This is a genomic window from Burkholderia sp. AW33-5, assembly GCF_053427615.1.
Window position 1 is genome coordinate 229,682 of the sequence record NZ_JBSAXA010000003.1, and the last position, 56,264, is coordinate 285,945.

Sequence of the window (56,264 nt, forward strand, 5' to 3'; positions counted from 1 at the left end):
TCATCGCGTCGCATCCCTGGGCGGCGGCGATCAGCTCGTCCGTGCCGAGCTCGCGGTCGAGCGGATTGCACGTGACGTCCGCGATCGCCTTCAGCGCACCCAGCGCCTTCGCACCGAAGTAGTAATCGAGCATCCCGGACGGATGGGTCACGTAGACGCGCGTCATGCGGGGGCTCCGTCCGATTCGACCGCACGTGGCGGCGGCGGCGCGACCGACGCGCGCTCGACGAGCGTGACGCCCGGGAACACGCACTGTCCGGGCTCCGACGGGTCGCCGTCGTGCCGCATCACGCGCCGCACCATTTCCGCGGCCATGTCCGTGACGGGCAACTGCACCGTGGTCAGCGCCGGCCACGAGATCGCCGACAGGAAGTGACCATCCATCCCGACGACCGATACGTCGTCCGGCACGCGCAATCCGCCGTCGCGCAGCCCGGCCATCAGGCCCAGCGCGAACAGGTCGTTGACCGCGACGATGCCGGTCGGCCGCGCCGGATCGGCCGCGAGCGCGGCGCCGAGCGCGCGCCCGACCTCGACGATCACAGCGTCGCCGTATTCGTTCGCCGGACCGCCGTCGAGCACTTGCGCATCGGCGCCCGCGTCGCGCGCAGCCGCGAGAAAGCCGCGGATCTTGTCGCTGCGGCTCACGGTGACGCCGGCCACCGTCGCGAACGCGAGCCGCGTATGGCCCGCGGCGACGAGACAGGCGGTCGCGAGCCGCGCGGCCGCCTCGTTGTCGGCGGTCACGTGATCGACCTTCGATTGCTCGCCGGGCGTCGCGCGGCGGTCGTAGCTGACGACCGTCATCCCGCGTTCGGCCGCGCGTTCGAGGTGGCTTTCGTCGGCGAGCGACGAGATCACGATCACGCGCCGCACGCCGTGCGCGAACAGGTCGTCGAAGAACGACGCCTCCTTGCTTGCGTCGCGGTACGTGTTGCCGATCAGCACGCGATGGCCGTACTGCTCCTGCGCGCAAGCCTCGATCTCGCGCGCGATGTAGCCGTACATCGGATTCGCCATCGACGGCACCAGCAGCCCGACGAGCGGCGTCTGCCCCGTCTTGAGCTGGCGCGCGAGCGTGCTCGGCCGGTACTGCAGCGCATCCATAGACGCCTTCACGCGTTCGAGCGTCTCCGGCTTCATCTGATCGGTGCGGCCGTTGAGCACGTTCGAAACCGTGCTGACCGAAACAGCCGCATGACGGGCCACGTCCTGAATCGTACTCATGTCGTCTTGCAATGAACGGGCTACAGGCCGAAACGGGCCGGCAGCCACAACGAAAACGCCGGTGCGAAGATCAGCGCCACGAGGGCGACCGACAGCACCAGCAGGTATTTCACCATCGGCCGCGCCACGCGCGCGACCTCGGTCCCCGTGATCGCGCAGGTCGTGAACAGCCCGAGCCCGACGGGCGGCGCGAACAAGCCGAGCCCCATCGCCACCACCACGACCGTGCCGAAATGCAGCGGGTTGATGCCGAGCTGCAGCGCGATCGGCGCGAGCAGCGGCCCGAAGATGATCAGCGCGGGCGCGCCTTCGAGCACAGCGCCGAACACGATCATCAGCAGCGCCGCCAGCAACAGGAACGCCGTCGAGCCGTACTGATGGGCAAACGCCGTCATTGTGCCCGAGACGAGCGCGGGAATCTGCTCGATCGACAGCGCGAACGACACGCTCGACGCCGCCGCGACGATGAACAGGATACCGCTCGCCATCGACGCCGCACGGACGAACACGCGGCCGACCGAGCGCCAGGTCAGCTCGCGGAACGCCGCCCATCCGACCACCAGCGCATAGACCACCGCGAACGCCGACACTTCCGTCGACGTCGCGATGCCCGACGTCACGCCCTTGCCGATCATCGCGACCATGATCAGCGCGACGAGCGCGCCGCCGGCGAGCGGCAGCCACGCGCGGCGTTCGACGAACACCGCGTCGATGTCGATCCGGCGTCCGCAGATCACGGTCACGACCGCCAGCGACGCGGCGAGCACGGCCGCCGGCACGATCCCGGCGACGAACAGCCCCGCGATCGAGATGTTCGCGACGAAGCCCATGATGATCATGTTCACGCACGGCGGAATCGTCTCGGCCATCACCGCGCTGCACGCGAGCAGCGCCGCGGTTTCGTCGGGATCCTGCCGCGCGCGGCGCACGGCCGGCATCACGACGCCGCCCACCGCCGCGATGTCGGCCAGCTTCGAACCCGACACGCCGGAAAAGCACGCCGTCGCGAAGATCACGATCAGCCCGAGCCCGCCGCGCACGCGCCCGAAGATCCGCAGCAACAATTCGACGAGCCGCGCGGACATCCCGTTCGACTCCATCAGCAAGCCGGCCAGCACGAAGAACGGCACGGCGAGCAGCACGAAGTGGTCGGCGCCGGCCATCACCTGCTGCGAGTAGACGAGCAACGGCAGCGTCGGATCGGCGAGGAAGTACAGCAGCGCCGAGAACGCGAGCACGAAGCCGATCGGCACGCCCAGCACGAGCCCGCCGACGAAGCCGGCGACCAGCAGCGCCCCCGGCGCGATCGCGTGTTCGGGCCGCAGCGCGTTCCAGCCGTACACGGCGCCCGCGAGCACCGCGCAGCAGGCCAGCGTGCCGAGCACGCGGCGGCGCGGCGCGTTCAGCGCGTTCGCGAGCGCGAACACGCTCATGAACAGCGCGCCGAACATCATCGGATACACGTTGATCCAGCCCGGCAGGCCGCCGGTCGTCAACTGATCGTACGAGTCGCCGAGCAACTGCCACGACGACGCCAGCAGGTTCAGCGACACCGCCGCGACGATCCAGTGCCCGATCTGCACGAGCGCGCCCTGCCAGCGTGCCGGCAGCCAGCCGCGGAACAGGTCGATGCCGACGTGCTGGCTGCGGCCGAGCACCGTCGCCGCGCCGAAGAACACCAGCACGATCATCAGCGCGCTCGCGACCTCCTCGGCCCAGTCGACCGGATCGTGCAGGAAATAACGAAAGACGACCGACACGAATACGACCAGCACGTCGACGGCCAGCACGGCGGCCGACACGTATTCGATCCAGCGCATCGCCGCATCCAGCGCACGAGCGACGGCGCGCACGGGACGGCCTGACGCGACGGCCGGCACGGCGCTCGAAACGGAACCGGTGTCCATCGCTCAACCCCGCGCGGCGGCGATCGCCGGAAACAGCGGCGCGGTGGCCGGATACTGCTTCGCGAATGCCATGTAGAGGCGGTCGTGCATCGCCTGCCGCAGCGCCGCGCGCTCGGCATCCGCCATCGGATGAAACGTCATCCCGTGCTGCTTCAGCGCCGCCTCCGCCTGCTCGGCCTTCTGCGCCGCGATCGCGCGCTGCTGCGCGGTCGCGTCGGCCACCGCGCGGTCGAACGCCGGGCGCAGGTTCGCCGGAATCCGCTCGAGCGCGCGCCGCCCCATCACGACGGTCATCGCCGCGAACACGTGGTGCGATTGCCAGCACGACTTGACGATCTCGTCGAAGCGGCTCGCGAGCACGGTGGCCGGATCGTGCTCGAGCCCGTCGACGACGCCCGTCTGCACGGCCATGTAGAGCTCGCCGAACGGAATCGGCGTCGGCACCGCGCCCATCACCTTGAAGGTGTCCATGAAGGCCGGCGTCGGCAGCACGCGCAGCTTCGTGCCCTTCACGCCCTGCAGCGCCGTCACCGGCTGCTTCGTGAACACGCAGCGCCCGCCGAAGTGCGAGCCCCACGTCAGCACGGAGCAGCCCGCGCGCTTTTGCAGCAGCGCGTTCAGGCTGGTGCCGACCTGGCCGTCGAGCACCTTCGCGACGTGCGCATAGCTGTCGAACAGGTAGCCGAGATCGAGCATGCCGAGCTCCGGCGCGACCGTGGCCCAGATCGACGAGCCCGCGATCATCATGTCGATCGCGCCGATCTTCACCTGCTGCGCGACGTCGCTCTCCTTGCCGAGCTGGCTGTTCGGAAAGTAGTCGACCCGGATCGCGTCGCCGACGCTCGCCTTCAGGTTCGCCGCGAGGCGCTCGTACCACACGTAGTGCGCGGCGTTCCGATCGGCCGGCATCGACGACGAACAGCGCAGCGTCACGGCCTGCGCCGCGCGACCGATTTCCGGCAAGCCGCCCGCGACCGCGAGCGTGGCGGCGGATGCCGTTTGCAGAAAGCGCCGCCGGGTGAAGGTAGTCATGGCCGTCTCCTTTCCAATCGCGTCTTCCGATGCGACTGTATCGATTTAGTGTATCGATACAGTAATACGACGACCGATGAGCGAGAAATGAGGGTTTTCCCGTGACGGGCAGGTGGAAATTTCGGGCCGAAGTGCCATGCGGCGTCGCCGCATTTCGGTCTTTCCGGACCGTGGCGCACGTCAGGCGTGCCGGCGGATATCGTCAGACAACTGACTTTTTCTAAACGGCGATGCCGTCCGCACCGTCCGTCAGAAACTGCCCGACCATCGCGTTGAACACCGGCAGCGCCGGATTGTCGTTGTCCGCGCGCCACGCGAGATACAGCTCGGCCGCCACGTCGACGCCCGCGAGCGGCCGGAACACCACGCCGTCCACATGCAGCTCGCGCGCCGACGCCGGCACCAGCGCGGCACCCAGCCCGGCACGCACCAGGCCGAGGATCGTATGCGTCTGCCCGACGTAATGCAGGTAATTCGGCAAGCGCCCCGCGCTGGCGAACATCCCCGAGATCATGTCGTGGAAGTACTTGCCCTCGTTCGGCGAATACGCGATGAACGGCTGCCGGTCGAGCTCGTCCGGGCCGATCTGCTCGTACGCGGCCAGCGGCGCGCCCTGCGCGACCGCGACGAGCATCGGCTCGCGCTGCACGAGCCGGTATTCGAGCGGATGGCGCGCCGCGCGCTGGCGCACGAAGCCCGCGTCGAGCATGCGCGACGCGAGCGCGTCGATCTGCACGGTCGACACCATTTCGCGCAGCTCGACATCGACGTCCGGCAGCGCGTGCGCCGCATGCGCGAGCAGTTCCGGAATCATCCGGTATGCGCTGACGGCAGTGAAGCCGAGCGTGATGCGGCCAGCCCCGCCGTGCGCGACGCGCTGCGCGGCCTGCTCGGCCCGCGCGGAAAATTCGAGGATGTGCCGCGCATCGCGCAAGAAGCGCTCGCCGGCCGCGGTCAGTCTGACCTGCCGGCTGCTGCGTTCGAGCAGCGCGATGCCGAGCGCATGTTCGAGCAACTGGATCTGCCGGCTGAGCGGCGGCTGCGTCATGAAGAGCCGCCTGGCCGCACGGCCGAAATGCAGTTCCTCGGCCACGGCGACGAAGCAGCGAAGCTGGTTCAGTTCAATCATTCAAATCTTGAATCAATCGATCGCGTCTTGATGTTAGACCGATATCGATACGATTCCCATACTCGATTGCAGCCGATGCGCGGCCCGCGCCGCGCACGCCGACCGAGACCTCCGGGACCATCGCTCGCCGGCCGCTTCGAACGGATTCGGATCACGCGGCACGCATGACGCCCGGCGGCGGCATCACGCGCGCTGGCGCGCGCCCGGCGTCGGCGCGACCGCGAGCCGGTCGAGTTCTCGCAGGTCGTTTTCCAGCGCGGGCGTGAGCGTCGTGCGCAGATGGTCGAGGAAGGTGCGGATCTTCGCGTCGAGATAGCGGCGCGTCGCATAGACGGCATACACGCTGACCGTCTGCAGACGGTACTCGGGCAGCACGCGAATCAGCCGCCCTTCGCGGATGTCGTCGAGCACGGTGTACAGCGCGACGCACGCGATGCCGCGCCCTGCCCGCACTGCGACGCACAACGCATCCGGCACGTTGACCTGGAACGGCGCCGGCTGCAGCTCGTACACGGTTTCCTCGTCGTCGCCGCGCTCGAGCCGCCACTCGCTGGCCGGCGATGCGGGCGTATCGAGGCGCAGGCACACGTGGTTCGGCAGATCATCGGGCGTGGTCGGCGTGCCATGCCGCGCCAGGTATTCGCGCGATGCAACCAGCACGCTGCAACTCGTGCCGCAAGTCTGCGCGACGTAGCCGGAATCGGGCAGCTGCGACGCGGTCACGATCGACACGTCGTAGCCTTCCTCGACGAGGTTCGGCATCCGCTGCGCGAGCGTCAGCTCGATCGACACGTCCGGGTTGTCTTCCTGGTAGCGCACGATCGACGAGACGACATGACTCTGCCCGAGCCCCGTCATCGCATGGATGCGCATCTTGCCGCTCGGCCGCAGCAGCGCGTTGCGCGCCTCGGCGTTCGCGTAGTCGAATTCGGCGAGGATCGATTTCGCACGCTCGAAGTAGCGCTCGCCGCTTTCGGTGAGGCCGAGATGGCGCGTCGTGCGATGCAGCAGCCGCGTCTGTACGTGAGCTTCGAGATTCGACACCGCGCGCGACACCTGCGCGGTGGTCGCATCGATTTCTTTGGCGACCGCGGTGAAACTGCCGGCTTCGACAACGCGCACGAACAGGCGCATGTTTTCGAGCATGTCCATTGAATTGGCTTGGGGAGTATCGGTGGAGGAACGTCGGCGGCGCTCGCGTCAGACGGGAATCGGGGCGGGCGCGCGAACCACGCGCAAGCGATCACCATGCCGGGGAACGGGCGGGAGAGCGGGCATCGCGTGCGTGGTTGTGGCATATCGGGGGATTCGGTGGCCCGAATTGTACGCCGCCGCAGGCAAATTTGCGCGATCGCCGCGCCTCCAGGCTTTCATCGGATGAAAGGTTTTTGCAAGACGAATACGTCGCACGCCCGCAACGTATTGATGCGGCGCGACAATTTGTATCACGACGCGATATAATTTGCGCCTTCCTTGCGCTGCGTCATCCGCGTCGTCCTTTCTACCGCTTATCGTCCATGTCGTCAGGCTCCTCCCCGTCGCGCCGCACATTCCGCCAATGGCTGCACAGCTTCATTCCCCATCCGATGACGCTCGGCTGGCGCGAGCGCATGCGCTCGTGCGCGGGCGCGCTCGTCGGTATCGCGACGGTCGGCGTCACGATGCGGCTGCTGCCCGGCGTGCCGGGCCTCGTGCCGCTGCTCGTCGCGCCGATGGGGGCGTCGGCGGTGCTGCTGTTCGCGGTGCCCGCGAGTCCGCTCGCGCAGCCGTGGTCGATCATCGGCGGCAATCTGGTGGCGGCGACCGTCGGCGTCGCCTGCGCGCAGTCGATCGCCGATCCGATCACGGCCGCCGCGGTTGCGGTCGCCCTCGCGATCGGCGGCATGTTCGTACTGCGCTGCGTGCACCCGCCGTCGGGCGCGGTCGCGCTGACGGCCGTGCTCGGCGGCCCCGCGATCCGCTCGCTCGGCTTCGGCTTCGTGGTCGAGCCGATCGCGCTGCAATCGGCGATCCTGCTGTCGGCCGCGCTCGTGTACCACGCGCTGACGGGCCACCGCTATCCGCACGGCGGCGTGCGTCCCGACGCGAAGCCGCAAGGCGGCAGCGCCGCGCCGGCACGCGGCGGCTTCACGCGCGCCGATCTCGACGCCGTGCTGAAGCGCCGCGGCGAATGGCTCGACGTCGATCCGGACGACCTCGAAATGCTGCTGCGCGAAACCGAGATGCAAGCGTATGCGCGCACGTTCGGCCAGCTCACGTGCGCCGACCTGATGACGAAGAACGCGATCGAAGTCGCGCCGTCGACATCGGTCACGGCCGCGCTGACACTGCTCGACCGCCATCGCGTAAAGGCGCTGCCCGTCGTGGACGGCGACGATCGCCTGATCGGCATCGTCACGCGCGCCGACCTCACGCGCCAGTTGCGCCGCCCGGCCCCGCTGTGGCAACGGCTGGCCGCGCGCCTGCCGCAGTCGTTCGGCGGCCGGCCGCCCAACGTCGCCACCGTGATGACCCGCGACGTCGCGTCCGTGCCGCAGACCCTGCCGATCACGGCGCTGGTGCCGCTGTTTACGCATTCAGGCCACCACCACATCCCGGTCGTCGACGCATCGCAACGGCTCGTCGGCATCATTACGCAGACGGATCTCGTCACGGGCCTGTACCAGCAGACGCGGATGCTCGAAGCCGCGTAACGCCGATGAACAGAAAAATGTGCGCCATTTCGCTGAAAATCGTCCATTTATATCATATTGTGATATATTTTGCGCTACCGAAACTGCTGCCCGACCGACCGCAATGACCGATACCCGACGCGCGCTGACCAAAGGCGATTTCCAGCAACTGTCCGAGTTCCGCTACCAGATGCGCCGCTTCGAGCGCTTCTCCGAACGCGCCGCGCAAAGCGAAGGCGTGACGCCGCTGCAATATCTGCTGCTGCTGCACATCAAGGGCTACCCGCATCGCGAATGGGCCACCATCGGCGAACTCGCCGAACGCCTGCAGGCGCAGCATCACGGCGTCGTCGCGCTGGTGACGCGCTGCGAGGCGCTCGGGCTCGTAAAGCGCAAGACGAGCGAAGCCGACCGCCGGCAAGTCGAGGTCCATCTCGAAGAAGCCGGCGAGACGCTGCTCGCCCGTCTCGCGGCCATGCACCGCACGGAACTGAAATCGCTCAAGGGCACGTTCCAGGTTCCGCAGATCGATTTCTGATCCAGGCTTGACCGACCTTCCCCTACTCCGATGAACGCACCACACAAACGCGATTTCTCGACCAACGAACGCCTGCCCAGGATCGCGTTGCTGGCCGCCGGCATCGGCGTGCTCAGCACGCTGGCGGCGTTCGTGCTATTGAGCCTGATCCACCTGTTCACGAACCTGTTCTTCTTCCAGCAGTTCTCGTTCGCCGATCGTTCGCCCGCCCATAACACGCTCGGCGCGTGGGTGATCGTCGTGCCGGTGATCGGCGGGCTGATCGTCGGATCGATGGCGCGCTTCGGTTCGGAGAAGATCCGCGGCCACGGCATTCCCGAAGCGATCGAGGCGATCCTGTTCGGCAAGAGCCGCATGTCGCCGAAGGTTGCGATCCTCAAGCCGCTGTCGTCCGGCGTCGTGATCGGCAGCGGCGGCCCGTTCGGTGCCGAAGGCCCGATCATCATGACCGGCGGCGCGCTCGGCTCGCTGATCGCGCAATGCGTGCACGTGACCGCGGCCGAGCGCAAGACGCTGCTCGTCGCGGGCGCGGCCGCCGGCATGACCGCCGTGTTCGGCACGCCGGTCGCCGCCGTGCTGCTCGCGGTCGAACTGCTGCTGTTCGAATGGCGTCCGCGCAGTTTCCTGCCGGTCGCGCTCGCGTGCGCGGTGGCCGGTTTCGCCCGCGCCGTGTTCTTCGGCGTCGACCCGCTGTTTCCGTTGGCCACCGCATCGCCGACGCCCGTCGCGCTGCTGTCGTGCATCGTCGCGGGCCTGCTGTCGGGCATGCTCGCGTGCGGCCTGTCTGCCGCGCTGTACCGCGTCGAGGACACCTTCGCGAAGCTGCCCGTGCACTGGATGTGGTGGCCGGCGCTCGGCGCGATCGTGATTGGCGTCGGCGGCTGGCTCGAGCCCCGCGCGCTCGGCGTCGGCTACGACGTGATCGGCGACCTGCTGCACCAGCACATCGCGCTGAAGATCGCGCTCGCGCTGCTGATCGTGAAGGCCGTGATGTGGGTGATCGCGCTCGGCTCCGGCACGTCGGGCGGCGTGCTGGCCCCGCTGCTGATGCTCGGCGCCGGCCTCGGCACCGTGCTGTCGCCGGTGCTGCCCGGCGGCGATCCGGCACTGTGGCCGCTCGTCTGCATGGCCGCGACGCTCGGCGCCACGCTCGGCGCGCCGCTGACCGCGATCGTGTTCGCGTTCGGCCTCACGCACGACGCGAACGCGCTGCTGCCGCTGCTCGCCGCGACACTCGTCGCGCACGGCTTCGCGACCGTCGTGATGAAGCGTTCGATCATGACGGAAAAGATCGCGCGCCGCGGGTATCACATCTATCGCGAATACGGCGTCGATCCGCTCGAACGCCACGACGTGGCCGAAGTGATGACGCCAGCCGACGCGCTCGTCGCGATCGACGGCGCCACGACGCTCGATGCGGTCGAGTCGCAGTACTTCAGCGTGAAGCAGACGCACCGCGCATACCCGGTCGTGCAGAACGGTCGCCTGCTCGGCGTCGTGGATCGCGCGACGCTCGACGCGCAACGCGCGCAGAGCGGTCCCGGCGCCGTGCTCGCAAGCGCGTTCGCCGAACGTGTGCCGGCCGTCGCGCAGGCGCACGAAACGTGCCGCGTGGTCGCATCGCGGCTCGCGATGCTCGGCTTGGAACGCCTGCCGGTCGTCGACGATCCGCAATCGCTGCGCATCATCGGCATCGTGTCGCGCAGCGACTTGATCAAACCCGCGCTCCAGCATTTCGACGACGAACAGAAGCGCGAACGCTTCCGTCCCGTCGTACCCGTCAACCTGCGCGACGCAGAAATACGCAAGGCCCGCTGATACGCACCGCGCGCGCCGCCGCGTCCGGCGTTTAAACTTCGTTGACAATCGATCGGACGAAAGTTTGTCATCATGGTCTGCATGCGACGGGGCCATCATTCAGCCGTTCCACATCGTCATCCAATAAAGAAGCGTCGCGGCGCGACATGCAGACACATGCAGCACGCCGCGACCGTCAATCCGCCACACCTCAGGGCAGCGAGCCGACCGCACGACGCATGACGTCGCCGCCGTATCTCCATACGGACCACGCACGACGCATGCGGCCGCGCGACAGAACGCACAGCATCCGGATTGCCATTTGGCAAGCGCGTTAACAACTTGTTTCGGAATCGCCGGAACCGCATTTGTCCGATGCAATCTCACAAGCACGCAGTTCTGCTGCGCATCCCACTCAATCAATCACGACTCGAGGGAGATAAACGTGAACGTGAAATACTTACCGCTCATCGCATTGACCGTGGCAATTTCTGCTCACGCGGCCGATCCGGCCGCGCAGAACGTGGGACAAAGCCAGAAGGCCGCCCCGGAAGTCTCGGCGTGCATCGCCAAGACCTGGGCCGACAAGTCGCAGCAACAAGTGATCTCGCAGAACGTGCTCGCCAACGGCCTCGCGACCGATGTCTACGCACCGGGCCAGCAACCGCCGAACGGCGCGGCCGCGATGGTTCGTCCGTCGCCGAATCCGGGCGCGAAGACGTGGGTCGCCGTGCGCGGCGACGCGGCCGCCGCCGGCGACATCAACGCCTGTCTGTAAGCACCGCTGCCGGACGGCATTGCGCCGCCCGCATGCAAAAAGCCCCGCTTCGGCGGGGCTTTTTGTTTAGGCGCATGGGCCGCGCGCACGCGCCGCGACCCTTGCCTGCGCGCTTACAGGTAGCTGCAGACGTAGTCGAGCGTCTCCAGCACCTCGATGTCGAAGCGGCTCTTGCCCGGGACCGAGAACGATTCGCCGGCGCCGTAGGTTTGCCACTCGCTGCTGCCGTCGAGCTTCACGCGGCACTTGCCGGCCTGCACTTCCATCAATTCGGGCGCGTCCGTGCCGAAGTTGAGCGCGCACGGCAGGATCACGCCGAGCGTCTTGCGCGTGCCGTCCGGGAAGAGCACGGTATGCGACACGCACTTGCCGTCGAAATAGACGTTTGCGCGCTTGACGACCGATACGTTGTCGAATTGGGTTGCACTGGTCATGTGATGCCTCTGATTGCTGGATGCCGGATGGCGTGTTGTCGGAAGCCGGCCGGGGCGGCAGGCCGGCCGCTATGATACCGGCTCGCGGCGGGCGGGCCGCAAGCGGGACTGACTCGAGGCGGGCGACCAATCATAAGGATCACTACCCGATGCATTGCGTGGCCCGCATCGAGCGGCTCATCTGAGCCCCTTGCGGCGCGCGGAATCGCGCAGGCAGTCGAGCAGCATTGCCGCGGCCGGCGTGAGCGGACTGTCGCGCCGCGTGACGACCTGCACGGACACGCCGGGCAACCGCTCGCGGATCGGCAGCACGGCGAGCTGGTCGCGCGCCCACTCCCCTTGCAGCAACTGTTCGGGCATCGACGCGATCAGGTCGCAGCTCGTCATCAGGCTGTGCGCGAGGCCGAAGCTCGGGCATTCGACGACCCGTTGCGGCACCGGCAGCCCGTATGCGATGAACGAGTTGAACAGCACCTGGGTCGAGCTTTCCGGCGACGGATTCATCAGCCAGTCGGCCTCGACGAGATCGGCGAGCGACGTGGCCGACGCGAGCGGATGCCCCTTGCGCGCGACGATCAATGATCGGCTCGCGTAGAGTTCCGCGTGATCGAACTCGGCCGCCAGCAGTTCGGGCACGACGACGGCCACCGCGAAATCGAGCGAGCCGTCGTGCAGGCGAGGCAGCGCGACGCCCGGAAACCCTTCGATCAGACTGACGCGCGCGACCGGAAAGCGCCGCCGGAACGCGCGAAATGCATCGGGCAGGATCGTCACCGCGGCGGCCGGCGTGATCGCCGCCGCGACCGAGCCCGTCATCGCGCCTTGCGCCTGCTCGATGTCGTCGCGCGCACGCTGCATCTCGGCGACGATCAGCCGCGCGCGCACCTGCAGTTGCTGGCCGAACGCCGTGAGCTGCACGCCGCGCGCGGTGCGCACGACGAGCGACACGCCGAGCGCGATCTCCAGTTCCTTGACCGCTTTCGTCAACGCCGCCGGCGACACGTTCAGGCGCCGCGCGGCTGCGCGGATGCTCCCTTCGTCCGCGACGGTGACGAACGCTTTCAGCTGATGGTATTTCATGGCGGCATGCGTGATTCGTGGAAACCCCGTGAGCGCGGCGCATGCAGGCTCAGGGTATTCCCGAGCGGCAACCGGTGGTGTGCACCAAAGCAATTTAGCAGCTTCTGGTGCGCAAAAGAAATTTATATCCTTTCACGTCATATGCGCGTCAAACGTCCACCGGACCCACAGGAGACACCATGCTGCAAGCCGTGAACCCCGTCATCCCCGGCATCGCCGCGATCGCCCCGGACCTCATCGAAGTGCGCCGCCGCATCCATGCGCACCCGGAGCTCGCGTTCGAGGAAACGCTGACGAGCGATCTCGTCGCCGAACTGCTCACCGGGTGGGGTTACGAAGTGCATCGCGGCATCGGCAAGACGGGCGTCGTTGGCGTGCTGCGCGAAGGACAAGGCACGCGCACCGTCGGCCTGCGCGCCGACATGGACGCGCTGCCGCTCGCGGAGGCCACCGGCCTGCCCTACGCGAGCCGCCATGCGAACAAGATGCATGCGTGCGGTCACGACGGCCACACCGCGATGCTGCTGTGCGCGGCGCGTCACCTGGCCGCGACGCGCCAGTTCTCCGGCACGCTGAACCTGATCTTCCAACCGGCCGAGGAAAACTTCGGCGGCGCGAAAGCGATGATGGACGACGGCCTGTTCGATCGCTTCCCGTGCGATGCGATCTTCGCGATCCACAACATGCCGGGCCGCGCCGCCGGCGACATGGCATTCCGCACCGGCGCCGCGATGGCGTCGGCCGACCGCGTGACGATCACGCTGCGCGGCGTCGGCGGTCACGGCGCGATGCCGCACTTCGCGCGCGATCCGATGTCGGCCGCGGGCAGCATCATGGTCGCGCTGCAGACGATCGTCGCGCGCGAAGTCGACGCGCAGCACGCGGCCGTGATCACGGTCGGCAGCGTGCAGGCCGGCGAGACCTTCAACATCATTCCCGAAACCGTCGTGATGAAGCTGTCGGTGCGCGCGCTGAACGCCGACGTGCGCGCGCTGCTCGCCCGCCGCATCGAAGCGCTCGCGAAGGGCCAGGCGGAAAGCTTCGGCGTCGCCGCGGACGTGGATTACGACTACGGCTACCCGGTGTTGGTCAACCATCCCGAACCGACCGCGTTCGCGGCCGACATCGCGCGCCAGATGCTCGGCGCCGAGCGCGTCGAGACCGAAGCCGCCCCGCTGATGGGCAGCGAGGACTTCGCGTTCATGCTCGAAGCGCGCCCCGGCTGCTATGCGTTCATCGGCAACGGGGTCGGCAGCAAGGGCGGCTGCATGGTGCACAACCCCGGCTACGACTTCAACGACGACATCCTGGCGATCGGCGCGAGCTACTGGGTCCGCGTCGCCGAAGGCTGGCTCGCGGCCTGACGGCCCTTCATCACGCAGTTTCGCGCTTCAGCAGGGGAACCCCATGGAAACGTCCGCCCTTCCGTTCGCCGGCTCGCCGGCCGATGCCCGCGCCGCCGCGAAGAAACGCCGCCTGATCGCGGCCGCCGCGGTCGGCAACGCGCTCGAGTTCTACGACTTCACGGTCTACAGTTTCTTCGCAATCCTGATCGGCAAGCTGTTCTTTCCGGTCCACTCGTCGTTCGGGCAGCTGATGCTCGCGGTCGCGAGCTTCGGCGTCGGCTTCGTCACGCGCCCGCTCGGCGGGCTCGTGATCGGCATGTACGCCGACCGCGCCGGCCGCAAGAAGGCGATGATCCTGACGCTGCTGCTGATGACGCTCGGCACGGCAACGATCGCGGTCGCGCCCACCTTCGCGCAGGTCGGCATCGCCGCGCCGCTGCTGCTCGTGCTCGCACGGCTGCTGCAAGGGTTCGCATCGGGCGGCGAAGTCGGCGCGTCGACGACGCTGCTGCTCGAACAGGCACCGCAGCACCGCCGTGGCTTCTACGCGTCGTTCCAGTTCTCGAGCCAGGGGCTCGCCGCGCTCGCCGGGGCGCTCACCGGCGTCGCGCTCACGTCGACGCTCAATGCCGCGCAGCTCGAAAGCTGGGGCTGGCGCGTGCCGTTCATCATCGGCACGCTGTTCGTGCCGCTCGGTTACTGGCTGCGCCGCACCGTCGAGGAAGTGCCGGCTGCCGCGCCCGCCGCTGCGCATGACGAGCCGGTCGCGTCGCTGCCGCTCGCCGACGTGCTGCGCCACCACGGCAAGGCCGTGTTCGCGGGCCTCGGCGTGACGATCGGCGGCACGTCGATCCACTACATCATCGTGTTCTACATGGCGATCTACGGCGTGCAGGTGCTGCACCTGCCGACCTGGCTGTCCATGACGGCCGGCTGCGTCGCGGGCGCGATCCTGATGCTCGTGACGCCGATCGGCGGCCACCTGTCCGATGTCTACGGGCGCAACCGGATCGTCTGGTGGACGCGCATCGTGCTGATGGCCGCGATCTATCCCGCGTTCATCGCGCTGAACCGATGGCCGGGCGCCGCGTCGCTGCTGTCGATCATCGCCGCGCTGTCGGTCGTGCACGCGATCAACATCGGCGCGACCGGTGCGATGCTCGGCGAGTTGTTCCCGCGCGCGGTGCGGGCGACCGGCGGCGCGCTCGTGTACAGCGTGGGCGTCGCGATCTTCGGCGGCTTCGCGCAGTTCTTCGTCACGTGGCTGATCGCGGCGACCGGCAACCCGAATGCGCCTGCGTGGTATGCGATCGGCTGCGGTGTGCTCACGCTGCTCGCGATTCGCTGCATGGACGAGAAGGCCGGGAAGGCGCTCGATTGAGCGGTGGCGACGCGGGACGTGCGACACGTCATTGACGCAGCGAACGCGCATCGTGCATGATCGCTCCATGCACGACGCCACGCTCACCCTTTCGACGACCACGCGCACGACCGCCTTCGGCGGGCCCGTGCGGCGAATGCGCGCAAGGTCGTAGCGCCCTTCACCGATTCCCACAGGCCCCGCCGGTTCCTGACGGGGTCTCGTCGTTTCTCCGTCCGCACCGGCCTTTCAGGAGAAACGCGATGTCCGAAGCCCCATCCCCGAAACGTGCGCTGCTCGTCGTCGACATGCAAGTCGGGTTGTTCCATGGCCCCGATCGTCCGCATGACGGCGAACGCGTGCTGGCCAACGTCAACCGGCTGATTCGCCGCGCACATGAAGCCGGCGCGCCCGTGTTCGCCGTACGCCACACCGGCCCGGCGGGTTCGCCGATCGCGCCCGATGCGCCACTCGCCGCATTGCTGCCGGCGCTCGCGATCGATACGGCACGCGACATCGCGTTCGACAAGACCCGGCCGAGTTGTTTCGCGGGCACGCGCCTCGCCGAATGGCTGCACGCGGCCGGAATCGGCGAGATCGTGATTGCGGGGATGAAGACGCAGTACTGCATCGACACGACGTGCCGCGCGGCCGCCGATCTCGGCTTTCGCGCCGTGCTCGTCGCCGATGCGCATACCTGCATGGATACGCCCGCGTTGCCGGCCGAGCGGATCGTCGCGCATCACAATGCGACGCTCGGCGGGCCGTTCGCGACGTTGACGACGACCGAGGCATGCGGGTTCTGACCGGCAACGCATACGGCGCGCCGCACGCCGGCCCCGTAAACGCAACAAGGCACGGGCCACCGTCACCCGTGCCTTGCGCGCGCGACACCCCGCTCAGAACGTATGCATCATCCCCACATACGCGCCCGTCTGCGACTCGCCCGTCATCGGGCTCGTGCCCGACGTCGCGTCGCGCGGTGACGCGAGCAGCGAGAAGTTCGAGTTGCCGCCGTTGCGCACATACGCGACCGTCCCGTACAGGAACGTGCGCTTCGACAGGTTGTACGTCGTACCGAGCACGTACATGATCGCGTGCCCCGACGGATCGTGCGACGCATCGCCGCCGCCATCCCCGACCTTCACGTAGTACCCGCCGCCCGTCACGGCCCACTGCGGCGTTGCCGTGTAGGTCGCGCCAAGCCAGTAGTGATCGGCGCGATCGGCGACGCCCGCCGGGCTGTCCGGCGCCTGGTAGTGCGTATAGGCGCCCTGGATCTTGAACTTCGACACCTTCACGTTCGCGCCGACGAAATACTCGCGCGACGCGGTGAAGATGTTGCTGAACTTGCCGTTGTTGTCGCGCAGCTCGTCGTAGATGCCGCGCACGTCGAGCACCGGAGAGTGATACGAGATCATGATCCCGTCCGAGCGGCCGAAGTCGTCGGCCGCGCCGTAGTTGAAGCCTCGCGACTGGTTGCCGAACGCATATTGCGCCTGCACGTCGAAGCCGCCGATCACCGGGCTGTGATATTCGATGTTGTTGCTGCTCTGCTGCCAGTTGCGGCCGCGCACGAGCGATGCGGACGAAAACGCCTGCTGCACGAACGGATCGAATTCCCACACGCCGTCGCTGTCGATGAACAGGTTGCGGCCGGCCTGCAGCTGGCCCCACGTGTCGCTCTTCAACCCGACATACGCGCGGCGCGACCACATGCGTCCGCCGCCCGTCGTGCCGTTCATCACCTGGAACGCGGTTTCCAGGTTGAAGACCGTCGACATCCCGCCGCCGAGATCCTCGACGCCCTTCAGGCCGAACATGCTGGTACCCCAGTCGCCGCCTTCCGCGCTCCAGCGCGTCGAGCTGCCGTTGGGCGTCGCGATGTGGTTCAGGTATTCGACGCCGCCGTCGATACGGCCGTACAGCGTCACGCTGGTCTGTGCGAATGCGGCCGCCGGCGTGGCGGCCACGATCAGCCATGCGAAATGTTTGAGTCGCAAAATGATGCCCCCTCGGAGTCTCGACCGTCCGGCACGCGCCCCATGCACGCGCCGGCGGTCCGTTCACCCGCGATCGATCGAAAAACGCCCGGGGCCCGCCGCGCAAAGCGCGAGCAGGCCGCCCGAGATCGCGATGTTCTTGTAGAAATGAATCATGTTGTCGATCTGCTCGCCGCCCGACATCGTCCAGTAGTGATGGCCGATGAAGCCGGTGCCGATCGTATACAGCGCAAGCAGCAGCGCGAGCGGCCGCGTCTGGAAACCGACGAGAATCGCGATGCCGGCGAACAGCTCCATCACGACGGAGATGGCCGCCGAAACGATCGGTGCGGGCGCACCCTCGCTTCCCATGAACGCGATCGTACCGGAGAAGTCGACGATCTTCTTCCAGCCGAACATCACGAACAGGATCACGAGCAGGATTCGGGACAGCAGCAGCAGCACATCGCGCTGGGACGCGAGAAACGGTTGATTCGGTGTCATGGTGTGATCAACGAAAGCGGTGCGCGAAACGCGTGCACCGGATTGCCTGTGAACCGGGACGGGCGACCGCCGGCCGCCCGCCCCGCTCTGCAACAACCGGCATCGGGGCCCGCCCGATGTGCTGTGCTCCTCCTCTCGTCAGTGTTGCCCTGCTTCGTGCCGCGTCGCGCCCGGCGTCAACGCGCCTTCGCGACGTCCTGCTCGGTCACCTTCGCGGCCGGATTGCCGAACTGGCCGGTCAGGTAGTTCGTCAGCGCGGCGATCTGCGCATCCGACAGCTCGTTGCGGAACGCGGGCATCCCGACGTCCTCGCTGCCGGCCTTGCGCTGCACGCCGTTCAGGATCACCTGCACCAGGTTCGCCGGATTCGGCGCACCCACCGTCGAGTTGTGGAACAGCGACGGGTAATAGCCGTCCGGCGTGCCCTTGCCCTGCATCTGGTGGCACGTCGCGCAGTTGCCGAGATACAGCCGCGCCGGATCGATGCCCGACGCCGCGAGCGCCACGCCGCGCAGCTTCAGGCCGTCTTCCGCCGGCTTGCCCCACGACGAGCGCGACTGCTTCGCGTCGCCGCTGGCGACGGCCGGCACCGTGCGGATATACGTCGCGATCGCGCCGATGTCGGCGTCGGTCATCTTCGAGAAGCTGTGCTCGACCGCCTCGGCCATCGGACCGGCCGCCTGCGCGACACCCGGCACGCTGCCGGTGCGCAGGTACTGGACGAGCTGCTGCTGCGTCCAGCCGCCGATCCCCGCATTCGGGTCGGACGTGATGTTGTAGCCGTCCCAGCCCGCCAGCACCGAACCCGACAGGAAGCTGCCGCCCGTCTCGTCGAGCGACTTCTCCTGCATCGCAATGCCGCGCGGCGTGTGACACGTGCTGCAGTGCGCGAGGCCCTGCACCAGATACGCGCCGCGGTTCCACTCGGCGCTCTGCGCCGGCTTCGGCTGGTACGCGCCGTCCTTCAGGAACAGCCAGTTCCAGATCTTCAGCGGCCAGCGCATGCTCAGCAATGCGGGGATCTCGTTCTTCGGCGGCGTCTGCTTGACCGGTTCGACACCGTGCATGAAGTACGTATACAGCGCCTGCACGTCGTCGTCGTTGATCTTCGCGTACGACACGTACGGCATCGCCGGATACAGGTTGCTGCCGTTCTTCGAGACGCCGTGACGCACCGCGCGTTCGAAATCGTCGAATGTCCAGTTGCCGATGCCGGTGTCCGGGTCGGGCGTGATGTTGCTCGTGTAGATCTTGCCGAGCATCGGCACCGGCATCCCGAGGCCGCCGGCGAACGGCTTGCCGCCCTTCGCGGTGTGGCAGGCCATGCAGTCGCCCGCGACCGCCAGATATTCGCCGCGCTTGATCTGCGCGGGATCGGCCGAGTCGGCCGCGCGCACGAGGCCCGGCAGCACGAGGCAGCCGGCGAGGAGGAAGGTGAGAGTAGATTTCCGCACGGTCAGACTTCCTTCTTCAGCGTGTCCGACATCCGCAGCGCCAGCGCCGCGATCGTCAGCGTCACGTTCACCGTACCGACGGTCGGCATCGTCGAGCTGCTCGAGATGAACAGGTTCGGATGGTCGAACGTGCGGCAGTCCTTGTCGACGACCGAGTCGCGCGCATCCGCGCCCATGATCGTCGAGCCCGTGATGTGGTTGTTCGGCGCGAATTCGTCGTTGAACACGACGTCCGTGCCGCCCAGCACCTGCGCCGCGGTCGCATAGACTTCGCGCGTGTGCACGGCGCCGCGCTTCACGTAGTCGTCGATCGCATAGGTGATTTCCGGGCGCGGAATGCCGATCGCGTCGGTGGCCGTCTTGCTCGGCACGATGCGGTTCTCGGGCTGCGGCAGGATTTCGTGGAAGCAGTCGAACTGCACGTAGCGGGCCGAACGATCGCGGATCTGCGCGTCGAGCTCGTCGGACTTCATCAGCTTGCCGGCCTTGAAGATCTTCTGCGTTTCCTGGTTGATGCGCGACATGTTCGACAGGTGGATCTTCTTCGCGGCTTCGGTCGCGCGGAACGGACCGTCGCGGAAACCGATCAGCGACGTCATTTCCTGCGGGCCGCGGCCCGGCCACAGCTTCTCGCTCGCGTAGAACGACACGCCCGTGCCCGGGTGATCCATCAGGTTGCGTCCGACCATGTCGGAGCTGTTCGCGACGCCGTTCGGGAAGTCGCGGTTCGCCGACATCAGCAGGATCTTCGGCGTCTCGATACCGTTCGCGGCGACCACGAAGTACTTGCCCTCGACGCGATGGTCGGCGCCCGTCTTGTCCTTGTAGATCGCGGCGACGATGCGCTTGTCCGGCCCCGTCTCGAGCTTGTAGACCACGGCGCTGTCGATCAGCTTCGCGCCGGCCTGCTCGGCCTTCTCGACGTGCACGATGCCGTTGTACATCGCGCCGATCGGGCAGATCGGCATGCAGTTGTTGTTTCCGCAACAGGTTGGCCGGCCGTCGTACGGACGGCTGTTGCGCGCGACCGGCTCGGTCACCACGTGGAACTTCGGGTCATGGCCGTTGAGCGCGCTCTTGATCGTCTGCTCGTTGAACGACAACGGCAGCGGCGGCATCGGATACGGCTGCTTGCGCGGCGAGTACAGGTCTTCCTCGGGGCCGGGGCCCCACACGCCGAGCTCTTCCTCCGCGCGCTGGTAGTAATGCTCGAGGTCGTCGTACTGAATCGGCCAGTCGCGGCCGACGCCGTACACGGTCTTCATCTTGAAGTCGTTCGGGATGAAGCGCCATGCCGACGCGGCCCAGTGCCACGTCGTGCCGCCCACCGCGCGAATGTACTGCGAGTTGAACTTGTGCTCGCCCTTCAGGACCAGGTAGTCGTTCGGCGGGCCGTATTCCGGATGCGGCGCCCACGGGCTCGACGGGTACGGCGCCATGAAGTCCGTCTTGTCGGGCTGGTTGCGGAAGCGTTCGACGATTTCCCAGCGCGGCATGCGCGGGCCTGCCTCGAGCAGGATCACCGACTTGCCGGCCATCGCGAGCTGATGCGCGACGATCGCGCCTGCGACACCGGATCCGACGACCACGACGTCGGCTTTTTGCGTATCGGTATCGGCCATCAGGCTTGCCTCTCGATCGGTTTTTCGGCCCAGAAGCCGGGTTTGTTGGGGCAATACGAGGGAATCACGAGCGTATCGGACACGACGCTGAACATTAACGCTTCTTCGTAAGTAATCACGACGTTGTCGACGATGCCGAGATACCACGCTTCGAGAATCGACAGCGCGGAGGCCTGCTGATCGGGATTCAATGAGCCGGACGCGAGCGCGCCCGCGAGTTGCGACAGACCGTCGGCGGTCTTGAACGAGCCCTTCTGCAAGGCCTGCAGGAAGCGGTCGCCGAGCACGCGGCTCAGCCCTTTCTTGCCTGTCAGTGCCTCGGCGAGCGTCATGAATGTATCGAGCGGCGCGGAGCCGGGATTATCGGCCAGGGCCCGCAACGCCAGCGAGCCGGTGAGGCCTGCCGCCGTCAGCGCCAGTGCGCCCTGCAGCCATTGACGCCGCGTGATGCCGGATGCGGCTGCGTCGCGATCGCGACGCGAGTGGGGGGTGTTGTCGTTGTGCATGTTTCCTTCTCTCGAACACCGGATTCGGGAAAACCACGCTTGATATTTCTCAAACTTTCGCGCGGCCCTGAAATGTACGCGCACAATTCGAATTGAACAATGCTTTTATAGTCCAATAAATGTTCCGCAATCCGAGACAATCGACATTTCGCTGCATTTTTGTGTCGTCGACGCGACAATTCTGCTTCCGGATGCCGGCGTGTCGCAAGCCGGCGACACGCCGCCTCCCCCTCCCTTCATCCGCTCACATGCGCGTCGGTTAGAATCGCGTGCAATCAAACAGAAAGCTTCCCTCCGAGGGCATCGAGCGATGAAGCAGCACAACAAACACAACAACACGAATTCAACCCGTCACACCACACGGCTGCTCTGGCGCATCGGCGCGGTCACGGCGCTCGGCGCTGCCGCGGCGCTGTCGCTGCATGCGGGCGCCGCCCGCACGGTGAGCGTGTCGCCGCAAGGCACCGTCACCGAAGTCCGGCAAAGCGTCGTCAAGTTCGACGAACCGATGGTCGCGTTCGGCTCGGCATCCGCGCCGAGTCCCGCGCGCATGACCTGCAACGACTCCACCGCCGCGCGCGGCCAGGGGCACTGGCTCGACGACAAAACCTGGGTCTACGATTTCGAGAACGACCTGCCGCCCGGCGTGCGCTGCTCCGTCGCGCTCAACGACACGCTGCGCTCGGTCGCCGGCAACGCGGTCAGCGGCCCGCGCCGCTTCACGTTTCAAACCGGCGGCCCGTTTCCCGTGACGGTGCGCCCGGGCTCGCGCGAGATCGAGGAACGCCAGGTGTTCGTGCTGAAGCTGAACGGCCCGGCCGAGCCGCGCTCCGCGCTCGCGAACATCTGGTGCGAAGCGGTCGGCATCGGCAACCGCATCCCCGTCACGGCCGCCGACGACGATACCCGCAACGCGCTGCTCGATCACTTCGGGCTGAAGAAGGACGCCGCGCGCGTGCTGACGCTGTCGTGCGCGCAGGCGCTGCCCGCGAGCGCGAAGATGCAGCTCGTCTACGGCAAGGGCGTCGCGAGCCCGAGCGGCATCGCGAACGACACCGAGCGCCGCTTCGACTTCACCGTGCGCGCACCGTTCGCCGCGAGCTTCTCGTGCGAGCGCGAAAACGCGAAGGCGCCCTGCACGCCGCTGCGTCCGCTGACGCTGTCGTTCAATGCGCCGATCTCGCGCAAGAACGCCGAGGCGATCAAGCTGCGCGGCCCTGACGGCTCGCTTTCGCCCACCTTCGCGGCCGACGATCACAGCGACGAAGTGACCACCGTCACGTTCAACCCGCCGCTGCCCGCGCAGGCGAACCTGACGATCGAGCTGCCGTCCGGCTTGCGCGACGTGACGGACCGCCCGCTCGCGAACGCCGACCTGTTCCCGCTCGCGACGCGCACCGCGCCGATGCCGCCGCTCGCGAAATTCTCGTCGGGCACCTTCGGGATCGTCGAGCGATTCGCCGAACCGGATACGCCCGCGCTCGTGCCGGTCACGCTGCGCAACGTCGAGGCCGACCTGCATATCGCGGGCCTCAACACGAGCGGCGCGCAATTCTCGAACCTGAAGGTCGACGACGACACCGCGATCCGTCAATGGATGCGCACCGTCGAGCGCTTCGACAATTGGTCGATGACGGCCGGCACGATCGACGAGCGCCTCCCGGGCCTGCTCCGGCGCAAGGGCCAGCACCCCGTCTACGTGCCGCTCCAGGCCGGCGAGAAGATGCCCGCGCCGCAGAACCGCCGCATCGACGTGCGCTCGCTGTCGCTGCTCGCCGGCGAACCGGGCGCGCAGGCACTGACGCTGCCGAAGGCCGATCCGAAGGCGCTGCGTCCGTTCGAGGTCGTCGGCGTGCCGATCGAAAAACCCGGCTTCTACGTGCTTGAACTCGCGTCGCCCGCGCTCGGCCGCTCGCTGCTCGCGAAGCCGTCGAGCATGTACGTGCGTACCACCGTGCTCGTCACGAACCTCGGTGTGCATCTGAAACAGGGCCGCGAGAACAACCTCGTATGGGTCACGACGCTCGACAAGGGCAAGCCCGTGCCGAACGCGCGAATCCGCGTGTCGGATTGCAACGGCGACGAAATCGCGTCCGGCAAGACCGATGCGCAAGGCCTGCTGAAGATCGACGGGGCATTCGAGCCGAAGCATGAATGCAGCCAGTCGGAACGCTTCGACGACTACTTCGTGTCGGCGCGCGTCGACGATCCCAAGACGGGCCCGGACATGGCGTTCGTCAGCTCGAACTGGAACCGCGGGATCGAATCGTGGCGCTTCAACGTGCCGACCGACACCGCCAGCGCGCCGACCGTGCGCGCGCATACGGTATTCGACCGCACGCTGCTGCGTGCCGGCGAAACCGTGTCGATGAAGCACTTCCTGCGCACCGAGACGCTGCAGAGCCTCGCGTTCCCGGCGCAATACCCGACGCGCGTGACGATCCGCCATCTCGGCTCCGACCAGACCTACAAGCTGCCGCTCACGTGGTCGGCCGACCACAGCGCCGACACGCAGTTCACGCTGCCGCCCGCGGCGAAGCTCGGCGAGTACAGCGTGTCGCTCGAAGGCGGCCCGGACGATGCGCCGACCGCCAGCTACTACAGCGGCAGCTTCCGTGTCGAGGCGTTCCGCCTGCCGGTGCTCAAGGGGACGATCGGCGCGCGCGACGCGCAGAAGAGCCCGCTCGTCGCGGCCAAGGAAGCGCCGCTCGCGGTGCAGATCGACTACGTGTCGGGCGGCGGCGCTTCGAACCTGCCCGTGCAGGTGTCGGCGCTGATGAAATGGGCGTCGCCGCCGTTCGCGGATCGCTTCGAGGACTTCAGCTTCACACCGTATCGTCCCGAGCGCAGCGACGGCAATGCCGACGACGATACGCAGGACGGCGACAGCGCATCGGCCGCGAACAACGATCCCGACTCGACCCGGCTGATCGCGGACAAGCTGCCGCTGACGCTCGACCGCAACGGCGCGGGCACCGTCACGCTCAAGGGCCTGCCCGACGTCGACGCGCCGAAGCGTATCGCGCTCGAGGCGACGTTCGCGGACCCGAACGGCGAAGTGCAGACGATCCGCGGCGACACGATCCTGTGGCCGGCCGCGGTAGTGGCCGGCATCAAGGCCGGCCGCTGGGTGTCGGTCGGCCAGCGCGTGCCTGTGCAGGCGCTCGCGGTCGACCTGCAGGGCAAGCCGCGCGCATCGGTGCCGGTCGAGATCAAGGGCGTCGCGCACATCACGACGTCGTCGCGCAAGCGGATGGTCGGCGGCTTTTACGCATACGACAACAAGAGCGACACGCGCGACCTCGGCGTGCTGTGCTCGGGCAAGACCGACGACAAGGGCCGCATGGCCTGCGACGCGACGCTCGAACAGGCCGGCAACATCCAGTTGATCGCGGTCGCGAAGGACGGCGACGGCCGCACGTCGAACGCGTCGACGTCCGTCTGGGTCACGCGCGAGGACGAACTCTGGTTCGGCGGCGACAACACCGACCGGATCGACGTGATCCCGGAGAAGACGTCCTACGAGGCGGGCGAAACGGCCCGCTTCCAGGTTCGCATGCCGTTCCGCTACGCAACCGCGCTCGTCGCGGTCGAACGCGGCGGTGTGATGGAAACGCACGTCGTCGAACTCAACGGCAAGAACCCGACCGTCGACCTGAAGGTCGGCGAGTCGTGGGGGCCGAACGTGTACGTGTCGGTGCTCGCGTTGCGCGGCCGGATTCGCGAAGTGCCGTGGTACTCGTTCTTCACCTGGGGCTGGAAGGCGCCGGTCGAATGGGCCCGCGCGTTCTGGCGCGAAGGCCGTCACTATGAAGCACCGACCGCGTTCGTCGATCTGTCGAAGCCCGCGTTCCGCTATGGCCTCGGCGAGATCAAGGTCGGCACGGGCGTGCATCGTCTCGGCGTGTCCGTGACGACCGACGCGACGCGTTACACGGTGCGCGGCAAGGCGCAGGCACACGTGAAGGTCACGCTGCCGAACGGCCGGCCGGCGCCGGCCGGCACGCAGATCGCGGTCGCGGCCGTCGACGAGGCGCTGCTCGAGCTGATGCCGAACGACAGCTGGGACCTGCTCGACGCGATGCTGCAGCGACGCGCGTACGGCGTCGAGACGGCCACCGCGCAGATGGAAATCGTCGGTCGCCGCCACTTCGGCCGCAAGGCCGTGCCGGCCGGCGGCGGCGGCGGCGGCGCGCCGACACGCGAGCTGTTCGACACGCTGCTGCTGTGGAACCCTCGCGTGACGCTCGACGCGAACGGCAGCGCGACCGTCGAAGTGCCGCTGAACGACGCGCTCACGCGCTTCCGGATCGTCGCGATCGCGGCGGTTGGCCCCGACCGCTTCGGCACCGGCAGCACGTCGATTCGCAGCACGCAGGATCTGCAGCTGATTTCCGGGCTGCCGCCGCTCGTGCGCGAAGGCGATGCGTTCCGCGCGCAGGTCACGCTGCGCAACACGACCGACCGCGCGATGCAGGTCGTCGTGACGCCGCGCGTGACGGGCCTCGACGTCGCGCCGCAAACCGTGTCGCTCGCGGCCAATGCGGCGACGGAGGTGGCATGGACGATCACGGTGCCCGAGCAGGCGCTCGACGCGGCCGGCGCGCTGAACTGGCGCATCGAGGCGGCCGAGCAAGGCGGCAAGCGCGCGTCCGACGCGCTGGCCGTCGCGCAGAAGGTCGTGCCCGCGCTGCCGGTGACCGTGCAGCAAGCCACGCTCACGCAGGTCGACGGCACGCTGACGGTGCCCGTATCGGCCCCGGCCGGCGCCGTCAACAACGCACAGGGCGCGCCGCGCGGCGGCATCGCCGTGTCGCTGCAGTCGAAGCTCGCCGACGGCCTGCCCGGCGTGCGGCGCTGGTTCGAGCGCTATCCGTACCGCTGCCTCGAACAGCAGACGTCGCGTGCGATCGGCCTGCACGACGCCGCGCAATGGCAGGCGCTGGTGGCGCGCATGCCCGTGTACCTCGACAGCGATGGCCTTGCGAGCTACTTCCCGCCGTCGTCCGACGATGCGCACTACGGCAGCCCGACGCTGTCGTCGTACCTGCTCGTGGTCGCCGACGAGGCCGGCCGCCTCGACCCGCGCTTCGCGCTGCCGGAAGACCTGCGCACGCAGCTCGAGGCCGGGCTCGCGCGCTTCGTCGACGGCCGCATCGAGCGCAACGCGTGGGCGCCGCGCCAGGATCGCGATCTGCGCAAGCTCGCCGCGATCGAGGCGCTGTCGCGTTACGGCGCCGCGCAGGGCCGCATGCTCGGTTCGATCGAGATCGCGCCGAACCAGTGGCCGACGTCGGCGGTGATCGACTATCACGCGATCCTCACGCGCGTGAAGGACATCCCGCAGCGTGACGAGAAACGCGCGCAGGTCGAGCAGATCCTGCGTGCGCGCCTCACGTATCAGGGCACGCAGCTCGTGTTCTCGACCGCGCGCGACGACGATCTGTGGTGGCTGATGACGAGCACCGAGACCAACGCCGCGCGTCTCGCGCTGGAATTCGCGGGTGACCCTGCGTGGAAGGACGAGATGCCGCGCATCGCGACCGGCCTGCTCGCGCTGCAACGCCAGGGCGCATGGCAGACGACGACGTCGAACGCGCTCGGCCAGCTCGCGATCGAGCGCTTCTCGCGCACCTACGAGAGCACGCCCGTGGCGGGCACGACGAAGGTCGCGCTCGGCGGCAACGAGCGCGCGATCTCGTGGTCGCAGGCGCCGGCACCCGCCGCCCCCCCCGCATCGGCCACCGCCGCGACCCGCGCCGCCGCCGCGCGCAGCGTGCTGATGCCGTGGCCGCGTGCGGCGCAGGCACCGGCCACGCTGTCCGTCACCCAGGACGGCACGGGCCGCCCGTGGGCGACCGTCGAAAGCCTCGCGGCCGTGCCGCTGCGCGCGCCGTTCGCGGCCGGCTACCGGATCACGAAGACCGTCACGCCCGTGTCGCCCGCCGTCAAGGGCGTGCTGACGCGCGGCGACGTCGTGCGCGTGCATCTCGACATCGATGCGCAGAGCGACATGACATGGGTCGTCGTCAACGATCCGATCCCGTCCGGCGCGACGATCCTCGGCTCCGGCCTCGGTCGCGACTCCGAAGCCGCGACGCAGGGCGAGAAATCGCCGGACGGCGCATGGCCGGCTTTCATCGAACGCGACTTCGACGGCTACCGCGCGTATTACGACTATCTGCCGAAGGGCAAACTCTCGGTCGAATACACGGTGCGGCTGAACAACGTCGGCACCTTCGGGCTGCCGCCGACGCGCGTCGAGGCGCTGTACGCGCCGTCCGTGTATGGCCTGTGGCCGAACCCGCCGATGACCGTGAAGCCGGCCGACGCGGGCAAGTAACGAGTACGTGATGATCGATCGTGTATCGCCGCGGCCGGTGCGTTTCGCCGGCCGCGTATTCGTCGCCGTCGTGCTGGCCGCGCCGCTGGTCGCGCACGCGCTGCCCGGCTACGACGACGTGCGCCGCAACTGGCGCAGTTCCGACTGGGTGCTGCTCGCGCGCGACGGCACGCCGCTGCAACGCACGCGCGTCGACCTCACCGAACGGCGCGGCGACTGGGTCTCGCTCGCCGACGTGTCGCCCGCGTTCCGCGAGGCGATCGTCGTGTCCGAGGACAAGCGGTTCTATGCGCACAGCGGCGTCGACTGGCGCGGGATCGCCGGCGCGGCGTGGGGCAATCTGTGGAACGAGCGCACACGCGGCGCGTCGACCGTGACGATGCAGCTCGCCGGGTTGCTCAGCGATTCGCCGCGCCGCTCGGGCCAGCGCTCGCTGCCGCAGAAGGCCACGCAGGCGATGAACGCGCTGCTGCTCGAGCGCGACTGGCGCAAGGACCAGATCCTCGAGGCCTACCTGAATCTCGTGCCGTTCCGCGGCGAGACGGTTGGGCTCGCCGCGCTGTCGCAGGTGCTGTTCGGCAAGGCGCCGTCCGGTCTCGACGCGCGTGAAGCCGCGATCGCGGCCGCGCTGGTGCGTGCGCCCAACGCGGCCAGCGCGAAGGTCGCCGAGCGTGCGTGCCGGATCCTGCGCGACATGCATGCGGAACAGGCGTGCGCGTCGCTCGACGGCTACGTGCAGCTCGTGATCGCCCGCCCGGCCAACGCCGTGCGCGACGACGGCGCCGCCCTCGCCCCGCACTTCGCGCGCCGCATCGCGGCAGAGGTCAGACCGGCGGCCGGCGCGCAGGTGCGCACGACGCTCGATGCGCCGCTTCAGCGCTTCGCGCGCGACACGCTGACGCGCGCGCTGACCGAGCTCAACGCGCCCGCGCACCGGCGCAACGTGCAGGACGGCGCGGTCGTCGTGATCGACAACGCGACCGGCGAGATTCGCGCGTGGATCGGTTCGTCGGGGGCGTTGTCGGGCGCGCGCGACGTCGACGCCGTGCTCGCGCCGCGCCAGGCCGGCTCGACGCTCAAGCCGTTCCTCTATGCGCAGGCGATCGACGAGAAACGGCTGACCGCCGCATCGCTGCTCGACGACGCACCGATCAACCTCGCAGCCGGTGGCGGACTCTACATTCCGCAGAACTACGACAAGGATTTCAAGGGCTGGGTGAGCGTGCGCAGCGCACTCGGCGGCTCGCTGAACGTGCCGGCCGTGCGCACGCTCGTGCTCGTCACGCCGCACCGCTTCGCACGCACGCTGACCGCGCTCGGCCTGCCGCTCGCGCAGGAAGGCGACTACTACGGCTTCAGCCTCGCGCTCGGCAGCGCGGACGTCACGCTGCTGTCGCTGACCAACGCGTATCGCGCGCTCGCGAACGGCGGCGTCGCACGCCAGATCGTCGACCTGCCCGCGCCGTCGCCCGCTTCCGGCGCATCGGCAACGGGGCGCGCGGACAACGGCACGCGCGTATTCAGCGAAGCGGCCAGCTTCGTCGTCGCCGACATCCTCTCCGACAACAACGCGCGCGTGCGCACGTTCGGCTTCGACAACCCGCTCGCCACGCGCTTCTTCTCGGCGGTGAAGACCGGCACGAGCAAGGACATGCGCGACAACTGGACGGTCGGCTTCACGTCGCGCTATACGGTCGGCGTGTGGGTCGGCAATGCGGACGGCTCGCCGATGTGGGACGTGTCGGGGGTGACGGGCGCGTCGCCGGTGTGGTCGGCCGTCGTCGGCTACCTGCACCGCGACCTGCCGAGCCGGGCGCCACGTCCGCCGGCCGGCGTCGAAACGCGTCGCATCACGTTCGAGCGCGACGTCGAGCCGTCGCGCAACGAGTGGTTCGTCGCGGGCACGGCACTCGACACGATCCGGCTCGCGGCGCCCGTCACGCCGGGCAAGGACGGCGCGCGCGCACCGCTGACGATCGGCGCGCCGACCGACGGCACGATCTTCGCGATCGATCCGGACATTCCGCCGAAGAACCAGCGGATCTGGTTCGAGCGGTCGTCCGGGCATGCCGCGCGGTTCACGTGGCGGCTCGACGACAAGGTGATCGGGCACGCCGACCGCGTCGCGTGGATGCCGTGGCCGGGAAGGCACCGGCTGGAACTCGTCGACGCGCGCGGCAACGTGGCGGATGCGATCGGCTTCGAGGTGCGCGGCGCGTTCGCGAAGCCGGCTGGGCGCAGGCCCTGAGCGCCCGCGCCGGCCGCTTACTGGCCTGCTGCGTTCGCCTTCGGCGGCTGATTGGAGAAGTCGATGACGGGCGCGGTCGAGATCGCGGCTTCGTTCGCGACGCTGAAGTTCGGACGCGGCTGGTAGCCGAAGATCCGCGCGATCACGACGCCCGGGAACTGGCGGATCCGCACGTTGTACTGCTGCACCGTCTTGATGTAGCGGCCGCGCGCGACCGCGATGCGGTTTTCGGTGCCTTCGAGCTGCGTCTGCAGATCGCGAAACGCCTCGTTCGCCTTCAGTTCCGGATAACGCTCCGACACCACCATCAGCCGGCTCAGCGCGCCCGACAGTTCGCCCTGCCGCTGATCGAACGCCGCCAATGCGGCGGGATCCTTTGCCATCTCCGGCGTCATCTGCACGCTGCCCACGCGCGCGCGTGCCGACGCGACCTCGGTCAGCACGCGTTCCTCGTGCGACGCGTAGCCCTTCACCGACGCGGCAAGGTTCGGCACGAGGTCCGCACGACGCTGATACTGGTTCAGCACCTCCGACCACGCCGCGTTGACGTCTTCATCCGACGACTGGATCGCGTTGTAGCCGCAACCGGCGAGCGGCGCGAGCACGCAGCACGCGAGCAGGATTCGAAACCATTTCATTGTTTGTGACTTCCGGTTGAACGCTCCGGCTGGATTCCGGCTGGAGCGGTAAGTTGAAAAGAAACGTTCGCTCTCGCACCGCGCACGGCGGCTACCAGCGGCCCGATGCCCCGCCGCCGCCGCTCGAGCCGCCACCGCCGGTGAATGAATCGGACGAACTGGAGCTGGAGCTGGACGAATCCGAGCCGGACGATGGCCAATTGAACGACGAAGACGAGGACGTGGAGCGGGATGACGACCAATCGCTGCCCGTCAGTTTTTCGACGATCAACAGGATCCCCATCACCACGCAGAAGACCGTCAGCAGAACCTCACCGGGCGAATATCCCATCAGATGCCCGATCCAGATCAACGCCAGCAACGTCACGCCGATGATCGCCGTATTCTTCCGGACGCGTGCGGATCGAACGAGAGCGATGCCGAGGAGCCACGCACAGTAACCCATGCTCGTCGCGACGATCCCCAGCCCACCCAGCATCGCGACCAGATCGCCTTCGAAAATCGCGCCGACCGGCAACATCGCAACCGGCACGATCGTCGCGACGAGAAAGCTGGCCGGCAACATCACCTGCCAACGCAGCTTGCGCCATTCGGTGACGACACCCAGCGCGACACCGGTCAGCCCGAGCAGTAACCAGAAAAGGAAGCTCCCGACGTCGGCTGAGGGTTTCTCCCGCAAGCCGTTCGACAACCGCTTCGCATCGCCGGACGTCGCACGCTGCGCGTCCTCGTCGGGCAGTGCGCTATCCGACGCCGCCATTTCAGGCGGCGTCATCTCGCGCACCAGCGCATCGACCGCATCGCTCACGCCGGCTTCGATACGCTTCTCGCGAAACGCCGGCACGATGCGTTCACGGATGATTCGCCCCGCGACGATGTCCGGAATCGCGTCTTCCAGGCCGTATCCGACCTCGATCCGCACGGTGCGATCGTTCAGTGCGGCGACCAGCAGCAGACCGTTGTCGATCTTGCTCGCGCCGAGACGCCATTTCTCGAACACCGTCGTCGCGAACTGCTCGATGGTCGCGTGGCCGGTCGAGCCCACCAGCAGGATCGCCATCTGCACGCCGAGCCGGCGCTCGAGATCGGCCAGACGGTCGGTCAGCTCGGACGCACATGCGACACTCAGTACGCCCGTCATGTCGGTCACGCGGCCTGTCAGCGGCGGCGCTGCTTCGGGGTCGTTGGCGACGGGATAGGCGGCTGCGGTAGCCATGTTCGTGCAGGCCGACGGCGCACCGGCTGCCAACGGAATCGCGCCAGCGTCAGCGGCCGGCGCGGCGAAGGCCGTGCTGCACAGAAACATCGCCCCGGCCAGCAGCGCGGCCGCCACCACCTTGCCGGTGCCGGTCTTGCCGCGGATGCGGGCGGGCCGCGCCGCGTTGCGGGTCGTGCATGCCATCGATGCCGGATCGCCCTCGCAATCCGGGAGGCGTGACCGCCGCGTCAGTCGTTTCAGGTTCATGTCGGAAACGGCGCGCCGGTTCCGTCGGGAATGGCGCGTTCTCTCGTCGTTTTTTGATCGTCCCGCAGCATAACCAATTGCGAAGGGAATCGAAAGGTTCCGGACCCGGGCGATTACCGAATCGCGCCGGTGCAACGTGCTGCTCGCGCGAGCAGGTTTGACAAGACTCACCTGCCGGCACGCGCTCCCCGCGCTCTGTCAAGAAAGCGAGTATGCGCCGCCGGAATCCGAGACCTAGAATATGAGCGACGCTGCCTATCCGCCGCCCACCGGTTGCCACACTTGCCCAAATGCCCGCGACCATGAACCTTCGCCATCCGCGCTTTCTCCGCCCCGCGCTGGGCACCGCCTGCGTCGCCGCCCTCGCGGCACTGGCCGGTTGCAACGGCGACGCCTGCTTCGGCGTCGATGTCTGCTTCAACGGCAACAACACGCAGACCGTCGCGCTGTCCGGCACGGCCGCCACGGGCTCCGCGCTCGCGAGCGCGTCGGTCACGGTCAGTTGCGCGCAAGGCTCGGCGACGACGCTGACCGACGGCGGCGGCAACTACCGCGTGACGGTGAACGCCGTGCTGCCGTGCGTGATCACCGTCGCATCGAGCGGCACGAGCCTGCATTCGCTCGCCTACGCGGGCGGCACCTTCAACACGACACCCGAGACCGAGCTGATGCTCGTCTATCTCGCCGCGCAACTCGGTACGAACACGGCCGGGCTGATCGGCAATTTTCAGGGGAATGCGCACTTCCAGCAGGCGATGGGCAGCCCGAACACGGTGCAGGCCGCGCAATCGGCGGTCGTGACGAATCTGCAGCAGCGCTATTCGGTCACGCTGTCGACACCGGCCTTCCTGACGACGCCGTTCGTGGTCGGTCAACCGGGCGTCGACAGCGATCTCGACGCGCTGGCCAAGGCCGGCGCGATCGATTCGAACGGAATGCCGGATCCAGCCGCGGTTTCGCTGCTGGCGCAGGCGGGCGCGGGGCACCCGCTGTGAGCGGCCGGCGTGCCGTTGCGGCACGCGCTTGCGCAGCCGCTACGGCTTACGCGGCTTCCCCGCTCCCGCAAGCAACCCGCGCCGCCTGCTGCTGCGTGAGGTAGCGCAGCAGCTTCGTCACCATCCACACGACGATGAACGACAGCGCGACGAAGAACACCGCGAGCGGCGTCAGCACGTGAATCGACACGAAACCGGCCAGCCCCATCATCGCGGACGACACGAGCAGCAGCGCGCACCCGAGGATCGCGCTCGTCAGCCCCGCGATATGCGGAAACAGCGAATTGCCCTTCGCCATCAGCGTCGGATACATCGCGCCCGCGCAGAAACCCATCACGAGCACCGGCGTCGCGAGCGTCCACACGCGCAGGCCGACGGTCAGCGCCAACATCAGCATCGCAACCGCCGCGCCCGCCATCACGCGTGCGCCGATGCGCAACCGCTGCTCGGCACTCGGCAGCCCGCGCCCGTGAATCCGGTTCGACAGCCCGCCGAGGAAATACATCAGCCCGATCCCGAGCGCGAGATAGCCGAAGTAGGTCGGCGGCTTGTGCAGCGTGGTCTGCACCATGAACGGCCCGACGATGTTGAACACGAGCAGGATGCTGTAGCACAGCCCCTGCGCGAGGAAGCAGCTCTGGAACACCGGGCTCGCGAGCACCTTGCCCGCGTTCGCCATCAGCGTGCGCGGCTCGAGATGGACCGGTTTCGGCAAGGTTTCGCGATAGCGCCACAGCAGCGCCCACATCACCAGCGAGTACACCAGCAGGAACACGAGGCACGCGCGCCAGCCGAACCATTCCTGAAGGTGCGCGCCGATCACCGGCGCGATGATCGGTGCGAGCCCCCACGCGATCGACATGTACGTAAACGCGTGCATCAGCGCCTGGCCCGAGAACGAGTCGGTGATGATCGCCTTCGCGAGCAGGTTCGTGGTCGCGATCCCGAAGCCCTGCAGGCAGCGCGCCAGCACGAACGTCTCCAGGTTCGGCGCGCCGAGCGACAGCAGGCAGCCGATCGTGTAGATGACGAGCCCGAACGCGAGCACCCGCTTGCGCCCGTACGCATCGGCGACGGGGCCGAAGATCAGCTGGCCGAGCGCATAGGCGGCCATGTAGCCGGATACGCTCGACTGGATCGCCTGCGGCGTGGTCGCGAACGAGCGCGCCATGTCGGGCAGCGCGGGCACGTAGATGTCGATCGCGAGTTGGCCGGCGGAGGCAAACAGGCAGATCAGGAACAACAGGAAGCGCGGCGAGTTCGATTCGCGCGCGGGGGTGAGCGAGGCGTTCATGACAACCGGGAAAGATTCGGACGGCGGCGGCACGCGCCGTGCTGTTCGAACGACGAACAACGGTGCGCGGCGAAGTGCGTATTGTGCCTGTTGTTGCGCAGCGCGACAGGAATCCCATGGCGCGGGCACGGTTGAATGCCGATTTCGGCACAGTCGGCAACTGACGAACCGGCATTGCGCCAGCCGGAAATCAAGGTCTCACGCACGCTTGCGCCGCGCCAGGGTCCGGGCCATAAACGGAAGCCGCCGGCAGGTGCCGGCGGTCCTATATTTGCGGTGCGATACGCCGACGACGCGTCGATCAGTACTGCGCCTGATCCGTCGGATTCCTGAACAGCTGCTTCATCTCCGGCGACAGCGGATAATTGAGGCTCACGCCCTTCGGCGGAATCGGCTGCATGAACCACTGGTCGTAGAGCTTCTCGGCCGCGCCGGAGGTCTGCATCTTCGCGATCACGCCGTCGACCACGTGCTTGAACGCCGGATCGTCCTTGCGCATCATGCATGCGTAGTTTTCGTGAACGAGCGGCGTGCCCGTCACCGTGTACGCACCCGGATTGCGGTCCTTCGCGATCTCGCCGTACAGCAGCGGCTCGTCCATCACGAACGCGACCGCGCGCCCCGTCGTGACGTTCATGAACGCTTCGGCGTGGTCCTTCGCGCTGATGATCGTCATGTTCATTCCTTTCTCCTCGTTGAGCTTGCGCAGCAGGCGCTCGTCCGACGTGCCGGCCGTCGTCGCGACCGTCTTGCCGGCCAGATCCGTGAAGTCCTTCACGCCGGAATCCTTGCGCGTGCTGAAGCGGATTCCGTACAGGAACAAGCCCAAAAACGACATAAGCCCATGATTTTGTGAATGTAATTGCGATATTTCAGTCAAATTCAGGATAACTAAAACACACAATCACACACCAACCAAATCAAACACTTACAGCTCAGTTTTTGACTGAGGAGGTCAGCGCCGCGATCACCCGCGCGATCGCGTGGTCAGCGATGTTCGGGAACGGCAGCGACGCCCGGCCGATCGGCCGGAGTGGACCCGCATGCTCCCAGTCGGGAGGTAGATCCGGCACGATGTCGTTCCCGTTCTTGAACAGGTTCAGCGGCACCGCGGCGAGCACCGCGGCGACGCTCCCGTTTGTGCTCACCCTTGGCGGCTCGAAGCCATAGACGGCCGCCGGCGGATTGCCTCCGACCGCCATCGCCGCCGCGGCCATGATCGCGATCGCGGCGCCGAGCGAATGCCCGACAAGCGTCACGGGTCGGCCGTCGATCGCCGCGAGCACATCGACGGCGATTGCTCCCCACGCCTTCCAGAACCCGTGATGCACCTGACCGATGCCGATCACGTCGATCGGATGCGCGTCCAGATCGGCTGCGACGCAGTCGAGGTTGTCGGTGCCCGGAAAGGCGACGACGAGCCCGCCGGCCGTCTGCCGCACGATCGCGCGCGAGGCACTGTCGGCCTTGCCGATGTCCGGCTTAGCGGAATACGCCTCCTGGGCGAGCAGCGCGAAGTCGCGCGGAGTCATACCGACCTCCACACGCCTTGCTCGAGCCAGCCATGCCACTCCGGTGGCGTCTCACCGGGCTGCGAAACGAGGATCGACGGACTCACCGTTATCGAACCGTCAGGATGCTCGACGACCTGATGAGCGGTCAGGTTTGCGCACTTCCCATCCGGCACGCGTGCATACCAGTTGCCCTTGTCGGCATCCCAGCGACCGTAATCGCCCGGCTCAAGCTCGTGCGGAGCCTTGCCATATACGCGCCGCCCGTTCATTGAAGCGGCGCGCCCGCGAGCGGCGTCGAGGCGGCGGCCGGCGCCGCCGTCGTCAGGATCTGATCGATGAGCGCCTGAACCATCGGCCCGAACGTCTGCAGACCCAGAAGGACGGCCTGCTGCTGCGGCAGCGCCGGGACGGCCTGCACGATCGTGATGGCGGCCGGCAACAGCGAATCGTGGAACGCTTTCAGATCGGCGACGTTTAGCTGCGCGCCGGCCTTGCAGATGGCCTGGTTCGCCGGCAGGATCGTCTTCGAGATCGTGGCTTGCTGGTCGGCGCTCAGCAGCGGCGACGTCGCGAGGATGGTCAGATCGCCGTTCACGATCGTGCAGCCGGTCTGGACCTGTTGTTGGATGGACGGCAGGGAATTGCAGGCGACGATCGCAATGGACGCGACGATGCCTGCCGCGAGCAGCATGAGCTTCTTCATGGGGGATTCCTTCGGGAGTGGTGCCGCGGCGCGCGGCGGGATGGTTACTGCTGGGCAGCCTTGGCGGCCGCGCGCGCGGCGAGCGCGTTGTAGGCGGCGTGCAGCCCGGCGACGATCAGCGTCGCGACGAGCGATGATGCGCTGGTCGGCACGGCGCCGTGGAACCCGCCAAGGGCCCAATCGACGGTCGGGATGAGGTCGGTAACGCCGAGCGTGATGCCACCGCTCACGAGACTGGATTTCATCGGCATGGCTACTCCTGGTTGTGGTGGATAACTTCGACGTCGGAGAACTGGTAGCCCTCCTTCGCGTACTTCTGGGTGATCCAGAGCGGGAACGGCATCGCGTGCAGCCCTTCGTCCTTCCCGATGTGGTGCGCCTTGCAGAGCAACATGCCGTTCACGGTCATGTCGTCGACGAACTGGGTCCAATCGGTGAAGCCGTCCCAGTCGAATGCCCTGATGTGCTCGCCCCAGAAGCCGGCCTGCGCATCGAATTTGAAGCGCTCCCAGTCGATCAGCTCGGCGAGCGACCGCTCGATCGGATGATGGTGTGCTTCGAGCGGATGGCCGGATTCCTCGGCCGTCGCGTTGCAGATGAAGCAGCGTCCACCCTCGCGCTCGATCAGCTCCTTGCGCGTGCGCTCGAACAGCGCCGTCGTCTTGCGCTCGGCGTGCTCCGGGATGTTCACGGCGACCGAGAGTGTTTCCTTCTCGGTGTGCGCGTGTGTGACTTTCGCGAGCCCCTCGGCCGTACAGTGCTCACACGGTTGCTCGAGCGGCATGTCATGGCTGCATCGGGTCATGTCTGGTTCCAGAAACGAAAAGCCCGGCGCGCGGCCGGGCGAGATTGGGGTTCGCGCGCTTCACGCGATGCCGAGCGCTTTCTTTGCGGCGCCGTACAGGTACAGGCGCTGCGAATAGCCGTTCAGGCCGCCGTTGATGACGCGCGTGATCTGCTGGAATTGGCCGGCATCGGCCAGCGCGTTAAGGCCATGCGCCTTCCACCACCAGGCGGCCGACATGGCGGCGTTCGCCGGATCGGTCAGCAGGTCCGGCTGCTGCACGATCGGTAGGCCGAGCACCACGCCGCAGAGCTGGTAGTTATCGTGGAAGGTGATCTGCATCAAGCCGCGGCCGCGGTATCGCCAGCCGTCGCCACTCGCCTCGTCACCATTCCCGTATCGGCCGGCATAGACGCGATTCGCGATAGCCGGCGGGCGCCGCGCGTACTGCTGCGCCTCGTCCTCGCTGAAGTACTTCGGGAACGTCGCGAGCAGCCCCTCCGCGCTATAGTTCAAGTTCTCGGCGACGGCGGACAGACGCGCACTCTCGACACCGACCTGCGCCAGAAACGCGGCCGCGCGCAGCGGCGTGCTGATCTGCTGCGCATCGCAGGCGGCCTGCAGCGGCCCGATCCACTGCGCCGCGCGCGCCGGCGCGGCGCCGCACCCGGCCGCGACGATCGCGGCGGTCAGATTCACGATTGTCCCGGCCATTCCGGCCACTTGCCATGCAGCAGCGCCCAGAGCGCCGTGCCGATCGTGATGAACGGCCCGAGCCAGATCACCAGCTTGCGCAGGAACCGCCCGAGTCCGGCGAAGAAGCTGATCCCGCTGCTCGCGAACTTCATCAACGCGATGATCTCAGCCGTATTCGACTCGACCTGCTGCGTCATCTGCGTGTTCCGGGAAAGCTCCTCATGATAGGAAGCGTGATAAGCGGCGACCTGTTGCTCGAGCGTACTCATGCGATTCTCCAGATCCGAGATGCGGGCCGGCGTCACTGCGCCTTCCGCGTGTTCGTGTGAATGGTTCATGGGCCCCGAAAAAGAAAAGCCGCCTCGATGGGCGGCTATTGTCATTTCCGCCAAACGGCGGGTTCGCTAGGCCCAATCGGGCCATTCCAGATGTGGCAATGAAAAAGCGACGTTTCGCGCTTGCCGGGGGCATCCCAGGTTATGCGAATGCCGATCTGGTAATATCGCGCGGCAACAGATTTCGTCAGATCGCCGCCTACTAACATTCCTGCGAAACGTACAATGACCAGCTTCGACATCACCGCGGTAATCACTGCGCACCACGAAGGTTTGATCGCCATTCCTTCCCTCAAAAGTCTACGGATCGCAATGGAATGCGCACGGGCGGCCGGGATCAGCGTCGAAGTTGTTGCCATGCTAGACCGACCTGACGATGTGACGATCGAGGTTTTCCGCGATGCCCATGAAATCATTCCGGACATATCGGTGCGAACTGTCGATTTCGGCGATCCCGGGTTCTCGCGCAATGAGGCAGCGCAAATCGCCAAAGGAAAGTACATAGCTCTGCTTGATGCCGACGATCTTTGGTTCAGTGAATGGCTGCGTGAGGCGTTTCGGGCTGCGGAGGCAGACCCGCGCGAAGTGGTGTGGCATCCGGCGATCAACCTCTACTTCGGAAGCGAAGGTCGACAGCACATATTCGCTCATCCTGACATGGACAATCCGACGTTTCACGTTTCTGCCCTGGCGATCACGAATTGCTGGACGTCTCTGGCATTCGGAAAAACCGAACTCTTCCGACGCGTTCCCTATGCCGGCACGGATCTCGAGGGCGGCATCGGCTACGAGGATTGGTGTTGGAACATCGACGTCATTGACGCCGGCGCGATACACAAGATCGTGCCGGGCATGATTCACACCATTCGGATGAAACAAGTTTCCGTTTTGCAGTCGACCAATGCTTACGCGTGCCTGCCGCGAGCAACCGATCTTTTCCGTAAACTTATCATCAACAATCGTGATAATGGGACTCGCTCAAGCGATATCAATTAGTCATGAAACTGATGCCATCAATAGCCACCAAATTCCCAGATGCGCCACCAGCGCAAGAAGGGGACACCGTTCCGGAACTGGCATTGATATAGACAACACATAAAGTATTGCCACTTGTATTCGCGCTGGGGACTGCCAAGTTTTGCGCCGGTCGGAATCCTGCCGGCAGCGTGAAAGCAGCATTCCCAAGCGAGGACGTCCCGACAGTCATATCGCCGCGCAGTTCGACTACCCCATTGCTGCGCAGACGATAGCCAACGTTCGATCCGGTCCAGTTATTGGTGAACGAACTCACCGCATGGAATGGTACCGCGCCAAGCGTGGCAGTGCCTTGCAGCGTATTTTCTCCGCTATCGATATCGAACGCTGCTGCGCCCCACGCCCACGCAGAATTGAATAGCGTGTTTTGCGTGAACATCCCGCCAGACAAATTATTGATCGTCGTCGTGACGCTATTGGCGCCGAGCCAGTTGCCAACGAACGACCATTGGCTATTCGTGCCGGTGAGACTGAATACGGCTCCCGTACCATTTTCGATGTAATTGCCGGCTATCAATACGCTCGTATAATTCGCCGCAGCAATAGCCGTTGCATTTGCTTCGAGGTCGCTATCGCGGATGACGATGTTATTCCCGCCGACCCCGAGATTGATGGCGGCCGCTCCTGCATTGGAGATGCCCGTCTGCATCACATACAGAGCATTCGTGCCAGTTGTCGCCGTTGTAATACCATATTGCGCTTGTGTGTTGAAATAGCAACCGATTACACGAGTATTGAAACTATTGTTCAGCGATAGAGCGGTTGCATTGCCGAACACCGACACGTTATAGAACAGCGAATTGTTGATGTTCTGCAAGCCAAACACCGTGATCGTTCCGCCGGTGGGGCTGGCTACGCCGAAATTATCGAATTGATACAGAGAGCCAAACGTAGGCGCGCCGCTGCCAGCGTAGAACATTGTGACAGTCGCGCTGCCGCTGTATTTGATCTTACTGGCCGCGCCCGCGCCAAAAATGCGAATCGAGACTCCGGCCGTATTCGGAATATTGATCTGCGCCGTGACCTTATACGTCCCTTGCGGGATATAGACTTGACCGCCGTTCGTCAGGCTTAGGGCATAGGTGATCGCAGATTGAATGGCGCTCGTGCTATCGGCTGACCCGGTTGGGTCCGCGCCGAAATCCGCGATGCTGACGATATCCCCGAACTTGCTCTGGAGCGTACGCGCGACGCCGCCCGTTGCGCCGGTTAGGTATTGTAGGTTATTGACGCCACCAGTCGCTGTCGTAGCAGCCGTACCACCGCTGGTAACGGGCAGCGTTCCGGTAACGCCAGTAGCGAGCGGAAGGCCCACGCCATTTGTCAAAGCAATGGCCGAAGGCGTCCCCAGGTTGGGCGTCGTGAATACCGGTGACGTCGAGAGCGCGATGCCTCCAGATCCGGTTACGGGTTGACCAAGCGCCGCAGATACGCCAGTTCCAAATGATGTCAGGCCAGTGCCGCCGTTGACCTGAGTGAGCGGGTTCTGCAGCGTCAGGCTGCTGAAGGTCGGCGACGGATACGTCTGGGCGAGCGCCACCAACGGCGCAAAAAGCACCGCGATGAGAAACTTCTTCATGGATTACCTCAGGAGATGGAGACGACGCCGTTGTTATTCCAAAGAACGCCCGCCGCGGTGGGTGCGTCAGAGGGCAGCGATGTCATCCAAGCATTGAAGAAAATGAAAAGCTGCGAGAGTGGAACAGTGCACTTCGCCCAGTTACCGTCTTGCAGCTGATGGATCGTGACGAGTTCCTTCCCGGTGATCGCCTGTGGAAGTCCGAAAATTTCCATTAACGCAACTCCTGCCAATAGCTCAACGAAACCAATGTGCTTGTCACCAAATAGGTGGCTCCATTTGGAATCAATGCATTGACGGCAACGACACTTCCGACCGGACCGGGATCTGTCGAAAATGCGACATACTGCCCGTTAAGTGAGATGGACAATCCACCATTGGTTGTCGTCGTCAATCCAGATACATAAACAACAATCGGACGTCCTGTTGAGTTGGTGTAGGTCGTTCCGAATAGCCTGGAAGAAGTGAGGTTTTGCAGTGTCTGGCCGACGCCCACCACTTGAGATTGCCGAACCGCATGTTGATCTTGCGTTGATGCGGCAACAGAAACCGGATTGTTGAACGTGTCATTGCCAGACCACGTATTGTTGTCCCCGAGCTGGCCGAATGCCTGCATCTGCCCCATCGTCGGCGAGCAATAGGCGTAGTCATTCGTAGCCCAAGCCTGCGCGCTTGTATTTTCCTGACCACGCTGCAGGCCACTGAGCGTTGCGCCTGAGATCGCAGTCGCATAGATCACTTCGAACTGCTGACGGGTCGCCACATCGTTGAGCGTGATGACGAAGACCTTACCGGCCGGGATCGACGACGGCAGATTGGCCGCGCTCGACAGCGTGAGCGATGTCGCGCCGGACGAGATCGATCCCGCCAACGTGGTGCTGATGTTGTTGGCGAACGTGAAAAGAGATGGCATGGGTTAATTCCTAGCTAAGCGATCGCGACGACGCCACCGTCATTCCAGAGCTGGCCAGTGCCCGGCCCCGGATTGCTGAGCGGAAGATTGCCGCCGCCGAGTGCGAGCAGCTGCGGCGGGAATGTGTAGGCGAAATACAGCTTGGGAGCCATCGGATCCGGTATGACGCCCGGAATGACACTGATTACCCCGCCGTTCCACCATACCGAGCCTGGTGCGAGACCCGTGGGACTTGTCGGATAGGTGAGCGGGAATCCGAGCGTCAGAACGCCGCCGTTGTTCACGAACTTATCGGTGACAAACTGCAGCGTGTACGCGAACGGAAACGCGAGAAGCCCGTTCGCATAGCACGACTGCAGCGCTTCATACCCGATCGTGTCGTATGCTGTCACCGTGAAGGTAGTTCCCGACACGGCGATCGACGGCGGATCGTTCAACACCTGCCAGTCGTCGCCATTCGCGCCGTTGATGAACCGCGCGATGCGATTCTTCAACCACTGCATGTTGAACTGCATGCCATCGCCGCGATACAAATGCCACGTCAAGACGCGCTTGTAGATGTCATCGTTCGCGATCGACGCGGTCTGGCTCGCCGAGTAGTACTGCGCGTTGTACGCGATCGTGTTGTACGGATTCGCGTTGTAGCCCGCCAGTCGCGTCGACGTCTGCGATGCGAGAACCGGACGGCGGATTCCATACACGCCGCGCCCGATCCAGTCGAGCAGCGGGCCCGTGATAAACGGCGACGTGTACAGGCCGAGCGGCGCCTGATTGAACCAGTCGAGATAGCCCTGCGAGAGCGAGTTGAAGCTGTCGACGAAGGCCTGCAGCGATGCGTCGTCTTCGTATTCCTTGTACAGGTACGACGGGATGACCTGCTGCAGTGGCTGCGTGCTGAACGACTCGATCTGCATTCGTCACCCCTGCGATACGGTCACGCCCGTGGCCGAGCAGAAGAAATAGCTTTCCGGGTCCGAGGTGATGATGTCGGTGCCCGCCGCCGGCGTGGCCGTCACCCCGTTGATCGTCACCGCGAAGTTGAGCGTCGTCACGTTCGTCCCATCGATCACCGAGGATACCGCGTCGAGAAATGTCGCTGTCATCTCGTTCAGGTTGATCGGCTGGCCGGCAAAAATCGAGTTCAGATATGACTGCAGCGCCGGCGCCGCAAGCTGGTTCACCGAGCTGCCCGCCGTGAAGTTCGGCAGCGTGGTATTCCACGTCACCGCGAGCGTCACGACCTGCTGCGGCGGGTTCACGAACGGGATGTTGTATGTGTTCGGGTTCTGGAACAGCGACACGTTGACGTTGCGCGGGTTCGGCGAGAACGTCGCGCCGCCGGTATAGGTGCCAAAGCCCGTCCCGTTCATGGTCGTCGTGATTGAATTCCCCGACACTGACGCGACGGTGTACGTCCGATTGAACGCGCTCGGCGTCGCGCCGGTGACCGTGAAGGTCTGCCCCGCCGTGTAGCCGCTCGCGAGGTTCGTCTGAACGACAACCGGGTTCGCGGCTGTCATGCCGGTGATGCCGAGCTGCGATCCCTTGAGCAGCGCGATGTCGCCTGCACCCTGCAGAATCGCGGCAGCGACCGCGTATGCGTCGCCACCGCCGCACACGATCTGCCAGCCGCCCGTCACCTGATTGATGGAGACCAGGCGCTGCTGCACACCGGTGATCTTGCCAAGCAGCGTTTTCAGGAACGCCGGTGTGCCAACCGATGCGACCTGCCCGGCCTGCAACACGCGGCCGCGATAGGTCTGCGGGCTCTCGGCGCTGGATGCCGAGACGCCCGCTTGCGGGTTCGTCACGGTGATAAGCCCGGCGTATTCGCTCGGCAGCGACGTGATGATCTGGTTGACGGTGTTGGCCGGAATCGCGAAAGTGCCGCTGTTCGTCGCTACCGCGTAGAGCTGCGCCGATTGGCCGGTCGACAGGATCACGCCGCCATCCTGCAGTGCATACTGATTCGCGCCGTCGCCGACCACGAAACCGGGTGGTAGCACGTAGCCGGCCGGCCCGGTGAAGACGACATAGACGCTCCCGTTCGCGCTCGAGCCCTGCGGCACGCCGAACTGACCGCCGAGTTGCGCGAGCACGAAGGCGTTCGCGCCATATGGCGTTACGCTATTCACGGCCTCGACGCGCGCCTGGTCGATCGTCGTCAGCGCGCCGACGTCGGTCGAAGCGACATCCTCGATCAGGCTGCCGGGCAGATTCGCCGTGTAGTCAGGCACCTCGGCGGCGACGCCATCGATCAAGTTCTGCCGCAGCGTGGTCGGATCGGTTGCAACTGGACCGGCCGCAGTCATGACGAGAGGAATGTTGCTCATATCGCTACGGTCGCGTTCAGAAGCGCGCCGCTATGTGCGACGGCCTGGATGTTGTAAATGGGCGGGAAACTGCCGGGCGCGCGCACGATCGCGAGCGATGCGAAGTACGGCGCGAACTGCTGCTGCGTGACCATCGCGTAATAGTCTGGGAACACCTGCGTGACGACGGTTTGCTGTGCCGGGATGCCGTAGTTCGCATAGAACGGAGATTCACCGAGGTTCAGCTTCAGCACCTGGCAGAGCGTCGTCAGATAGACGTTGTCGTTGTAGCCATTCGCGTCTGTCGTGACGGCGACCCAGCGATAGGAGCCGTCCGCGTTGTAGATCCTTCCCCACGTGCGCACGTCGTCGCTCCCTCAATTGATGGGCGGGTCGCTTTGAACCTTCGACCCGGTGCCCGGGAAATACCCGTGCGTATGATTTTCATAGCTATTGCCGTCGATCGACAGGCCCGACGCATCGAGTGTGATCGTGTGGCCGCCGAAGCTCATGACGATGCCGGCCGCCGTCAGCGAGAGCGACGCGCCGCCGTATGTCATCGACACGCCGTTCTGATTCACGACGCACGACGATGGCGTCGCGCCCTGCGTGGTGCGCGCGATCATGCCGTTTGGGCCGCATACCTGCGCCGCGTTCGGATCATCCGGCGGCGAAGCTTTATTGCTGGTCGGAACGAACACGAGCGCCGTCAGATTGCCGCGGCGCCGAAAATCGGCCGTGCCGCCGCCGAGGCCGGAAATGCCGCCGAGATACGCGTCAGCCGGCATCGTGACGCCCTTGTCGCCTTCCTGCGTCGGATTGCGGATCCACGGGCTTTCAGCCTTCGGGATCGTCACCGGCGGCAGCGTCCACGTGCCCTGCAGTTCGAACTCGACAGTCACGATCGCGCCCGCGACCTTCGTCACGCGGCACGGCAACGCGTTGCCGGTATCCTCGATCGCCTGCGCCGCGCGTGCGATCGCCACACGATTCAGCGAGCGCTGCAGCGGCAGCTTCGAATAGTTGTCAGCCATTGCCCATCACCGCGCAGTTTGCGACCGTCGCCCACGACGCGCCGTCGAGCGCGCGGAAGTTGCCGATGTGTCGCAGATCGATCACCGAAAACTTGCCCTGGAACGCGCTCTTGTACTTCAGGCTCGATGGCAGCGACGACGAGGACGTTAGGACGATGCCGGGCGTGTTCTGCAGCCCCTGCGGCATCAGCAGCTCGGACCCAAGCTGAATGTCGGCGCGCATCACGAGCTTGACCTGCATCACGTTCGGCGCAATCCACGTCGGCTGACCGACGAAATCCGTGAACGCGAGTTGCACGGTGTTCGGCTTGTACGTGCTGTCGTAGACGACGATCTGGCCGGCCTGGATCGTGATCTGCACGCCGGCATAGTCGGCGCCGAGGAAATTCCCCTGCGTGATTTCGACGAGAAGCTGCGCGAGCTGCTCGAGCGTCGAGCACCGATGCACCTCATCGTGCGTCTGCACCAGCTTGTTGCTGATGTTGATCAGCGCGGGCATCGTCGGATAGGCCACCGACAGCGTCTGCTTCAGCGCCTGCGCGAGCGTCGTCCCGGCCGTCCAGTTCAGGACGATGTTGCCGGGTTCATCGAGCGTGTACAGCGCCGGGTTCAGCACGAGATCAAGCGTCATCTCGGTGCCTTCCCAGTTTCCGAAGGACTGCCACACCTGGCCGGCCGCAATCAGCCCCGCCTGCTTCGGATTCGCCAGCGGCAGGCCGGCCTGCATGCCGCCCTTCATCGTCAGGTTCATGCCGGCGAACTGCTGCGCCTGCAGCAGGTCCTCGAGCGGTACGCCCTCGATCAGCAGCGACTGGCCGCCGAGCGGCGTTCCGTACGTGGCGACCGGGATGTCGAATTCGATGTTCAGCGCGCCCGGATCGAACTTGCCGTTCTGATGCGACGTCCACCGCCGGAACGGCTTCGTGCCGCCTTCCGGCGTGATGGTGATGTCGTAGTAGCGCATCGATCAGGGATTGATTTCGAAATTTCCGGTGTCTTCGCGGTACAGCAGTGTCGACGTCGAGAAGACGCCCGGCGCGAGCGGGATGTCGAAACCGAGCGGCGAGCCGACCATCGCGCCATTCCAGGCGATGTTGCTGTTCTGGTCGGTCAGCGTCACATACCAGCGCATTCCCGCGATGTTCCACGTCACTGCCAGCGAATAGGCCACGCCGTCGAGCGTGACGGTCGCCTGAAACGGTGGCGTCGTCGCATTCGACGGCTGGAAAGGAACGAGCGTCGTCATAGCGCCGGCTGGGAAAGGAACTGGTTCACGACGCCGGCCATGTTACCGACACCCTCGAGCGCGCCCTGCACCGCCGAACCGGCGGCGGCCACGGCACCGGACCACGCCGGCGATGTCACCTGCTGGCCGCCCGCGAGCTTGCTCATCAGCGCGCCGAACGCGCTACTCGCCGCCTGCTGGGTCAGCAGCGGCTGTACGAAATCGAGCTGCCACTGGATCTGCTGCTGCTTGCCCTCGCCGTTCGTGACGTCCGTCATCGACGTCAGGATGCAGTTCGTGTAGATCCGCGCGGGTGTCGCGACATGGAACGTGCCGCCCGCGGCGCAGTGCGCCTCGAGCGAGCTTTGCAGCGACGTGAAGATCGCCAGCTTCGTCAGGTAGCCGCCCGTGTCTTTCACTGGCGCGATCATCAGCAGCGAGACGTTTTTCGGCTGCATCACGATTGCATTGCCGGCGACCTGCTGATTCGCGAACGGGTATGTGCCGACCGCGTTGCTGATGATCGTACCGCCGGGCAACACGACGAAGCGCGCGAAGAAGTTGTCGAGACCGACGCTTCCGCTTGACAGCACGCTCTGCGCGAGCGCGCCGAGCTGGCCGACGAGCCCGATGATCGGCATCATGCCGCCGAGCGTGTTCGCGACGATCCCGCCGTTCAGGATGATCGGCGAGACCTGAAACGACAGGTCGTACGCCGATCGGAAGCCTGAAGAAAGGTCGAGTCCCGCCATTTCAATTACCCGGTGCTGCTGCGTTGGCCTGCACGGCGACGCGCGCGGACGTGTTGTTGCTCACCTGGACCTGCACCTTCACGGCGCTGCGCTTGGCGACCTCACCGGCGATCTGCGCGATGTACTTGCGCGTCTCGGCCGGCAGATTCGATTCCCACTGTCCGCCGTTCTTCGCGATGTCCTTGTCAAGGTTGCCGGGACCCCAGTTGTACGCGGCGAGCGCCTTGCGGATATCGCCGCCGTATTTCTTCATCAGGGACTGCATGTAGCGCCCGGACGCGCCCGCCTCATCCTTGAAGCTGAAACGGTCGCCGCCGTTGCCCCAGTCGTGCCATGCGGCCGAGGTGAACTGGAAGTCGCCGATCGCCTGGTCGCCGTTCTTCAGCGCCGGGCCGATCAGATTGCTGCCCGACCCCGATTCGACCTTCCACATGCGCGCGAGCGTACCCGCCGGCAGACCGCGTTGCTTCTCGATGTCCGCGAGATAACCGGCCGGATCGCTCGGCATGTTCAGGCGGTGCCGAAGCTTGCCGAGAAACTGATCGGTCGACGACGGCGCGGACGGCGTGAATGGGCCGCTTGGTGTTGAGCCAGCGCTCGGCGCGTTGTCGCCGCCACTGAAAAAGCGCCCTACCTTGCGGATCGCACCGACGATGTCGGCAATCCCGTCCGCGAAATCCTTCAGATCCTGACGGAAGGAAGGCGACCCGAGATAGGTCGTCAGCCCCGTGATCCCATCCTCGACCGCCTTCAGGTTCTTCGGCGTGAAGATGTCGTTGATCAGCTGGTCGGCATCCTTCGTCAGCGTCGTCACGAAGCTCCGCAGCGACGGTGCGAGCTCGACGAGCCGGTTCGTCAGCGATGTCTCGAGCGTGCGACCGGCAAGCGTGATTTGGCGATCGAATTCATACCAGGCTTGCGTCGTGCCATTGCTGACGTTCAGCGAGCGCTGGTCGCGTCCATACTGCGAGCGGGCGGCCTGCAATTCCGACATCGGCGTGTTGCCGAGCCGGCGCACGTCCTCAAGCGTCAGACCGGATTGCGTGAAGCCGGCGGCGGCCAGATTCTCCGCCGTGCGCTGCGACGATGGCGTCTTCGTCCACCAGTCATGCGCGCGCGTAGCGAGACGCATCGCGAGCTGATCGGGACCTTGGTTCGCGACTGTTTGCGCGCCGAGCCCGGTCGCAAGGCCGAGCCACACGCGGCCCTGGTAGCTGTTCTGCGCATCCGCCACGTGCGACAGGATGCTCGGATCGAGGAAGCGTCCGAAGTCCATGCCGAACGCCTTGTACTGACCCGGCGTCAGGCCGACGCCGCGCGCGCCGCGCTGCTCGGTCACGGCCGAGTGTGCAAGGTCGCGCAGACTGATCGCGCCGAGGATGCCCCCCAGACCGGCGATGCCGCCGCCGATGGCGCCGAACTTCAGCAGCCACTTGCCGATGTCGAACACCGCCTTGCCGACGTTGCTGGCCTCCTTCGCCATCTTCGACATCGTGTGCAGACCTTCGCGCGCCATGATGTTGAACTGGCGCTGCGCCTCGGTCGACGACTGGATGCCGCTGGCGAGCGACTTCGCGGTGGCCGCGTTCCGGCGCATCGACGTGTCGATCTGCTGCCACTCCTTCGGCATGCTCCCGACCTTGGCCTCGAACTGTTCGTACAGCTCGTAGAACGCCTTGAACTGCTCGGCGTTCACGTCGATGTTGATGATCGGCTTATTAGCCACTTGGGCCTCTCAGGGTTCGGATCAGCTCGAGGATGTTGCGATCGCGGAAGTCGCGCGCGCTGCGGTATTCGAAGCCGTGACGCTGCACGGTTTCCGCGAAGCCCTCGCCGGCCACGAACTTCAGGATGGAACCGAGGACACCGCCTGTTGCGCCGAAGGCGCGGCCTTCGTCGAGTTCGGCAAGGAATCGGCGAATTCCATAGGCGACAAGGAGGTAATCGACCCCTTCAGCAGGGAAGCCGTGCTGCTCGCCTGTTTCTTCCGTTCCGCCTTGCTCGCGAGCGAGCAGATGCAGGTAAAAAAAACGATCGCCGACTCCGTCTCGGACTGATCCTCTTCATCGATCTTGCCGGCGGCCACCGCGCTCTCGATCGGCAGGAGATCCCAGCCGCCCGGACCCGGCACAAGCACCATTGTCAGGCGGCGAATCTCGGCCATTAGCGCCGGCGTCGCCTCGTCGATGACGGTCTTGCCGTCTTTCGCATAGCTGCCGCGCGCCTCGGCCTCGCGCATGCCTTCGTCGAGCAGCGTGAGCGCGGCGATGCGCGGGCCCGAATCCATCATGTAGATCCCGCCGCGGCTCATCAGCGATGCCTTCGTCGCCGCGAGCACGCGGTAGTTCGACTCGAACACCTGGCGCGAGATCGGCGTGTGGTAGGCCCACACCTTCACGCCGGCCTCGTCAGCGACGACCGGCACGACGAGGTTCATCGCCTCGTTGATCTGGATCACGTCATGCTCCACAGGTCGTTGTTGGTGTAGTACGTGCCGCGCAGCACCAGCATGCATACCGCGTCCATGCCGTCGAACGCATTCGGGTCGAAGTGGCGGATCGCGGTGTCGTATAGCGTGAACGAGTCGAATGCGGCCGAATCGCTGTTGACCTTGACCTGGCCGAGCACGCTGTTCGATTCCCACTGCGCGCGCCATGCCATCGACAGCGCCTGCGTGCGCAGAATGCCGACGGTGATCGTCGCCGGCACATACGGTGCCGGCGAGTTCACGAGGCCCGTGCCGGTGCCGGTCTGATCGGTGAAGTCGCCCTCGAACGCGATGCGTGCGAACGACTTCGCCATGTACGGCGCCGTGATGTTCAGCGACGTGAACGCCGGCACGATGACCGAGCACCGGACGCGATTCAGGGTGCCTTGGCTGACAAGCGGATTGGTTGCCATCTGAGGCTCTCCTTAGAACTGCACTGCGTCGATGTTGAAGGTCACGGTCAGGAACCCGTTCTGTCCGACCACCGTCGCGGCGAGACCGTTGTAGATGCCGGCGGCGTAATCGCCCGGGTTCTGCGTGGTGTACTGCAGGAAGCTCGTGGCCGAAATCGACACCGACTGCGCGCAGCCGAAGCTGACGGCGCTCGAGCCGGCGCCTTCGGCGACCGATTCGACCGTGTTGATACCGGGCTGGTCGTAGAGCAGCGGCGGATTGCTGTTCGAGCCATTGATGATCGCGGCCGCGATGCGCTGTTTCGACTGGATCTGGAACCAGTCGATGCCATACCACCAGCTCGCCTGATCGCCGCTCATCAGCATGCCCTTGAAAACGCATGCCGTCGAAATGCCGCCCTCCGCGCCAGTCAGCACGATGTTCCCGTAGCCGCTCAGGATCGTTGTGATCTGCGCGTTGTAGCCTTGCGCCGGCCACGCCGTGACGCCGTACAGGTATCGGTAGGCCATCGGCGCGAGCTTGTTCGCCGCGCCGGGCTGGTTGACGAGCCACTGGTAGAAGAACGCGGCCGCCGTGAACTCCGTCGACGGCGCAAGCGGGCTCGGCACCACCGCGAACACCGATTTCAGCGTCGAGTAGTTCGCGAGGTTCGTCGAGCTCGTCGTGACGAAGAAATACGTCTTGCTGGTCGGCGACGAGTACAGGCCGGCGAGGATGTTCAGCGCCGATGCGAGGTTCGCCGTGGCGACCGCGCCCGTACCACCACCTCCCGAGAACGAGACGGTCGGCGCCGCGGTATAGCCCGAGCCCGGATTCGTGATCGTGACGGCCACGACCTTGCCGTTCTGGATGACGGCCGTGCCAGTCGCGGTCGTGCCCGACGTCGGCGCGGAGAACGTGACCGTCGGCGCGGACGTGTAGCCCGAACCGCCGTTCGTCACGAGGACGCTGCCGACCTCGTCCTTCGAGTAGTCCCATGCCGCCGGCACGAGGTACGCGTAGAACACGTTCGGATTGTTCGAGATCCACGTCTGCAGCAGCCCGATGCCCTGGTCGACGCCCGTTTCGGCGCCGAGCTCGAGCACATAGAAACCGATGGCCGAACCCTGTGCGAAATGCGTATTCGCCATGTTCGTCAGCTCGGTCGAATTGCCCGACCCGCTGAGAATGGACGTGAGGTCGCTGACGAGTCCGCAGTACTGGTACGTGCCGGCGGTAAGCGTCGTGCCGCCCACCGAGACGATCGCACCGCTGCGCTGAAGCTGCGACGGCACGGGCGCCCGGGTGACGGTGACGTTCAGATTGACGATCGTCGAGGTGATGGTTTGCGCCATGGTGGGCGGCTCCTGGGGTTATGCGTATGCGACGGAAACGGCGCCGCCGGTGCCCGGGTTCACGACGATTCCGGTATTGCACGGCCATTGCAGATAGATCACCGAGCCGACAGCCGGATAGCCGCTGGCGTACTGCACGATCGCGTTGGCCGTGGCGGCCGCGCCGGTCGTGGCCGCGTCGTATGCGCCGAACGTGCCGGCCGTGGCCGCCGTCAGCACCGTGATGCGCACGAGCGTGCCCGGCGTAGCCTTGATGACGGTCGGGGCGCTGACGTCGAGAGCGGACAGCGAGCCGCCCGGGCGCGGAACGATGGGGTATTGGGGCATTTCGATTACTCCTGGATGGTGGTGGTGATGCTGGCCGACAGGATCAGCCGCCGCGCGATCGCGTCAGCGGTTCCCTGGTAGTACGACGCGAGGATCGTCAGGGTCTTCTTCATCGCGAGCGCAGCGATCTCAACCTGCATGCGCTTCTCGTCGCGGATCGCCGGCGAATTGCAGAAGCCGAAATCGTCGGTGTTCAGCGAGTAGTCGATCAGCGATGCGTAGAACTGGATCGCGCGCTGATTCGTGAATCCGTAGAACGTGAGCCGCACGGTGTCGCGCATGAGCTGCGCGCTCGCCATCTGCTGCAATGCCGTCGGCGGTGTCGGCGTTCCGGGCCATGTGTACGTCGGGAACGCCTGCAGCGCGATCGTCTCGCCCGGCTCGATATGCGCCGTCACGTACGGCGGCTCAACGTTGTCCGGCACGAGGAACGATGGATACACAGGCGCGCCGGCGAGGCTCGCCAACGACAGCCAGATCGGCAGGCTGTTTGAGACGATCGGCTCGACCGGCAGATCGGCCGCGCTCGAGACGAGCTGCGACGCCAGCGCCGGGTAGACGGCGAAGCCGCGGTAGTGCCAGAGGCCGGCCTGCTGATAATTCAGCCCCGTCTCGGCGAACGCGACCTGCAGCGTCGCCCCGTCGACCTGCCACGTGCCGATCCACATCGTTCCCGGCGAGATCGTGTTGAGCTGGGAAATCTCCTGCTCGGCCGTGAACAGCAGCTTGTTCGCGGCGATCGTCTGATCTTCTTCCTGCCGACGGTCGGTCAGGATATGCAGCGATCCGCTGAACTGCTGCGCGGTGCCGGTCGCCACCCAGAACACGTAGCCGTCCGTGGGAAGCGTCGATTTCGTGTACTGCTGAAACGTGACGGACTGATTGCGCGAGAGCTGCTCGACGCCGGCCTCGAGCGCCGCGGCGAGATCGCCCGGCGCGGCCGCTGCTTCATCGATCAGTCCCATCAGTCAGTCACCCATGCACGAAACGACGCTTGGTAGAGGCCCGTGTCGACGAATTCCGGCCGCGCCGGGTTCTCCGCGGCATACGGCCGCTTCTTCCGATGGTTCACGCCCTCATCGGCGGCCGCGACCGTCTGTGCGCTCGCCTGCTTCCATTCGCGCGCATCGAGGAAGTCCCGAAACAGCTCACCGATCTTTCCCGTCGACACGTCGACCGACAGGCGGCCGACAGGCTTGCCCTGCGCGATGCTTTCGATCTCGCCGGCGATGTCGTTCGCCAGCAGCTCGCCGATCTCCTCCTCGTACATCTCGAGGAACACGCGCATCACGTGGTACTCATCCTCGATGAATGTTGCGACGTCGCCCGTGGTGACGCCGGGCTTTGCGTCCGGCCCGGTATAGGCGACATCGATCACGCCGAGGTGGAGGGTTGGCATCAGGAAACGCCGACGACGTCGGGACCGAACTGCTGCGCGTACGCCAGATACTCGCGGCCCCACGGCGTTTTCAGCAGATCGAGATCCTGCATCGTCAGGCTCTTCATGAACTCCGGCACGACGAGGCTGTTCGACGTGCCGTTGTCCGCCGACGATTGCACGACGCCCGCGACAAACGCCATCAGCTTGAAAGCCGTGCGCTGCTGCGAGAAGAACGTCGACGGCGGGGTGTCCTGCGCGACTTTCAATAGCCGGTGCATGCCGAGGTTGTACACGGCCAGCACGTAGACGATCGCGGGGACTTCGCAGGGCGGCGAGAGCGCGAGATTCAGCGCCATCGTGTACGCCCATTGCAGGTACTGCGAGTCCGTCGGCAGGTCGGTTTGCGGCACGCCCTGGTTGTAGACGAACGTCGTGAAGTCCGCGAGATTCGGCTGGGTCGGGTCGACGAAGGCCATATCAGACCGGGAGCTTGGTGTCGGTGCGGCCGTCCGGCGCCACCGACAACGAGAAATTCACTTCGTCACCGGTCGGCTTCTGACCGGGCGGAACGTCCTGCTTCACTTCGACCGAGGTCACGCTCGCCATGCGCCGGCCCTTGCCGCCGCCCTTCTTGTCGCGCGTGGCACTGTCGAAGGCGAGCGCGCTGCGCGTCGCTTCCTGCGCTGAGCGATGCTCCTGCGTGTCGACGAGCTGATCATGCGCGGTGACGATGTGTGTCTCCGTGACGGGCTTGCCGACGCGGTAGAGGTAGCCCGAGAACTCGCTGATCTTGCCGTTCACCTGCGAAGCGTCGCGAAACCCGAACTGCTCGAGGTGTCGCACCAGCGCCTCGATGACGGCGCTCGACGCGCCGCGCGCGATCTCGCGCTGCTGGCCCGACGGGATGTGCACGACCTGCGCCTTGCCGGCGTGCTCGGGCGAGCGAAAGTGGTGATCGAGATGCTGCTTGGTGCAGTTGGCGATGAAAATCGACATGTCGTCCTCGGGAAAAAGAAAGGGGCGCCACGCGGGCGCCCCTTCAGGGTGGTGATGCTGACTCTTGCTACGGTGCTGCTCAGTGCGGCATCGACAGGATCGTGATGCCCTCGGGGCGAACACCCCAGCCGGACGTCACGCGCAGCTCCTGCACTTCGGTGATGCCACCGTCCGGGATCGGCGTCGGGATCTTGATCGGCGCCGCGGCGTCCGCGTACATCAGGTTCACGGCCTTCATGTTCGGGTTCACGTCCGCGAACACGTTGGTGTTGATGCCCGGGATGTCCGGCTTCTCGATCTCGGGGATCGTGAGGATCACCGCGTCCGAGCCGCCGGCACCCTTGCCGATCAGCGTGTCGTCGAAGTACCACTCGATCTCGTCGCCCATTTCCTCGACGACGTTCTTTACGACCTGGCCGACCGTGGCCGTACCGGCGCCGGGGCGCTGGTACTGGACGACCTGCACGATCGAGCCATACGTGAGCTGCAGGAACACGCGCTGCGGGCTGACGATGCGGATCTTGCTGTGGATGTTGCCGCCCGACTGGAACATGCGAGTCTTCAGCGACACGATCTGCGCGAGGATCCACAGCGCCATTTCGCCGTTGTCATAGGTCGACACCGTTGTGTTGCCGTAGCTGTCCGGCGGCAGCGTCACGGCGGTAGCGCCGACCGTGTTCATCAGGCCTTCGCCATTCGCCGGGTTGAATCCGTACAGCAGGCCCGTGCGCATCTGCTGGAAGATGCCCTGGCGTTGCGCGAGATCCTGCGCGGCCGGCAGGCCGACCGAGTACGCGGCCGCGGCGGCCGTGTCGTGGTGGTCCCATTGCGCACGCGTGCGGATCAGGTACGTCGCCGTGCCGTAAAACGTCGCGGTCAGCGATGCCGACGGCAGCAGGTTCGGCGCGCCCTGCGAGGCCTGCGTCTCGGTGCGCAGGTCCAGCGCGTTGATGTAGACGAACAGGTCTTCGCTGCCGATCTTCACGCGCGGCTTGCCGCCGGGGAGCGCGTTGAACGCGCCCGACGCCTGCGCGTAGGTGACGATCAGCTCGGGCTCCGAGAAGCTCGGCGCGACCTTGGCCTGAGCCGGAAAATAGCTAGCCATTTATGTTAACTCCATGCAAAATATGGGAGCGGGGCGTTAGACAACCACCGCTCCCATATCCGGAGGTGTCCGAGTGGAAAAGTGCAAAGAAGAAAATTGCAATAACCCGATCACTGCGCGCGGCCTTTGCAACAAACATTACAAACGGCTCAAACGCAACGGAACTCTTTCCCGAGTAAATCGAGAATGGGGCTCAGGGACAATTCACCCCATCACGGGGCGCATTTACATGCATAGCAATGGGAAGCTCAAGCTTCAGCACATTCATATTGCTGAAAAAGCGCTCGGCAAAGAATTGCCCGATGGGGCCCAAGTCCATCACGTCGACGAGAATCCACAGAACAATGCTCAGGAGAATCTCGTCATTTGCCCTGATCAGGCATATCACTCACTTCTTCATCAGAGGGCGGAAGCTTTCGACGCTTGCGGCCATGCAAATTGGAGGAAATGCAGGTATTGCCAGCAATGGGACGATCCAGACAATCTGTATGTCCATCCGGCTACCGTCTATCACCTGCATTGCCGCAGAGAAAACTATCAACTCACGAAAGCTAAGCGCAAAACCCCTTAGATCTGGATGATCGCGGCCGCGCCCTGGGTCCAGGTGAGCGCACCGGTCCCCGAGTTGTAGCTGACGATCTTGCTGTTGGTGTTGACGGAGAGCACCTTGCAGGCGAGTGCGCCGGCGCCCGAGCTGTACGTGACCAGCTTCTGGTTCGTGAAGTCCCACGAGACCTGTTGGTTGATCGCGCCGAGATCGAGGTTGCCGGCGAGCGTCGTGTCGCATTGCACCGCGATGCGCGCGTTCGAGCCGAGGCGATAGAACATCGCCGTCATGCCCGCCATCAGCTGCGGCACGTTGTTGCCCGGCGTCAGGATCGCGTTGTACGACCGGTTGATGACGGTGAAGCCCGTCACGCCGGCGTTGTTCGCGGCGATCACCAGCGAGTTGCCGAGGCCGTTCTGATTCGGCGCGGCGACGTTCT

Annotated in this window: 55 protein-coding genes and 1 pseudogene (2 of these 56 running past the window's edge); 12 read left to right on the forward strand and 44 right to left on the reverse strand. The window is 65.9% G+C overall.

What is annotated here, in order from left to right; translation table 11 throughout:
• The 6 genes from ACV22V_RS07755 to ACV22V_RS07780 all read right to left on the reverse strand — a co-directional run.
• Positions 1-166: the 5' end (the start) of an NAD(P)-dependent oxidoreductase gene (locus tag ACV22V_RS07755; protein ID WP_448013436.1), read on the reverse strand. 857 nt of this gene lie to the left of the window's left edge; the window shows 166 of its 1,023 coding nt (coding positions 1-166); the start codon lies at positions 164-166; its stop codon lies off the left edge, out of view.
• Complete coding sequence (locus ACV22V_RS07760; protein WP_448013437.1) at positions 163-1,239, reverse strand: LacI family DNA-binding transcriptional regulator; 1,077 nt, start codon at positions 1,237-1,239, stop codon at positions 163-165. The genes ACV22V_RS07755 and ACV22V_RS07760 overlap by 4 nt, the downstream gene beginning before the upstream one ends.
• Positions 1,240-1,247: 8 nt before the next feature.
• Positions 1,248-3,134, reverse strand: coding sequence for a TRAP transporter large permease (locus ACV22V_RS07765; protein ID WP_448013438.1), 1,887 nt, complete (start codon positions 3,132-3,134; stop codon positions 1,248-1,250).
• Between the two features lie 3 nt (positions 3,135-3,137).
• On the reverse strand, positions 3,138-4,166 hold the full coding sequence (locus ACV22V_RS07770) for a TRAP transporter substrate-binding protein (RefSeq protein ID WP_448013439.1): 1,029 nt from the start codon (positions 4,164-4,166) through the stop codon (positions 3,138-3,140).
• Between the two features lie 220 nt (positions 4,167-4,386).
• Complete coding sequence (locus ACV22V_RS07775) at positions 4,387-5,295, reverse strand: LysR substrate-binding domain-containing protein (RefSeq protein WP_448013440.1); 909 nt, start codon at positions 5,293-5,295, stop codon at positions 4,387-4,389.
• Between the two features lie 183 nt (positions 5,296-5,478).
• Positions 5,479-6,447 carry a LysR family transcriptional regulator gene (locus ACV22V_RS07780; protein ID WP_059533858.1) on the reverse strand — a complete coding sequence of 323 codons (969 nt, stop codon included), beginning with the start codon at positions 6,445-6,447 and terminating at the stop codon, positions 5,479-5,481.
• 365 nt (positions 6,448-6,812) lie between these two features.
• Between ACV22V_RS07780 and ACV22V_RS07785 the strand changes: the two genes are divergently transcribed.
• The 4 genes from ACV22V_RS07785 (at position 6,813) to ACV22V_RS07800 (ending at position 11,080) form a co-directional block, all read left to right on the forward strand.
• Positions 6,813-7,988, forward strand: a complete 1,176-nt coding sequence (locus tag ACV22V_RS07785; RefSeq protein WP_448013441.1) for an HPP family protein — start codon at positions 6,813-6,815, stop codon at positions 7,986-7,988.
• A 103-nt stretch (positions 7,989-8,091) separates the two neighbouring features.
• Positions 8,092-8,505: a MarR family winged helix-turn-helix transcriptional regulator gene (locus ACV22V_RS07790; protein ID WP_059533862.1), complete on the forward strand. Its 414-nt coding sequence runs from the start codon at positions 8,092-8,094 to the stop codon at positions 8,503-8,505.
• 30 nt (positions 8,506-8,535) lie between these two features.
• A complete protein-coding gene (locus ACV22V_RS07795) occupies positions 8,536-10,323 on the forward strand; it encodes a chloride channel protein (protein ID WP_448013442.1) in 1,788 nt (595 codons plus the stop codon).
• A gap of 424 nt (positions 10,324-10,747) precedes the next feature.
• On the forward strand, positions 10,748-11,080 hold the full coding sequence (locus ACV22V_RS07800) for a hypothetical protein (RefSeq protein ID WP_175909541.1): 333 nt from the start codon (positions 10,748-10,750) through the stop codon (positions 11,078-11,080).
• A gap of 113 nt (positions 11,081-11,193) precedes the next feature.
• Here the strand turns inward: ACV22V_RS07800 and ppnP are convergent, their stop codons facing one another.
• Entirely contained in the window at positions 11,194-11,514 is a 321-nt protein-coding gene (gene ppnP, locus ACV22V_RS07805) for a pyrimidine/purine nucleoside phosphorylase (protein ID WP_006478890.1), read from the reverse strand.
• A 177-nt stretch (positions 11,515-11,691) separates the two neighbouring features.
• Positions 11,692-12,594, reverse strand: coding sequence for a LysR substrate-binding domain-containing protein (locus tag ACV22V_RS07810; RefSeq protein ID WP_059533866.1), 903 nt, complete (start codon positions 12,592-12,594; stop codon positions 11,692-11,694).
• Positions 12,595-12,773: 179 nt separating this feature from the next.
• On the opposite strand from ACV22V_RS07810, the gene ACV22V_RS07815 reads away from it, so the two are divergent.
• The 3 genes from ACV22V_RS07815 to ACV22V_RS07825 all read left to right on the forward strand — a co-directional run bounded on the left by ACV22V_RS07815 (position 12,774) and on the right by ACV22V_RS07825 (position 16,106).
• The gene (locus ACV22V_RS07815; protein ID WP_059533868.1) at positions 12,774-13,958 is read left to right on the forward strand and encodes a M20 aminoacylase family protein; all 1,185 of its coding nucleotides are present in this window, start codon (positions 12,774-12,776) and stop codon (positions 13,956-13,958) included.
• Positions 13,959-14,001: 43 nt separating this feature from the next.
• Positions 14,002-15,321 (forward strand): MFS transporter, encoded by a 1,320-nt coding sequence (locus ACV22V_RS07820; protein ID WP_448013443.1) that lies wholly within the window; start codon positions 14,002-14,004, stop codon positions 15,319-15,321.
• A gap of 242 nt (positions 15,322-15,563) precedes the next feature.
• Positions 15,564-16,106, forward strand: coding sequence for a cysteine hydrolase family protein (locus ACV22V_RS07825; protein WP_448013444.1), 543 nt, complete (start codon positions 15,564-15,566; stop codon positions 16,104-16,106).
• Between the two features lie 93 nt (positions 16,107-16,199).
• Here the strand turns inward: ACV22V_RS07825 and ACV22V_RS07830 are convergent, their stop codons facing one another.
• From ACV22V_RS07830 to ACV22V_RS07850, 5 genes are all read right to left on the reverse strand, one after another.
• On the reverse strand, positions 16,200-17,303 hold the full coding sequence (locus ACV22V_RS07830) for a porin (protein ID WP_059533872.1): 1,104 nt from the start codon (positions 17,301-17,303) through the stop codon (positions 16,200-16,202).
• A 63-nt stretch (positions 17,304-17,366) separates the two neighbouring features.
• Positions 17,367-17,786: a DoxX family protein gene (locus ACV22V_RS07835; RefSeq protein ID WP_059533874.1), complete on the reverse strand. Its 420-nt coding sequence runs from the start codon at positions 17,784-17,786 to the stop codon at positions 17,367-17,369.
• A gap of 176 nt (positions 17,787-17,962) precedes the next feature.
• Positions 17,963-19,240, reverse strand: coding sequence for a c-type cytochrome (locus ACV22V_RS07840; protein ID WP_448013445.1), 1,278 nt, complete (start codon positions 19,238-19,240; stop codon positions 17,963-17,965).
• A 2-nt stretch (positions 19,241-19,242) separates the two neighbouring features.
• On the reverse strand, positions 19,243-20,862 hold the full coding sequence (locus ACV22V_RS07845) for a GMC family oxidoreductase (protein WP_059533877.1): 1,620 nt from the start codon (positions 20,860-20,862) through the stop codon (positions 19,243-19,245).
• Positions 20,862-21,368: a sugar dehydrogenase complex small subunit gene (locus ACV22V_RS07850; RefSeq protein ID WP_448013446.1), complete on the reverse strand. Its 507-nt coding sequence runs from the start codon at positions 21,366-21,368 to the stop codon at positions 20,862-20,864. Before ACV22V_RS07850 ends, ACV22V_RS07845 begins: the two co-directional genes overlap by 1 nt.
• 310 nt (positions 21,369-21,678) lie before the next feature.
• Between ACV22V_RS07850 and ACV22V_RS07855 the strand changes: the two genes are divergently transcribed.
• On the forward strand, positions 21,679-27,711 hold the full coding sequence (locus ACV22V_RS07855; RefSeq protein ID WP_448013447.1) for an alpha-2-macroglobulin family protein: 6,033 nt from the start codon (positions 21,679-21,681) through the stop codon (positions 27,709-27,711).
• A gap of 10 nt (positions 27,712-27,721) precedes the next feature.
• Positions 27,722-29,959, forward strand: a complete 2,238-nt coding sequence (gene pbpC, locus ACV22V_RS07860) for a penicillin-binding protein 1C (RefSeq protein WP_448013448.1) — start codon at positions 27,722-27,724, stop codon at positions 29,957-29,959.
• A gap of 17 nt (positions 29,960-29,976) precedes the next feature.
• On the opposite strand, the gene ACV22V_RS07865 is transcribed toward pbpC, so the two are convergent.
• Both ACV22V_RS07865 and ACV22V_RS07870 read right to left on the reverse strand, forming a co-directional pair.
• Positions 29,977-30,597, reverse strand: a complete 621-nt coding sequence (locus ACV22V_RS07865; protein ID WP_448013449.1) for a LemA family protein — start codon at positions 30,595-30,597, stop codon at positions 29,977-29,979.
• A gap of 91 nt (positions 30,598-30,688) precedes the next feature.
• Positions 30,689-32,233 carry a TPM domain-containing protein gene (locus ACV22V_RS07870; protein ID WP_448013450.1) on the reverse strand — a complete coding sequence of 515 codons (1,545 nt, stop codon included), beginning with the start codon at positions 32,231-32,233 and terminating at the stop codon, positions 30,689-30,691.
• A 131-nt stretch (positions 32,234-32,364) separates the two neighbouring features.
• On the opposite strand from ACV22V_RS07870, the gene ACV22V_RS07875 reads away from it, so the two are divergent.
• On the forward strand, positions 32,365-33,057 hold the full coding sequence (locus ACV22V_RS07875; RefSeq protein WP_059534011.1) for a hypothetical protein: 693 nt from the start codon (positions 32,365-32,367) through the stop codon (positions 33,055-33,057).
• Between the two features lie 46 nt (positions 33,058-33,103).
• Here ACV22V_RS07875 and ACV22V_RS07880 read toward each other — a convergent pair whose 3' ends face one another.
• From ACV22V_RS07880 to ACV22V_RS07915, 8 genes and pseudogenes are all read right to left on the reverse strand, one after another.
• Positions 33,104-34,351 (reverse strand): multidrug effflux MFS transporter, encoded by a 1,248-nt coding sequence (locus ACV22V_RS07880; RefSeq protein ID WP_059533893.1) that lies wholly within the window; start codon positions 34,349-34,351, stop codon positions 33,104-33,106.
• Positions 34,352-34,652: 301 nt separating this feature from the next.
• Positions 34,653-35,174 (reverse strand): annotated as a pseudogene (locus ACV22V_RS07885) (ABC transporter substrate-binding protein); the annotation flags it as partial.
• A 112-nt stretch (positions 35,175-35,286) separates the two neighbouring features.
• On the reverse strand, positions 35,287-35,883 hold the full coding sequence (locus ACV22V_RS07890) for an alpha/beta fold hydrolase (protein WP_448013451.1): 597 nt from the start codon (positions 35,881-35,883) through the stop codon (positions 35,287-35,289).
• Positions 35,884-36,130: 247 nt separating this feature from the next.
• Positions 36,131-36,556: a hypothetical protein gene (locus ACV22V_RS07895; RefSeq protein WP_448013452.1), complete on the reverse strand. Its 426-nt coding sequence runs from the start codon at positions 36,554-36,556 to the stop codon at positions 36,131-36,133.
• A 56-nt stretch (positions 36,557-36,612) separates the two neighbouring features.
• Positions 36,613-36,819, reverse strand: coding sequence for a hypothetical protein (locus ACV22V_RS07900; RefSeq protein WP_448013453.1), 207 nt, complete (start codon positions 36,817-36,819; stop codon positions 36,613-36,615).
• A 2-nt stretch (positions 36,820-36,821) separates the two neighbouring features.
• Positions 36,822-37,373: a hypothetical protein gene (locus ACV22V_RS07905; protein ID WP_448013454.1), complete on the reverse strand. Its 552-nt coding sequence runs from the start codon at positions 37,371-37,373 to the stop codon at positions 36,822-36,824.
• Between the two features lie 60 nt (positions 37,374-37,433).
• Positions 37,434-38,066, reverse strand: coding sequence for a glycoside hydrolase family 19 protein (locus tag ACV22V_RS07910; protein WP_448013674.1), 633 nt, complete (start codon positions 38,064-38,066; stop codon positions 37,434-37,436).
• Positions 38,048-38,317, reverse strand: coding sequence for a hypothetical protein (locus ACV22V_RS07915; protein WP_448013455.1), 270 nt, complete (start codon positions 38,315-38,317; stop codon positions 38,048-38,050). The genes ACV22V_RS07910 and ACV22V_RS07915 overlap by 19 nt, the downstream gene beginning before the upstream one ends.
• 291 nt (positions 38,318-38,608) lie before the next feature.
• On the opposite strand from ACV22V_RS07915, the gene ACV22V_RS07920 reads away from it, so the two are divergent.
• Positions 38,609-39,379, forward strand: coding sequence for a glycosyltransferase family 2 protein (locus ACV22V_RS07920; protein ID WP_448013456.1), 771 nt, complete (start codon positions 38,609-38,611; stop codon positions 39,377-39,379).
• On the opposite strand, the gene ACV22V_RS07925 is transcribed toward ACV22V_RS07920, so the two are convergent.
• The 20 genes from ACV22V_RS07925 to ACV22V_RS08020 all read right to left on the reverse strand — a co-directional run bounded on the left by ACV22V_RS07925 (position 39,372) and on the right by ACV22V_RS08020 (position 55,278).
• Positions 39,372-40,997 carry a glycosyl hydrolase family 28-related protein gene (locus ACV22V_RS07925; protein ID WP_448013457.1) on the reverse strand — a complete coding sequence of 542 codons (1,626 nt, stop codon included), beginning with the start codon at positions 40,995-40,997 and terminating at the stop codon, positions 39,372-39,374. The genes ACV22V_RS07920 and ACV22V_RS07925 overlap by 8 nt on opposite strands.
• Positions 40,998-41,005: 8 nt before the next feature.
• Positions 41,006-41,212, reverse strand: coding sequence for a hypothetical protein (locus ACV22V_RS07930; protein WP_448013458.1), 207 nt, complete (start codon positions 41,210-41,212; stop codon positions 41,006-41,008).
• Complete coding sequence (locus ACV22V_RS07935; protein ID WP_448013459.1) at positions 41,212-41,910, reverse strand: hypothetical protein; 699 nt, start codon at positions 41,908-41,910, stop codon at positions 41,212-41,214. The genes ACV22V_RS07930 and ACV22V_RS07935 overlap by 1 nt, the downstream gene beginning before the upstream one ends.
• Before the next feature lie 14 nt (positions 41,911-41,924).
• Positions 41,925-42,824 carry a hypothetical protein gene (locus ACV22V_RS07940; protein WP_448013460.1) on the reverse strand — a complete coding sequence of 300 codons (900 nt, stop codon included), beginning with the start codon at positions 42,822-42,824 and terminating at the stop codon, positions 41,925-41,927.
• A gap of 3 nt (positions 42,825-42,827) precedes the next feature.
• Entirely contained in the window at positions 42,828-44,243 is a 1,416-nt protein-coding gene (locus tag ACV22V_RS07945) for a hypothetical protein (protein WP_448013461.1), read from the reverse strand.
• Positions 44,240-44,587, reverse strand: a complete 348-nt coding sequence (locus ACV22V_RS07950; protein WP_448013462.1) for a hypothetical protein — start codon at positions 44,585-44,587, stop codon at positions 44,240-44,242. The genes ACV22V_RS07945 and ACV22V_RS07950 overlap by 4 nt, the downstream gene beginning before the upstream one ends.
• A gap of 12 nt (positions 44,588-44,599) precedes the next feature.
• Entirely contained in the window at positions 44,600-45,256 is a 657-nt protein-coding gene (locus ACV22V_RS07955; protein ID WP_448013463.1) for a hypothetical protein, read from the reverse strand.
• A complete protein-coding gene (locus ACV22V_RS07960) occupies positions 45,249-46,220 on the reverse strand; it encodes a hypothetical protein (protein WP_448013464.1) in 972 nt (323 codons plus the stop codon). Before ACV22V_RS07960 ends, ACV22V_RS07955 begins: the two co-directional genes overlap by 8 nt.
• A 3-nt stretch (positions 46,221-46,223) precedes the next feature.
• Complete coding sequence (locus ACV22V_RS07965; RefSeq protein ID WP_448013465.1) at positions 46,224-46,502, reverse strand: phage baseplate plug family protein; 279 nt, start codon at positions 46,500-46,502, stop codon at positions 46,224-46,226.
• Positions 46,499-47,233: a hypothetical protein gene (locus ACV22V_RS07970; RefSeq protein WP_448013466.1), complete on the reverse strand. Its 735-nt coding sequence runs from the start codon at positions 47,231-47,233 to the stop codon at positions 46,499-46,501. Before ACV22V_RS07970 ends, ACV22V_RS07965 begins: the two co-directional genes overlap by 4 nt.
• Position 47,234: 1 nt before the next feature.
• Positions 47,235-48,959 (reverse strand): transglycosylase SLT domain-containing protein, encoded by a 1,725-nt coding sequence (locus tag ACV22V_RS07975; protein ID WP_448013467.1) that lies wholly within the window; start codon positions 48,957-48,959, stop codon positions 47,235-47,237.
• Positions 48,960-49,079: 120 nt separating this feature from the next.
• Complete coding sequence (locus ACV22V_RS07980) at positions 49,080-49,670, reverse strand: hypothetical protein (RefSeq protein ID WP_448013468.1); 591 nt, start codon at positions 49,668-49,670, stop codon at positions 49,080-49,082.
• Between the two features lie 17 nt (positions 49,671-49,687).
• Positions 49,688-50,134, reverse strand: coding sequence for a hypothetical protein (locus ACV22V_RS07985; protein ID WP_448013469.1), 447 nt, complete (start codon positions 50,132-50,134; stop codon positions 49,688-49,690).
• A gap of 12 nt (positions 50,135-50,146) precedes the next feature.
• Positions 50,147-51,469, reverse strand: a complete 1,323-nt coding sequence (locus tag ACV22V_RS07990; protein ID WP_448013470.1) for a hypothetical protein — start codon at positions 51,467-51,469, stop codon at positions 50,147-50,149.
• Between the two features lie 18 nt (positions 51,470-51,487).
• Positions 51,488-51,796 carry a hypothetical protein gene (locus tag ACV22V_RS07995; RefSeq protein WP_448013471.1) on the reverse strand — a complete coding sequence of 103 codons (309 nt, stop codon included), beginning with the start codon at positions 51,794-51,796 and terminating at the stop codon, positions 51,488-51,490.
• A 5-nt stretch (positions 51,797-51,801) separates the two neighbouring features.
• On the reverse strand, positions 51,802-52,761 hold the full coding sequence (locus ACV22V_RS08000) for a hypothetical protein (protein WP_448013472.1): 960 nt from the start codon (positions 52,759-52,761) through the stop codon (positions 51,802-51,804).
• Positions 52,761-53,195 (reverse strand): hypothetical protein, encoded by a 435-nt coding sequence (locus ACV22V_RS08005; protein ID WP_249173788.1) that lies wholly within the window; start codon positions 53,193-53,195, stop codon positions 52,761-52,763. Before ACV22V_RS08005 ends, ACV22V_RS08000 begins: the two co-directional genes overlap by 1 nt.
• The gene (locus tag ACV22V_RS08010; protein WP_448013473.1) at positions 53,195-53,653 is read right to left on the reverse strand and encodes a hypothetical protein; all 459 of its coding nucleotides are present in this window, start codon (positions 53,651-53,653) and stop codon (positions 53,195-53,197) included. Before ACV22V_RS08010 ends, ACV22V_RS08005 begins: the two co-directional genes overlap by 1 nt.
• A 1-nt stretch (position 53,654) precedes the next feature.
• Entirely contained in the window at positions 53,655-54,173 is a 519-nt protein-coding gene (locus ACV22V_RS08015) for a hypothetical protein (RefSeq protein WP_105796157.1), read from the reverse strand.
• Positions 54,174-54,252: 79 nt separating this feature from the next.
• On the reverse strand, positions 54,253-55,278 hold the full coding sequence (locus tag ACV22V_RS08020; protein WP_448013474.1) for a DUF2184 domain-containing protein: 1,026 nt from the start codon (positions 55,276-55,278) through the stop codon (positions 54,253-54,255).
• Positions 55,279-55,351: 73 nt separating this feature from the next.
• Here ACV22V_RS08020 and ACV22V_RS08025 point away from each other — a divergent pair, with 73 nt between their 5' ends.
• Entirely contained in the window at positions 55,352-55,849 is a 498-nt protein-coding gene (locus ACV22V_RS08025) for an HNH endonuclease (RefSeq protein ID WP_226256511.1), read from the forward strand.
• On the opposite strand, the gene ACV22V_RS08030 is transcribed toward ACV22V_RS08025, so the two are convergent.
• Positions 55,846-56,264: the 3' portion of a hypothetical protein gene (locus ACV22V_RS08030; protein WP_448013475.1), read on the reverse strand. The gene runs 178 nt beyond the window's last position; the window shows 419 of its 597 coding nt (coding positions 179-597); the start codon falls outside the window, past its right edge; the stop codon is at positions 55,846-55,848. The two genes, ACV22V_RS08025 and ACV22V_RS08030, sit on opposite strands and share 4 nt — an antisense overlap.

Bases quoted from the DNA above. Each gene is read 5' to 3' on its own strand.
- ACV22V_RS07765 (WP_448013438.1), bottom strand. From the start codon at position 3,134: ATGGACACCGGTTCCGTTTCGAGCGCCGTGCCGGCCGTCGCGTCAGGC.
- ACV22V_RS07770 (WP_448013439.1), bottom strand. From the start codon at position 4,166: ATGACTACCTTCACCCGGCGGCGCTTTCTGCAAACGGCATCCGCCGCC.
- ACV22V_RS07775 (WP_448013440.1), bottom strand. From the start codon at position 5,295: ATGATTGAACTGAACCAGCTTCGCTGCTTCGTCGCCGTGGCCGAGGAA.
- ACV22V_RS07780 (WP_059533858.1), bottom strand. From the start codon at position 6,447: ATGGACATGCTCGAAAACATGCGCCTGTTCGTGCGCGTTGTCGAAGCC.
- ACV22V_RS07785 (WP_448013441.1), top strand. From the start codon at position 6,813: ATGTCGTCAGGCTCCTCCCCGTCGCGCCGCACATTCCGCCAATGGCTG.
- ACV22V_RS07790 (WP_059533862.1), top strand. From the start codon at position 8,092: ATGACCGATACCCGACGCGCGCTGACCAAAGGCGATTTCCAGCAACTG.
- ACV22V_RS07795 (WP_448013442.1), top strand. From the start codon at position 8,536: ATGAACGCACCACACAAACGCGATTTCTCGACCAACGAACGCCTGCCC.
- ppnP (WP_006478890.1), bottom strand. From the start codon at position 11,514: ATGACCAGTGCAACCCAATTCGACAACGTATCGGTCGTCAAGCGCGCA.
- ACV22V_RS07810 (WP_059533866.1), bottom strand. From the start codon at position 12,594: ATGAAATACCATCAGCTGAAAGCGTTCGTCACCGTCGCGGACGAAGGG.
- ACV22V_RS07815 (WP_059533868.1), top strand. From the start codon at position 12,774: ATGCTGCAAGCCGTGAACCCCGTCATCCCCGGCATCGCCGCGATCGCC.
- ACV22V_RS07820 (WP_448013443.1), top strand. From the start codon at position 14,002: ATGGAAACGTCCGCCCTTCCGTTCGCCGGCTCGCCGGCCGATGCCCGC.
- ACV22V_RS07825 (WP_448013444.1), top strand. From the start codon at position 15,564: ATGTCCGAAGCCCCATCCCCGAAACGTGCGCTGCTCGTCGTCGACATG.
- ACV22V_RS07835 (WP_059533874.1), bottom strand. From the start codon at position 17,786: ATGACACCGAATCAACCGTTTCTCGCGTCCCAGCGCGATGTGCTGCTG.
- ACV22V_RS07845 (WP_059533877.1), bottom strand. From the start codon at position 20,862: ATGGCCGATACCGATACGCAAAAAGCCGACGTCGTGGTCGTCGGATCC.
- ACV22V_RS07850 (WP_448013446.1), bottom strand. From the start codon at position 21,368: ATGCACAACGACAACACCCCCCACTCGCGTCGCGATCGCGACGCAGCC.
- ACV22V_RS07855 (WP_448013447.1), top strand. From the start codon at position 21,679: ATGAAGCAGCACAACAAACACAACAACACGAATTCAACCCGTCACACC.
- pbpC (WP_448013448.1), top strand. From the start codon at position 27,722: ATGATCGATCGTGTATCGCCGCGGCCGGTGCGTTTCGCCGGCCGCGTA.
- ACV22V_RS07865 (WP_448013449.1), bottom strand. From the start codon at position 30,597: ATGAAATGGTTTCGAATCCTGCTCGCGTGCTGCGTGCTCGCGCCGCTC.
- ACV22V_RS07875 (WP_059534011.1), top strand. From the start codon at position 32,365: ATGAACCTTCGCCATCCGCGCTTTCTCCGCCCCGCGCTGGGCACCGCC.
- ACV22V_RS07880 (WP_059533893.1), bottom strand. From the start codon at position 34,351: ATGAACGCCTCGCTCACCCCCGCGCGCGAATCGAACTCGCCGCGCTTC.
- ACV22V_RS07890 (WP_448013451.1), bottom strand. From the start codon at position 35,883: ATGACTCCGCGCGACTTCGCGCTGCTCGCCCAGGAGGCGTATTCCGCT.
- ACV22V_RS07895 (WP_448013452.1), bottom strand. From the start codon at position 36,556: ATGCTGCTCGCGGCAGGCATCGTCGCGTCCATTGCGATCGTCGCCTGC.
- ACV22V_RS07900 (WP_448013453.1), bottom strand. From the start codon at position 36,819: ATGCCGATGAAATCCAGTCTCGTGAGCGGTGGCATCACGCTCGGCGTT.
- ACV22V_RS07905 (WP_448013454.1), bottom strand. From the start codon at position 37,373: ATGACCCGATGCAGCCATGACATGCCGCTCGAGCAACCGTGTGAGCAC.
- ACV22V_RS07910 (WP_448013674.1), bottom strand. From the start codon at position 38,066: ATGGCCGGGACAATCGTGAATCTGACCGCCGCGATCGTCGCGGCCGGG.
- ACV22V_RS07915 (WP_448013455.1), bottom strand. From the start codon at position 38,317: ATGAGTACGCTCGAGCAACAGGTCGCCGCTTATCACGCTTCCTATCAT.
- ACV22V_RS07920 (WP_448013456.1), top strand. From the start codon at position 38,609: ATGACCAGCTTCGACATCACCGCGGTAATCACTGCGCACCACGAAGGT.
- ACV22V_RS07925 (WP_448013457.1), bottom strand. From the start codon at position 40,997: ATGAAGAAGTTTCTCATCGCGGTGCTTTTTGCGCCGTTGGTGGCGCTC.
- ACV22V_RS07930 (WP_448013458.1), bottom strand. From the start codon at position 41,212: ATGGAAATTTTCGGACTTCCACAGGCGATCACCGGGAAGGAACTCGTC.
- ACV22V_RS07935 (WP_448013459.1), bottom strand. From the start codon at position 41,910: ATGCCATCTCTTTTCACGTTCGCCAACAACATCAGCACCACGTTGGCG.
- ACV22V_RS07940 (WP_448013460.1), bottom strand. From the start codon at position 42,824: ATGCAGATCGAGTCGTTCAGCACGCAGCCACTGCAGCAGGTCATCCCG.
- ACV22V_RS07945 (WP_448013461.1), bottom strand. From the start codon at position 44,243: ATGAGCAACATTCCTCTCGTCATGACTGCGGCCGGTCCAGTTGCAACC.
- ACV22V_RS07955 (WP_448013463.1), bottom strand. From the start codon at position 45,256: ATGGCTGACAACTATTCGAAGCTGCCGCTGCAGCGCTCGCTGAATCGT.
- ACV22V_RS07960 (WP_448013464.1), bottom strand. From the start codon at position 46,220: ATGCGCTACTACGACATCACCATCACGCCGGAAGGCGGCACGAAGCCG.
- ACV22V_RS07965 (WP_448013465.1), bottom strand. From the start codon at position 46,502: ATGACGACGCTCGTTCCTTTCCAGCCGTCGAATGCGACGACGCCACCG.
- ACV22V_RS07970 (WP_448013466.1), bottom strand. From the start codon at position 47,233: ATGGCGGGACTCGACCTTTCTTCAGGCTTCCGATCGGCGTACGACCTG.
- ACV22V_RS07980 (WP_448013468.1), bottom strand. From the start codon at position 49,670: ATGAACCTCGTCGTGCCGGTCGTCGCTGACGAGGCCGGCGTGAAGGTG.
- ACV22V_RS07985 (WP_448013469.1), bottom strand. From the start codon at position 50,134: ATGGCAACCAATCCGCTTGTCAGCCAAGGCACCCTGAATCGCGTCCGG.
- ACV22V_RS07990 (WP_448013470.1), bottom strand. From the start codon at position 51,469: ATGGCGCAAACCATCACCTCGACGATCGTCAATCTGAACGTCACCGTC.
- ACV22V_RS07995 (WP_448013471.1), bottom strand. From the start codon at position 51,796: ATGCCCCAATACCCCATCGTTCCGCGCCCGGGCGGCTCGCTGTCCGCT.
- ACV22V_RS08000 (WP_448013472.1), bottom strand. From the start codon at position 52,761: ATGGGACTGATCGATGAAGCAGCGGCCGCGCCGGGCGATCTCGCCGCG.
- ACV22V_RS08005 (WP_249173788.1), bottom strand. From the start codon at position 53,195: ATGCCAACCCTCCACCTCGGCGTGATCGATGTCGCCTATACCGGGCCG.
- ACV22V_RS08010 (WP_448013473.1), bottom strand. From the start codon at position 53,653: ATGGCCTTCGTCGACCCGACCCAGCCGAATCTCGCGGACTTCACGACG.
- ACV22V_RS08015 (WP_105796157.1), bottom strand. From the start codon at position 54,173: ATGTCGATTTTCATCGCCAACTGCACCAAGCAGCATCTCGATCACCAC.
- ACV22V_RS08020 (WP_448013474.1), bottom strand. From the start codon at position 55,278: ATGGCTAGCTATTTTCCGGCTCAGGCCAAGGTCGCGCCGAGCTTCTCG.